We start from the raw sequence: 57,671 nt of genomic DNA, 5'->3' as shown, positions 1-57,671 counted from the left end.
GTCGATATCGACGCCCATATCCTCGGCGGACAGATGCGGCGAAGCGGGCATGTTCAGGCGATACGCCTCTGGCAGAACCAAGGACCCTGACAGGTCGCGCACGATGTCGGTGTCGGTCGCATCCTCAAGCCCGGATTGCACCGGTTTCCAGTAGGTAGCTCCAAGGGCGGCGGTCAGGCCGGCGGAGAAAACAGTCTTACCGACGCCCGTGTCGGTTCCGGTGATGATTAGCGCGCTCATGCGGCCTCCGATTGATGTGCCGCTAAGGCTTTGAACAGGGACGAGATATCGGCGCAATCCACATTGCCGGTGATGGAAATCCGCAACCGCGATGTCCCAAGCGGTACGGTTGGCGGGCGGATGCCCCTGACGTCGAACCCTTGCGTCTGCAAGCCCTGAGCCATCGTCATCGTGCGCGCGTCGTCGCCCAGAATGATAGGAATGATCTGGCTGTTGAGCGCAGCCTCAGCAATTCCAATTGCGCGCGCCGCATCATGGGCATGGCCAATGCGCTGCTGGGCAGCGTCGACCAGACCTGTCTGAGTGGCCAGCGCCCTAATAGCAGCGCGAACCAAAGCGGCATTCAAAGGCGACGGCGCGGTGGCAAAGATGAAGGGGCGTGCGCGGTTGATCAGCGTGTCGATCATGACTTTTGGTCCGCAGATCAGCCCTCCGGCCACGCCCAGACCTTTGCCGCAGGTGTGCAGCGTCAACAGATGGCAGTCGAGGTCATGTGCGAGCCCCCGTCCCTGAGGTCCGAACACGCCGGTCGCATGGGCTTCGTCGACCACCAAAACGGCGTCCTGTTCCCGCGCCAAACCCGCCAAATCGGCTAGAGGGGCAAGATCCCCCTCCATCGAATAGACACTTTCAACCGCGATCCAAATTTGACCCAGACCGCCCTCGGTCCGCCACTCCTGCGCCTTTTCACGCGCGTCCTCGATATCATTGTGCCGAAACGACCGCAGATCGGCCCGGCAAGAGCGCATGCCCTCATGCGCGCTGGCGTGAACCAGAGCGTCATAGAGAACCAGATCCTCAGCCGCAGGAAGGGTTGCGAAAATCGCCTGATTGGCCTGAAACCCGCCGCCCATGAACAAGGCAGCCTCGGCCCCGAAGAACGCGGCGGCCTCGGCCTCCAGCGCTTCATGCTCGGTGTGGTTGCCGCGCAATAGCCGCGAGCCACCAGAGCCAACCGGAACACCGCGCGCCAAGGCCTCTTGCGCGGCCTCTTGCAGAAGCTTCGATCCGGCGAGGCCCAGATAGTCATTCGACGCGAAATCCAATCCCGACGCAGGCGTCAGGACCCGGCGGCGATGCCGGGCCTGCAAGGTGTCGAGCATGGATTCGAGCCGAGCAGCAGCCTTCATTCAGCGGCTTCCCGGCCCGCCTGATCGCCGGCTTTCTCGGCCTGCAGACCAAGTTTGGCGAACAGGATCATATCGGAATCCTCTTCGGGGTTTTCGGCCGTCAGCAGCGTTTCGCCCACGAAGATCGAGTTCGCGCCGGCGAAGAAACACATCGCCTGCATCTCGTCGCTCATCTCGCTGCGGCCTGCGGACAGGCGAACGTAGGAGGTTGGCATCAGGATACGCGCCGTCGCGATGATGCGCACGAAGTCGATCGGGTCGATCGGCTCGGCGTCGGCCAGAGGTGTATCGGCCTGCGGCATCAGCATGTTAATTGGAACCGAATCCGGCGCGGGCTGCATGTTGGCCAGCGTCAGCAGCATATCGATGCGGTCGCCCGTATGCTCTCCCATGCCCAGAATGCCGCCGGAGCACACCTTGATGCCCGCTTCCTGCACTCGGTTCATCGTATCGATCCGGTCGGCAAAGGTGCGGGTTGTAATGACCTCGGAGTAGTAGCGTTCGGACGTGTCGATATTGTGGTTGTAATAGTCCAGCCCTGCGTCGCGCAGCTGCACGACCTGTGTGTCGTCCAGCATGCCCAGCGTCATGCAGGTCTCCATCCCCATGGCCTTGACGCCTTCGACCATCGCGACCAGAGCCGCCATGTCCCGAGCCTTGGGCTCACGCCAGGCGGCCCCCATGCAGAACCGCGTCGCGCCGCCATCCTTGGCCTTTTTCGCCTCGGCCAGAACACGCTGCACCTCGATCAGTTTGGAGGCAGGCAGGGTCGAGCCGTTGCGGGCAGATTGTGAGCAATAGGCGCAATCCTCGGCGCAGCCTCCGGTTTTGATCGACAGCAGTTTCGAGGTCTGGATTTTGTTCGGGTCAAAATGCTCACGGTGGACGGTTTGCGCGCGGAACAGCAGGTCCATCAGCGGAAGGTCATGAACAGCTTGCGCGGATTTTTTGGTCCAGCCGGAATGAGGGATGATCATTTTATCTATAAAACTCTCGGCAGCTTGCGTTGCGTCGAGTTTATTATCTACAAAATGTCACGACGCAACCCGGCATGCATCACAGGTTCAATATGACGCATCAATTCGCTGATCGCTGACCGAGGCCTATCCCAGAATACCCGGCAACCGCAGCCCGTGTTCGCGGGCACAAGCCTTAGCATCCTCATACCCCGCATCCGCGTGACGCCACACGCCCGAAGCCGGGTCGTTCCACAAAACCCGCTCCAACCGTTTGGCCGCTGCATCGGTGCCATCCGCGCAGATCACTACGCCCGCGTGCTGGCTAAAGCCCATCCCGACCCCACCGCCATGGTGCAAAGACACCCATGTCGCCCCCGACGCCGTATTCACCAGCGCATTCAGCAACGGCCAGTCGGAAACAGCGTCCGAGCCATCCCTCATCGCCTCGGTCTCACGGTTCGGTGACGCAACAGACCCGCTGTCGAGGTGATCCCGACCAATGACAACCGGGGCCTTTAGCTCTCCGGTGCGGACCATTTCGTTGAAGGCCAGCCCGGCCTTGTGACGATCCCCGAGACCGATCCAGCAGATCCGCGCGGGCAGGCCCTGGAAGGCAATACGCTCCTGCGCCATGTCGAGCCAATTGTGCAGATGGGTGTTCTCGGGGAACAACTCTTTCATCTTGGCGTCAGTTTTATAGATATCCTCAGGGTCGCCGGACAGGGCGCACCAGCGGAACGGGCCGACCCCGCGGCAAAACAGCGGGCGGATATAGGCTGGCACGAAACCGGGGAAAGCAAAGGCGTTTTCCAGCCCCTCATCCTGCGCCACCTGGCGAATGTTGTTGCCATAATCCAGCGTTGGCACGCCCGCGTTCCAGAAATCGACCATCGCAGCGACATGTTGCTTCATTGAGTCGCGCGCGGCAGTTTCAACCGCTTTGGGATCGCTTTCGCGTTTGTCCTTCCACTGCGCCATAGTCCAGCCCAGCGGCAGATAGCCGTTGACCGGGTCATGGGCGCTGGTCTGGTCAGTGACGATATCGGGACGCATGCCACCGGCCTGCATCCGGGCGTAAATCTCGGGGAAGATATCGGCGGCATTGCCCAGCAGGCCGACCGATTTCGCCTCACCCGCCTTGGTCCAGCGGTCAATCATCTCAAGCGCTTCGTCCAGCGTTTCGGCCTTTTCGTCCAGGTATTTGGTACGCAGGCGGAAGTCGATGCTGTCCGGGTTGCACTCGACCGCCAGACAGCAGGCCCCGGCGAAAACCGCCGCCAAGGGCTGCGCGCCGCCCATTCCCCCCAGGCCGCCGGTCAGGATCCATTTGCCGGTCAGGTCGCCGCCATAGTGCTGGCGCCCGGCCTCGGCAAAGGTCTCGTAGGTGCCCTGCACGATCCCTTGCGTGCCGATATAGATCCACGAGCCAGCGGTCATCTGGCCGTACATCATCAGGCCCTTCTTATCGAGCTCGTTAAAGTGATCCCAGTTGGCCCAATGCGGCACGAGGTTAGAATTCGCGATCAGCACCCGAGGGGCATCATCATGCGTTCGCACAATGGCCACGGGTTTGCCGGATTGCACAACCAGTGTCTCGTCTTCTTCCAGATCCTTGAGACTGTCCACGATCGTATCAAAGTCGCTCCACGTCCGTGCCGCGCGCCCGATCCCGCCATAAACAACCAGCTCATGCGGGTTTTCGGCCACGTCCGGATGTAGGTTATTCATCAACATCCGGAGCGGCGCTTCGGTCATCCAGCTTTTGGTGTTCAACTCTGGGCCTGTGGGTGGATAGATATCACGGGTGTTCTTGCGAGGGTCGGTCATGATGCAAGCTCCAATGCTGTGTCTTGGACGGCGTCCAGATTGTCGAACAGCCAGCGGCGCAAACGTTCGGCTTTACGGTCGTCATAGGACCATGGCGGGCGCTCGGTTTTCAGGTAGGAGGATTGGGCCAGCTCCATCTGAATGGCGTGGAGACCCTCGGCCGGGCGGCCATAGTGGCGCGTCGTCCAGCCGCCTTTGAACCTTCCGTTCAAGACGGTGCTATAGGGTGATGAAGCGGCAAACTCATGGGCCGCTGCCTCGATTTCAGGCGCGCAGGTCGTGCCGTTATTTGTGCCCAGATTCATATCGGGCAAAACTCCGTCAAAGAGGTACGGAATGGTGCTGCGGATCGAGTGGCAGTCATAGAGGACCGCAATGCCGTGGATCGCCCTGACCCGCTCCAGTTCGGCCATCAGCGTGGCATGATAGGGCGTATGAAACGCAGCGAGGCGTTCGGCGATTTCCGCATCGGATGGCGGCTGATCCCAGATCCCATTCCCATCGAAATCGGTCAGCGGAACCAGTGTAGTCGTGTTCTGACCGGGATAGAGCGATACGCCCGACGGATCACGATTGGCATCAATCACATATCGGTGGAAACTCGCGCGGACCGTCGTCACCCCGGGCAGCAACCCGTCGTAGAGCGTGTGGATATGCCAATCCGTATCCGTCAGCGCCCTGCCCCGCGCGTTCAGCTTGGCCTGAATCTCGGGCGGTACATAGGTGCCCGAATGGGGCAGGCCCAGAACGATGGGGCTGTCGCCTCGGGTGACTTCAAACGGATCCATCACGCGCCCAGCTCCGGCATGGCAACACTTGTGTTTCGCGCTATCTCGCCACCAGAAATCAGGATTGAGGCTGCCTCGATATCCGGCGCGGTATAGCGGTCGTCCCCCAAATGCGGCACCACAGCGCGCAACTGGGCCATCACGCCTTGCAACGTTTCACTGGTGGGCAACGGCGCGCGGAATTCGATCCCTTGCGTGGCGCAGAGCAGTTCGACCCCAAGAATGCGCTCCAGATTGGTAACCATCTGACCCAAACGCCGCGCGCCATGGGCGGCCATACTGACGTGATCCTCCTGGTTGGCAGAGGTCGGCGTCGAATCCGTCACGCAAGGATTGGCCAAATGCTTGTTTTCGCTCATCAAAGCCGCCGTCGTGACCTCGGCAATCATCAGGCCTGAGTTCAGCCCCGGATTGGGCGTCAGGAACGGCGGCAGATCAAAACTGAGCACCGGATCGACGATCAGCGCAATGCGACGTTGGGCGATGGCTCCAATCTCGGCCAAAGCCAGCGCGATCATGTCGGCGGCGAAACCAACCGGTTCGGCATGAAAGTTACCACCCGAAACGATCAACCCGGCCTCGGACAGGACCAGAGGGTTGTCGGTGGCGGCGTTCGCCTCAAGCTCAAGCGTCGTAGCGGCTTGTCGGATCACGTCCATTGCCGCACCGACGACCTGCGGTTGGCAGCGGATACAATACGGGTCCTGCACGCGTGTATCGCCGTCGCGGTGGCTTTCGCGGATCACCGATCCGGCCAGCAGGGCGCGCATCGTGGCTGCGGCCTCAATCTGGCCGCGATGGCCGCGCAGGCTGTGGATTTCAGGCTGCAACGGTGCCGTGGATCCCATGATGGCGTCCGTGGTCAGTGCCGATGTGACCAGCGCGCTCTGCGCCGCTTGCCAGGCTCCAAACAGCCCTGCCAAAGCAAAAGCGGTCGAAAACTGGGTGCCGTTGATCAGCGCCAGACCCTCTTTCGGGCCAAGCCCCACCGGCGTCAGGCCAGCTGCCGCCAACGCCTCAGCACCCGGCAAGACCTCGCCGCCATATTCGGCCTCACCCTCGCCCATCATGACAGCCGCCATATGCGACAGCGGCGCCAGATCACCAGAGGCCCCGACCGAGCCCTGTGCTGGGATCACAGGCGTGACGCCCTTGGCCAGCATAGCCTCGAGAAGCGTGATCAACTCCAGCCGCACGCCCGAGGCTCCGCGCCCAAGGCTGAGTAGCTTCAGGACCATCATCAACCGTGCATGCGCCCGCAGGATCGCAGGGCCGACGCCGCAGCAATGCGACAGGATCAGATTGCGCTGCAAGGTCGCCGTATCCTCTGCCGCGATCTTGACACTGGCTAGTTTGCCGAAGCCTGTGTTGACACCGTAGACTGCGGCCTCACCCGCAGCGGCATCCGCGATGCGCGCGTGGGCAGCCAGAATGCCGGGATGGCATACCGGATTTAGCTGCACGGCGCATTCGTCTCGGAAAACCTGCTCCAACTGCGCCAGAGAAACAGCGCCGGGTGTAAGGGTCAGGGTGGTCAAACTGCGCCTCCGAAAATGCGAGTGTGTAGCGAATTGAAGCCGATGCGATAGGACAGCTCGGCCGGGCGAGCGACGTTCCAGATCGCCAGATCAGCGCGCATGCCGGGTGCGATCTGGCCGCAATCGCGCAAACCCAGCGCGCGGGCCGCGTTGAGGGTCACGCCTTTCAGCGCCTCTTCAGGCGTCATGCGGAACAACGTGCAGCCCATGTTCATTGCCAAGAGCAGAGAGGTCATCGGGGCCGAACCCGGATTACAATCCGTCGCCAAAGCCATCGGGACGTTGTGCTTGCGCAGCAGATCAATAGGCGGAGATTGCGTTTCGCGCAGGGTATAGAAAGCACCGGGCAGGATCAAACCAACCGTGCCCGCGCGCGCCATCGCCACCGCGCCCTCATCATCGAGGTATTCGATATGATCCGCAGACAGTGCGCCATAGCTGGCCGCCAGCTTTGCGCCGCCGAGATTGGACAGCTGTTCGGCGTGGAGTTTGATCGGCAAGCCAAGCTCACGCGCCGCTTCAAACAACGGCACGAGCTGGTCGGGCAGAAAGGCAATCCCTTCGCAGAAGGCGTCCACCGCATCTACCAGCCCCTCGGAATGGGCGGCTCGCAGGGTCGGAATGCAAACCTCACTTATATATGCGTCCGGATTGCCCTTGAACTCCACCGGCACGGCATGGGCGCCAAGAAAACTGGTTTTGACACGCACCGGACGGTGGTCGTGCAAAGCCCGCGCGGCACGCAGCATGGTCAATTCGGTCTCGCGATCCAAACCGTAGCCGGATTTCACTTCGATGACCGAGACACCTTCGGCCAGCATCGCATCCACTCGAGGCAGCGCTTGCGCAACCAAGTCATCCAGACTGGCCGCACGCGTGGCGGTCACGGTCGAGATGATCCCCCCTCCGGCGCGGGCGACCTCTTCATAGCTCGCCCCGTTCAAACGCATCTCGAACTCGACCGCGCGGTGGCCGCCGTGGATGACATGCGTGTGGCAATCGATCAGAGCGGGCGTGACCAGTCGCCCAGCGAAAGACGTCTCAGACGACCCGACATAGGTTTCGGGCAATGCGGCCTGCGGTCCAACCCATGCGATTTTATCGCCCTCGATCACTATCGCCGCCGACTCGATCACCCCGTAGGGCGCGCCATTCTCCGCCATGGTTGCAACGCTCAGGTCCTTCAGGATGTGGGTTGTGGGCATTTGATTCTCGCAGTGGATGCAATTCTCTCTTTTCTAGTACATTCCAATATGTTTTATGTCTATCCATAAAATGGAGGGCCAAATGACCATCTTCGCGAAGCACGCATTGCTACCAACAGGTTGGGCAGAAAATGTCAGGCTGGATCTGAAAGACGGACACATCGCCACTGTGGTCGCAGGCGCAAAAGCGCTGGACGCAGATGTCACAGTCGACACCCTGTTGCCTGCGCTCGCCAACCTTCACAGCCATGCCTTTCAGCGTGCCATGGCGGGGATGACCGAATATCGGCGCGCCGGGCGGGACAGCTTCTGGACGTGGCGCAATGTGATGTATCGCTTCACTGCACAATTGACGCCCGCACAGATTCACGCCATCGCCGCGCTTGTCTATATGGAGATGCAGGAGGCCGGGTTCGCCTCGGTCGGAGAGTTCCACTATTTGCACCATCAACCCAGCGGCGCGCCCTATGAGCGGCTGGCCGAGCTGTCCGACCGCATCATGGAAGCCGCCGTCGAAACAGGCATCGGCCTGACGCATCTGCCCGTCCTCTACTCCTATGCCGGGGTCGGAGAAGTGCCTTTGGAACCCGGGCAACAGCGGTTCGGCAACGACGTGACCCGTTTCCTCCGACTGGTAGACGAGGCCAAAGCGGCCAGCGCGGCACTTCCCGATGATATCCAGGTCGGTATTGCCCCACATTCTCTGCGCGCGACCTCACCCTCGGATCTCAATGAAGTGCTGAGCCATCACACTGGTTTGGTCCATATCCATATAGCCGAGCAGCCCAAAGAGGTTGCGCAGGTGCAGGCTGGCCTGGGCGTGCGCCCGGTCGAATGGCTTTTGGATAACGCCCCGGTGGACAGACAATGGTGCCTGATCCACGCCACACACATGACGGATGAAGAGACGCGCGCACTGGCGGCGTCAGGCGCTGTCGCTGGCCTTTGCCCAATCACAGAGGCCAATCTGGGCGACGGCCCATTCAACGGCGCGGTCTACCTGACTGCAGGCGGTGCGTTCGGCGTGGGATCGGATTCCAATGTCCGGATATCACTTGCCGAGGAGCTTCGAACGCTGGAATACTCCCAACGCCTGCGGGACCTGTCGCGCAACGTGCTGGTGGTCAGCGAAGGGTCCGTTGGACAAACTCTCTATTGCGGCGCCGCGACGGGGGGAGCGCAAGCGCTGGGTCGAAATGCAGGACAGATCCTGGAGGGGGCTTTGGCCGACCTCGTTGCCATCGACAGCAGTGATCCGGCGCTTTGCGCTTTGCGACCTGACCAGTTGCTGGACGGGCTTGTGTTTGCCGCACAGGACAGGGTTGTGACCGACCTCTGGTCGGCTGGGCGGCATAGGGTCAAGGAGGGGCACCACGTGGCACGCGACCAGATCGTGACGCGGTACAGAAAAGCCATAGCCGAGATACTGCCTCACTTGTAACGCTCGGCATCCTCTTTACGCGAAGGTCGCCTGCGATACATATTATGAATAAGCTTATTGAGGAAACGGGATCAGATCGTGACGGAACAGAAGAATATCGGTTTTCAGGATATCCGTGACGAGGTGATCAACCGCATCCAAAGCCGCATCTGGCCCCAAGGCAGCTTGCTACCGACCGAGCTGGAACTGGCCGCCGAGTTCGGCTGCGCCCGTGCCACCGTGAACCGTGCGCTGCGCGAATTGGCGGAACAGGGCATCATCACTCGTAAGCGAAAAGGCGGCACCCGGGTTGTCACGACCCCGGTCAAACAGGCCAAACTTCCGATCACCGTTGTCCGCCAGACGATCGAGGATATGAATGCCGAATACCGCTATGCGCTTGTCGGCCGTACGCAGATCGACTGCCCCGCGTGGCTACAGGCCAAGCTGAGCCTGCAGGAAGGCGTACAAATCCTGCATCTTCAATGCATGCATCACGCCGACAACCGCCCCTTTCAGTTCGAAGAACGTTGGATCAGTGTCGATGCCGTGCCTCACGTGGTGAATGAGAGCTTTCTGACCACCGGCCCCAATGAATGGCTGCTGTCCGAGGTTCCCTTTTCCAACGCTGAGATCGCCTTCTCGGCTGTTCCGGCCACCGGGCAGTTGCAGGACTTTCTTTCTGTGCCACCGGGCACGCCGCTGTTCCAACTGGAACGCACGACATGGTTCCAAAGCAAGCCGGTCACATTCGTCAGAATGACCTTCCATCAAGGTTATCAGATGCGGACAACCTACTAACCCTTTGGCCGAACACGATCAGGCCGTCGCAGGCAGTTTCGGCGGATCAACGTGCTCGGGTTGATAGGTCGGGATCACTCCGATCGGGGGTTTTTCGCGAATGTATTCTCCGATCCGCGCCAGCATCGGTTTGCGCGGGCAATTTGGCCGCGTCGCCGCCCCGAGATCGCGCAGATGGCCCGGCCCTTCGAACGGAATAAAGCAAAGCGGCCAGTTATCCCGCTTGAACTGCTCGGCCGCCAGGGCGGAGACAATCGTGCAATCGTCAGAGTGGCAGATATGACGGCAGATCGTCTCGAACCGCAACGCGGTCAGATCAAAGCGCTTACTGATACGGCTGGAGGGATCCTGCTTTGGCAACCGCTCTTCCAGCGCGTAGCCAAAACTGTGGGGCAGACGAATGAAATCATGCACTGGCACCTCATCGGCAGAAATCGAAGGCAGAGTATGCAGCGGATGCCCCTCGCGCAGTGCCAGAAACAGAGGTTCGGACCAGATCGAGGTGAAATCCAGCGCGTCGCTGTTGTTGATCTTGGCCACCAACGCCAGATCCAGCGTGTGATCTTCGACCATCTGCAACATGTTTTGCGGCAGGTCTTCGATCATCGTCACCCGCATGCGCGGGAACAACGTGCTGAACAGCTCTGAGAAATACTGCGTCAAATAAGGGGCCAGCGTGGGCGTCATGCCGATGGTGAAGGGCACCGCCTCGGGGTCGCGGAACTCGGTCGCTGTGTCGCGGATCTTTTGCGCGTCATTCAGCATCCGGGTTGCGATGTCGACGATCCGCGCACCGCAGGCGGTTGGGCGGACCTCATTGTTCAGGCGCAGGAACAGCTCGGCCCCCAGTTCCTGCTCAAGCTTCTTGATCTGGTTGGACATCGCCGGCTGGGACACGTTGCAGGCCGATGCGGCCTGACTGAACTGGCCGTGCTTGGCGATGGCAATGACGTATTCCAGGTCTCTGAGGTTCATGGCGGGGCAATTCAAACAATCAAATAGGTCAAGGTACCTGTGACACTACGCGCTGCCCCCCTGTTTCAGAAGCCCGGACAGCGGTTTGAGGCGAATTTGACCCCCACAATTCGTCACAAATAGGTGAAACTTCGTCATCAAATAAGTGAGCGACCCGCGTTTTCCCATCGCATCGCCGTTTGAATCAAGGCCCTGACCAGCCAAGACTTCACGAAACCCGTGAGTATTTGCGTTGGTTATACCCCCAATTTGGACCATGAATTTCCGCTGACCACGGGCCAGGCCTACTGATTTGATGCGTCGGTTGCCCGATCGAACGGGCCACCTGCATCACGCAACAAACCAGACGGAGTGACCCATGCTGTCCCAATTCGTAGAAAGCCTGCGCGCCCGTCTCTTGACCACGTCAACACTGGCGCAAGAGACCACACGTGACGGCCAAACCCTTTTCAACAACTTCTTCCAGAACACGATCGTGGATGACACGCCCGCCTTTGTTCTGGCCAATGACTTTTCACGCCTGCTGAACTTTGGCGAGATCGTCACCAATAACGCCGTCGCCGCCGTTCAGGCGCAGGGCGAGGATGTTGACGTGTTCAACTTCCGCTCGGGCGTGATCGAGGCGAATAGCGGCCCCGATGCACTGGCGACAGGCGTTCAGGTCACCGGCAGCGCCGCCGTGCGCAACTTCGGTGAGATCTCGGGCGACTTCAACGGTGTTCAGTTTGCGGGTCCCGACAGCTCGGGCAGCCTGGATAATTTCCGTGGCGGTGTGATCTCCTCCGACAGCCGTGCTGTGGACATTCAGGGCCAGGGCATTGATGTGCGCAACTTCGGCGACATCCTTGGCACCGGAGATCAGCGCAACGGCACGATTTATACAAACAGCACCGCCGAGGATATCTCGATCTCGAACTTCACGGGCGGAACCGTGGATGCCGGTGAAGGCAATCAGGGCGCTGGAATCTCGCTTCAGATCGGCGATGAGGTTGGTGACCGTGTGGAAACCGATATCTTCAACGGTTTTGGCGGCACCATTCAGGGCCGTGGTCAGGCAGCATCGAACACCGGTCTGGCCGGTGACGGTATCCGGATCAACAACGGTGCCGAGGGCACGATCCTCGAAACTGAGATTCTCAACAGCGGGCTGATCACATCGGAAAGCACGCAAGGCACCGCAGCCGGTATCCGCATCGCGGATGGCGCAAGCGCCGAGGGCGAGATCCTGAACACCTCGACCGGGGTGATCGAGGGGGCCGCAAACGGGCTTTACATCGGTCAGGGCACACATGATCTGGACGTTCTGAACTTCGGCACGATCCAGTCCGACAGCCGCGCGGTGAATATCGACGGCACCGGTGTGAACCTAGTGAACGGCGGCGATATCCTTGGTACGGATAGCCAGCGCAACGGCACCGTTTATGCCGACGGCACCGCCGATGATTTCGCAGTCAATAACCTGGTCACAGGCACGATCGACGCAGGTGAAGGCAATGAAGGGTCGGGCTTTGGCGTTGAAATCGGCGGAACTGCGGATGGCGCATCCTCGTTCACGCTGGACAACGCAGGCACTATTCAGGGTCGCGGCAATGCGGCGGCGGGTTCCAACGCGGCAGGCGACGGTATCCGAGTCGGCAACGTGGGCAATATCGGCGTCACTGATGCGGTCATCAACAACTCGGGCACTATCGACTCGGAGGGTGCAAACGGCACCGTTGCCGGTGTGCGTTTCGTCAACGGTGTGTCCTTCCAGGGTGAGTTCAACAACTCGGGCCAGATTTCTGGTGTGCAAAACGGCGTCTATTTCGGCAACCCGGTTGCCGGTGAAGGCGCGGATCACACCGGTGGTGTGTTCAACAACCTCGAAGGCGGGGTGATCTCGTCCGACAGCCGCGCGTTCAACATCGACGGCATCGGGTTGGAAGTGAACAACGCAGGCGAGATTGTCGGCACCGACAGCCAGCGCAACGGCACCGTCTACGCCGATGGCACAGCGCAAGACTTCACCTTCAACAACAAAGAAACCGGCGTCGTCGATGCGGGTGAAGGCAATGAAGGTTCGGGCTTTGGGGCCGAGATCGCAGGTGAGAATGCTTTCACGCTGAACAATGACGGTCTTATCCAGGGTCGGGGCAACGCGGCAGCGGGCACCAATGCCGCAGGCGACGGTATCCGGATCGGCAATGTCGGCAACGCTGGCACGTTCACCGGCTCCATCACCAACGCGGGCACAGTCCTGTCGGAAGGTGCAAACGGAACCGTCGGCGCATTCCGCGCGGTGAACAACGTCAACTTCCAAGGCCAGTTGGTCAACGAAGAAGGCGGCGTATTCGCAGGTGTGCAAAACGGCGTCTACTTCGGAACTGGCGATCACACCGGCGGCTCGTTTGTGAACCGTGGAACCGTCACGTCGGACAGCCGTGCGGTGAACATCGATGGTGAGGGGCTTGAGGTCGTCAACGAAGGCGAAATCCTGGGCACCGGCGATCAGCGCAATGGCACCGTCTATGCCGATGGCACTGCCGACAACTATACCTTCAACAACACCGGTCTGGTTGATGCGGGTTTGGGCAATTACGGCTCAGCCGTGTCGCTGCAAACCGGCGATGTCGAAGGCGATATCGTGTCGGCTGCGGTTTTGAACGAAGGCTCCCTGCAAGGTCGCGGCGACGCGGTTGAGGGCAATCAGGTCGGTGACGGTCTGCGCCTGTTTACCAGCCAGTCCGAGGCCGGATTTGCCGGGGTGGTTGTCAACGAAGGCCTGATCGCAGGATCCGAGACCTCGGACGCAGCCGCAGGTATCCGCGTTGACGGTGGCCTGAACCTTCTGGGGGCGATCCTGAACGAAGGTGAGATCCGCGGAACGGTCAATGCAATCGACGCCTCGTATGCGGGTGACGTGACCATCGTCAATGACGACGAAGGTGTAATCAACGGCAACGTCCTGCTGGGCGCTGGCGATGACATCTTTGTCGATCTGGGCACCACCAACGGCAATATCGTTGGTGGCGCGGGCGACGACGTTCTGATCGCTGGCGATGCGGACAATGTTCTGACCGGTGGTCTGGGCAAAGACTTCATCGACGGTGGCGACGGCATCGACACAGCCGACTTCTCGGATCTGGATGTCGCGGTCGAAGTGCGCCTGGGCGCCAATGGCAACGGCACCGCAACCCGCGATACGGGCTTTAATGTCTCGGTCAAGGACGCCGTGGTCTCTGCACCCGGACAGTTCGGAGCGAACATCGCCAATGGTGCAGCCTTTGTGGAACAGGCGCTGCAGGACAACCTGTACTACAACATCCACACATCGGACTTCCCCGGCGGTGAAATCCGCGGGCAGCTGCTGGTGGACAGTGTCGAAACCGAGCATGGCATCCGCACCGTCACCCTGAGCGGCGGCCTGGACGCGGCGCAGGAACCGGGGCCGACCTCGGACAGCGAAGCCACCGGCGAGGCGACTGTGGTCATTACGCAGAACCTGCACACGGGTGAGGTGACCTATTCCAGCGAGCTGAGCGTTGTGGGCCTGAACGAGGCCGACCTGAACACGCCGATCCCAGGTGTTGTCTCGGCCATCCATCTGCACAACGCTCCGGCTGGCGCAAATGGTCCGGTTGTACAGGACACGCTGGTCGATGCTGGCGCCACTCTGGACGTAAACGCCACAGGAGGCACGGGTGTCATCGGTCAGGACGTCATCGACAACCAGATCGAAGTCGATGTTCTGCAGTCGATCGAGAATGTTATCGGATCCGGCGATGGTGACATCATCATCGGCAGTGATCTGGACAACAAACTCAGCGGCGGTGACGGCGATGACCTGATCTCGGGTGGGGGTGGCAATGACATCCTGATCGGCGGTGCAGGTGCGGATACCTTCACCTTCGGCGCGAATTTCGGAAACGACGTGATCCAGGACTTCGAAGTCGGCCTAGACCAGTTGCAATTCGGTGACTTCGGCCCCGATTTCGGCGGCGCTGTGAATATTGCTCAGGATGGCAACGACGCTGTGATCTCGTTCGGCACCGAAGGTTCGGTCCGTCTGGCGGGCGTCAACACCACCGACCTGACCGAAGACGACTTCGTCGCTTAATCGAAAACGGACGGGGCGGCTTTGACCGCCCCGTTTGCCAAACCGGAAAAGGGCAAGACGATGTTTCAGAAATCCAACCCCGTACAAACCGCATGGGCCTCGTTGCTTAAAGGGTTTGTTGCCGTCGCTTTCTTCAGCCTGTTTCTCAACCTGCTGATGCTGGCCGGGCCGCTCTACATGCTACAGGTCTATGACCGGGTCCTGACCAGCCAGAATGTCGACACGCTGATCGCGCTGACCCTTTTGCTAGGTGGCGTCTTTGTTGTGATCGCCTGTCTCGACCTGATACGGATGCGCATCCTGGGCCGCCTGGCCGCCCGGTTCGAGATGGCCGTCGGCGCGCCGGTTCTGGGGGCCGCGATGCGCCGCCGGGTTCACGGCGAAGCACAAAGCGCCGAAAATCTGGTCGACGACGTCAACGGATTTCGCGAGTTCATCTCGGGCTCGACCCTGACCGCCTTTTTCGACGCACCGTGGATCCCGATCTACCTGCTGGTCCTCTATGTCCTGCATCCTCTGCTGGGTCTGCTGGGACTGGCCGGAGCCGTCACCCTGACCGTCATGGCGCTGATCAACAACGCCCGTGCGCAGAAACCGATGCGAAACGCTGCCGAGGCCCGAGGACGCTCGGACGCGCTGTTCAAGACTTCGGATCGCAATGCCGAACTGGTCCACGCGCTGGGCATGAAATCCGATCTGGTGCGTCGCTGGACCGCCCTGCAAATCGACGCGCACGCGCATAAAACATGCGCGGCTGACCGTATCGCTGGCTTTTCGGTCCTGTCCAAGACCATCCGTATGGGCCTGCAATCGGCCATTCTGGGTCTGGGTGCAGCCCTTGCCATAACGGGCGAATCCACTGCAGGCGTCATGATCGCCGCTACCATCGTATTGGCGCGGGCGCTGGCGCCGATTGACCAGCTTATCGGCCAATGGCGTGGTTTTCTGGCCGCGCGCGGTTCCTACGCCAAGATCAAGGCGCTGACAGAGGACTTCGCCGAGGAAACACCCAACCTGCACCTGCCCCGCGCTTTCAAGACGTTGGACGCGAAAATTGCTCAGGCCGGTCCGCCGCGCGCGATCAATGCCACCATTCGGGGTATCGACTTTGATCTGGCCGCAGGCGACGTTCTGGCTGTCATTGGCCATAGCGGCTCGGGCAAGACGACGCTGGGCAAAATGCTGGCCGGGATCTGGCACCCGCAACGGGGCGAGGTTCTGCTGGATGGCAGCCCAATGTCGAAATGGAACACCGAGGATCTGGGCAAACAGATCGGCTACCTGCCGCAGGATGTCGAGCTGTTCGACGGTACGATCCGCGAAAACATCGCCCGTTTCTCGGTCGCCATCGACGACGCCGAGGTTTTTCGCGTCGCGCAGGAAGCTGGCATTCACGAAATGATCAGCGCCCTGCCCGACGGCTATGAAACGCGCATCGGTCAAGGGTTCTTTCTGTCTGGCGGTCAGCGGCAGCGTCTGGCCCTCGCCCGCGCGCTCTATGGTGACCCGTTTGTTCTGGTGCTGGACGAACCGAACTCGGATCTGGATACCGAAGGGGAACAGGCCTTGCGCGATGCCATTCTGGCCACTCAGGCCCGCGGCTCCATCGCAATTGTCATGACTCACCGCCCCGCAACCTTGCAGGCCGCCAACAAGGTCATGGTCATGCGCAACGGGTCCCAGACCCAGTTTGGCGACAAGGATGACGTGCTGAAAGTCAATCGCCGGAGTGTTCTGGACAGCTCGGGCAAGGGCACTCGCCCAACCCCTCAGCCCGTCCCGGAAACGCAAATCACAGGAGCAGCCCAATGACACAGATTGTCCCGCACAACGCCTCTCGCAATGCGCTGTCGCTCAATGAGGCAGAGTTCATCGACATCTCGGACGCCTCCCCCCGGATCGGACGCTATGTCTGGGTCGGCGTGATCACCCTGATGGCCTTTGTCGGAGGCGGCGCCTACTGGGCTTTCGCTTCGAAACTGGACGGGGCGGTGGTTGCCCCCGCCTCCTTCGTGGTCGAAGGCGATCGCAAAACGGTCGAGCATCTGGACGGCGGTATTATCCGAGAAATCCTGATTGCCGACGGAGATTTCGTTCAAGCAGGCCAACCCCTGATCCGGCTGGACAGCACCGATATCAACGTCGACCTGAACGTGCTGGGCAGCCAGATGGGTGAGCTTTCGGTGCGCCGCGCGCGCCTGCTGGCACAGATGAGCGGTCAGGACCGGTTTGATGAGGCCTCGGCCATGGCCGGTTTTCAGGCGGGTATGGAGCGGCTGCACTGGACCTCCGCCTATCTGACGCAGAAGCAGCTGTTTGACGCCGAAGCCCGCGCCCGTCAGACAGAAACCCGGATCAATGAGCAGCGGATCTCGGGTCTGAAGGATGAGGCGCAAGGGCTGGCCGAACAGCGTGTCAGGACCCAGAACCAGATCGAGATCACGCTGACCGAACTGGACAGCCTGCAGACCCTGCTGGAAAAAGGGTTGGTCGCGGCCACCCGCGTCAGCTCGCGCCAGATTGAGCTGCAGCGTCTCTACGGCGTCGACTCCTCGCTGCGCACGCAGATCGCGCAGGCTGAAAATCAGGTTACAGAACTGGAACTGACGCTGATCAGCCAGCAAAAGCTGCGGGATGAGGTGATCGCGGGAGAGCTTGCGGTCGTCGAAGCACAGCTTGATCTCGTGCGCCCGCAATATGCAGGCACCGCCGAGCGTCGCAAGCGGATCGAGCTGTTGGCCCCGACCAGCGGGCGAGTGGTCAACCTGGCGGCGTCGACCACGGGCGGTGTCATTCGTCCGGGCGAACACATCATGGACATTGTCCCGGCGGATCAGGCGCTGATTGTCGAGGCACGGGTCAAGACCGGTGATATTGACAAGCTGCGGATCGGCCAGTCCACCCGCATCCGCCTGTCCGCATTTGCACAGGCAGACGTCCCCGAGGCCAGCGGCAAGATCTTCGACATATCGGCCGACGCTTTAGAAGACGAACGCACGGGCGAGCCCTACTACAAGGCGCGGGTCAAACTGGATGCCAAGCAGCCCGAAGCGGTGGCAGCGCTGGATCTGGTGCCCGGTATGCCGGCTGATCTGTTCGTCAATACCGGCGAGAGGGCCGTGATCGCCTATCTGTCAAAACCCATCAGCGACCGGTTGGCCAAAACCTTTATTGAGTGAGTGGGTACCCAGGTAACGAGTAAAATTTTAACCAGTGGGAATGGTCTGCAGATTGGGCTGCAGACCATTTCACTTTGTCAAACGCCGTAGCGGGCCATGAACATGTCGACAGCTTGCAGGGCAACCTCGTCGATCTCGGCCTGGGAGAACTCTTCCTGAATGCCAAAGGCGGCGCGCAGCCATAGTCGCACTTTGCACAGCTCGGCGAATTGTTCTGCTGCGATCGTCACGTCCTCGATTGCCAATTCGCCCTTGGCGACGGCCTTTTCCAGATACTCGACCATCTTGCGCTGACCGTTCTGAGGCCCAGCTTCGTAAAAGACGCGTCCAAGTTCCGGGAAACGATCCCGTTCAGCCACGCAAACGCGGAAAATCTGGCGATTGAAATCCGACACGAAAAAGCTGACCAACTGCGTCGCGGTAATCGTCAGAACCTCACGCACGGGTTTGGTTTCGTCGATCATCGAGATCACACGCTCGGCCATGCGTCGGCATTCGGTTTGCGCCACCTCAATAAACAGCAGGCGCTTGTCGGGGAAATAGCTATATAGCGTCGCCTTCGAGACACCCGCCGCCCGCGCGATGTCATCCACACTGGCCCCCTCGAACCCATCCGCGAGAAAAACTTCTCGGGCCCCGCGCAGAACCTGGTCGAATTTTCGGCCGGTGCGCAGGATGGTGGCGGATTGGGTCATGATGGCTCCTTCAGCGGGTTGTGGAACGAATTTATAAACCGATCTGTTCAGACACAAGGATTCTTGGTGTTTTCTGACGGGCCGTCACACAAAACGCCGTTCGATCCGTGACTTGCAGGTCGCGCAATCCATGTTAGGAGGGTACATATGGTCGAGATCTTTCTGCGCACCCTTCCCTTCTTCGTAATCATCGGCCTGGGTTACTGGGCCGGGCGCGCGCGGTTTTTCACAGAGGAAGCCACCGCCTATCTGACGAAATTCGTCTTTTTCTTTGCCCTGTCGGCCATGCTGTTTCGCTTTGCCGCCACACTGCCCTTTGCCGAGATCTTCAATGGGCGGCTGATCATCGGTTATCTGATCGGCACACTGGCGGTCTATGCTCTGGCGTCGCTGGTGGCGTGGGTACGGGGCCTCGACATCCCCACTGCCGCGGTTGAGGCACAGTGCGCCGCAATCGGCAATGTCGGGTTTCTCGGCCTGCCTATGTTGGCCATGCTGCTGTCTGAGGCCGCGATCGGACCCGTCATGCTGATCCTTGCGGTGGATCTGGTGGTGTTTTCCTCGCTCATTGTGATCCTGATCAATGGCGGCCGGGACGGAAAGCTAACGGTCAAAACGCTGCGCCTGATCGGGTTTGGGTTGCTCAAGAACCCGATGATCGTATCGATCTCGGCCGGATTGATCTGGTCGGCGCTGCAGATCCCGGTTCCCGGTCCGATGAACGATTTTCTGACCATATTAGGTGGGGCCGCAACGCCCGGAGCACTATTCGCAATCGGCGCCTCGCTGGCGGGGAAATCGGCCGAGCGGGTCCAAATCGCGGGCTGGCTGAGCTTTTGCAAGCTGATCGTCCACCCCGCCTGTGTCGCCGTCGCCCTGCTTTGGCTGGTTCCAGTCGATACCTTCTCTGCCACGGTTGCGATTGCCGCCGCTGCACTACCGGTTGCGGGCAATGTCTACATGCTAGCCGCGCATTACGGTGTTGCGCCTCATCGCGCCTCGGCGGCGATCCTGCTGTCTACGGCGGCCAGTATTCTGACGGTTCCGCTGATCATCGGATGGCTTACCGCTTTGTGAGCGCGCAACCCCACCAAAAAGTCATGCACAGGGTGACTGCCGCACTTTACGCGGCGTCCTTAGGGCGATAGCCATGGCGCGACCCTAGACTAAGGACTCGACCAGATGGAAACCCTTTCGGAAAATGCCTGTTTTGGTGGTGTGCAAGGTGTCTACCGCCATGCCTCGACCACCTGCCAATGCGATATGACCTTTGGCCTGTTCCTGCCTGCCGAGGCCAAGGACGGCCCCGTTCCGGTCCTGTGGTACCTGTCTGGCCTGACCTGCACCCATGAAAACGCGATGACCAAGGCCGGTGCACAGGCCTGGGCCGCCGAACAGGGCATCGCCATCGTGTTCCCCGACACATCGCCCCGCGGCGAAGGCGTCGCGGACCACGAAGACTATGATTTGGGCCAAGGCGCGGGTTTCTACGTCAACGCAACGCAAACCCCGTGGGCCCCACATTTCAACATGTGGGACTATGTGGCCGAAGAACTGCCCGCGCTGATCGCCGAGAATTTTGCCATCGACATGGACCGTCAGGCCATCACCGGCCATTCGATGGGCGGCCATGGTGCGCTGACACTGGCGATGAACCTGCCGGGACGCTATCGCTCGGTCTCGGCCTTTGCGCCAATTTCGAACCCGACCGGCGCTGATTGGGGCCGCAAACAGCTGAGCGCCTATCTGGGCGATGATGAGGCCGGTTGGGCCAAGCATGACGCCTCGCTCCTGATGAAAGAGGTCGGTTTTGACGGCCCTATCCTGATCGACACCGGTGCCAACGACCAGTTCATCGACCTCCTGCGCCCCGAAGCGCTGGCCTCGGCCATCGCTGAGCGCCGCCAGCAGGCGAACTATCGTCTGCAGCCGGGCTATGACCATTCCTATTTCTTCGTGTCCACCTTCATGGAAGACCACATCACGTTCCACGCCGAAGCGCTGTACGGAGACTGAGGCATGAGCAAGTATGACTATGACCTGATCATCATCGGGTCTGGCCCTTCGGGCCGGTCTGCGGCGATTCAGGCAGGCAAGCTGAAACGCCGGGTGTTGGTGATCGACCGACACGACCGTTTCGGAGGCGTCTCGGTGCATACCGGCACGATCCCGTCCAAAACCCTGCGTGAAACCGTGCTGAACCTTTCGGGCTGGCGCGAACGCAGCTTTTACGGCCGCTCCTACCGGGTCAAGGAGCAGATCCGCGCCGAGGATCTGAAGGCCCGGCTGCACATGACGCTGGACCACGAAGTTGACGTGCTGGAGCATCAGTTCAACCGAAACCATGTGGATACCCTGAACGGGCTGGCCTCGTTCACGGGCCCGCATGAGATCGAGGTGGCGACGGATAGCGGTGAGAAAACCCGCCTGACCGCCGCAAAGTTCCTGATTGCGACCGGAACCAAAACCTATCGCCCGGACTATGTGCCTTTCAACGGCAAAACCGTTGTGGATGGCGATGAGTTCCTTGAAATGTCCGAGATCCCTCGGTCGTTGGTCGTGATCGGTGCCGGGGTGATTGGCGTAGAATACGCCACTATGTTCTCGGCCCTGGATGTCCGTGTCACCCTGATCGAGCCGCGCGACACCTTCCTTGATTTCATCGACAAACGCCTGATCCACGATTTCACCCATCAGATCCGCGAAAATGGAGTGGATCTGCGGCTCGGCTCGGCCGTCGAAAAGATCGAAGATGCGGGCGAGCATGTCGAGGTCACTCTTGAAAACGGTCGTCACGTCCGGGCCGAGATGCTGTTGTTTGCTGCCGGTCGGATGGGCGCGACCTCGACGCTGAATCTGAAAGCTGTGGGCGTGGAAACCGATCACCGCAACCGGATTAGCGTGGATCGCAAGACCTACCAAACCGAAGTGCCGCATGTCTACGCTACTGGCGACGTGATCGGGCACCCTTCGCTGGCCTCAACCTCTCTGCAACAGGGGCGCGTGGCGGCCTGTCACGCGCTTGAAACCCCAACCTTGCCGGAAAGCCCTTGGTATCCTTACGGGATCTACTCCGTGCCCGAAATCTCAACCTGCGGCATGTCCGAGGAAGAGTTGCAGGAGCGCGGTATCCCATACGAGGTCGGCGTAGCGCGGTTTCGCGAAACCTCGCGCGGGCATATTATGGGGTTGGAACATGGCATGTTGAAGATGCTGTTTTCCCTGAAAACCCGCCGGGTGCTTGGTGTGCAGATCGTGGGCGAAGGCGCGACGGAGCTGATCCATATCGCGCAGGCCGTACTGAACCTGAAAGGCACCGTGGACTACTTCGTGCAAAACACGTTCAACTATCCGACGCTGGCCGAGGCCTATAAGATCGCGGGTTTGGATGCCTTCAATCGGATGCCGATCCCCGAAGAGTTCAAGGTCAAGAAAAAGCCTGTTGAACCCGCAAAGAAAGAGGCAAAGAAGGCGTGACAACGCTCTATGTCGATGGGGACGCCTGCCCGGTGAAAGCTGAGGCTGAGCGGGTCGCAACCCGACACAAGGTGCCCATGGCGCTGGTGTCGAATGGCGGGTTGCGGCCATCGGCAAACCCTCTGGTGCAGGTCGTCATTGTCGCAGAGGGCGCGGATGAGGCCGACAAATGGATCGCCGAGCGCTGCGGTGCCGGCGATGTGGTGGTCACCTCGGACATCCCTCTGGCCGCCAAGTGTGTCGAGGCCGGTGCCCGTGTGCTACGGCCCAATGGCGAGGCTTTCACCGCTGCGAATATCGGCCAGCAACTGGCGATGCGCGACCTGATGGCGGATTTGCGCGCGGCTAACCCTCTGGGCGCAGGGGGTGGCGGCAAACCGTTTGGGAAAGCCGATCGCTCGCGGTTCTTGGACGCTCTGGAGCGGGAACTGCGAGCGGCGCTGCGCGGCTAACCCTCCCGCCAGTTGACGTCGCATCAAAGATGCGCTCTCGCCTGTTGGGCCAGGCAGCGCGTGCCGCGCTGCGGGCGCGCCCAGTTACGCAGCGGCGGGGGTCGGCCCTCGGTTCTCGCGAATGGGCAAGTGGACAATCGCGCTGAACGCGCCCACGGCGATACCGATCCACCAAACCATCGTGTAGTCGCCAAAGACGTCATACATCCGCCCGCCCAGCCAGATGCCAAGGAAACTCCCAAGTTGGTGGCTGAGGAAGACAATTCCATACAGCGTACCCATGTAGCGCAGACCGTAGAGATGCGCGACCAGACCGGATGTCAGTGGTATTGTGGCCAGCCAGAGAGAGCCCATAGCCAACGAAAAAACGATGACCGATATTGGGGTGATCGGAAACATGATGAACACGACAGCAGCCAGCGTGCGCGCCGTATATACGATGGCCAGCAAGTATTTCTTGGGAAAGTGGTTCCCCGCCCAGCCTGCCAAAAGCGTGCCGCCGATATTAGCCAGCCCGATCAGCGAAATGGACAACGCACCCAAGGCGGACGTGGTCGTTATGCCTATCGAATGCAGGACGCCACCCGGCTGGATGGGGCCGCACATCTCGGTCACGAATGCAGGGAAGTGAGCTGTGATAAAGCCGAGCTGATAGCCACAGCTGAAAAAGCCAAGTGAGATCAGCGTGTAAGACGGGTCTCGGAGGGCACGCCCCAAGATTTGACCCATGCTTTCTTCCAGCTCGGCCTTACTGCTTTGCTGAGGCGCACGCATGAAGGGCAGGATCAGCACGAGGCAGAGAATAGCGACGGCGAACACGATATAGACCTGATGCCAGGGCAGGAAGGTCAGCATCCATTCGGCCGTTGGCGCGCCCAAAACCTGACCGAAACTGCCCGCAGCCGTAACGATGGCCAAAGACATGGATCGGTTCGCGTCAGAGGATGCCCGCCCAACCACGGCAAGAACCACGCCGAAGCCGGTCCCTGCAATGCCAAACCCGACCAACCATGCGTAGATTTGGTGTTCAAACGGAGTAATAGACCAGGCTGAAAGCACCATGCCAGCGGCATAAGTCAGCGCGCCAAGCACAATGGCCTTTCGGTCGCCGATCTTTTCAGCGATGGCGCCAAAGATCGGCTGCCCGATCCCCCAGGCCAGATTCTGGATCGCAATGGCCATTGAGAAATCGGTGCGCAGCCAGCCGAACTCAGATGCGATCGGGATCTGGAACACCCCAAACGAAGCGCGCACCGCGAAACTGACTGTAATGATGATACAGCCAACGATCAGAATTGGATTCAGCAGACGTGCGGAGTGCGGCATCGGGACCTCAGACAAACAAGTTTTGCGACGCTACTGTTTTTCTTCGGCGCGTCAATTCAGTAGATTTGCGGTTCGACATAAGGAAAATTGATGCGTGCCTGAAATTGCCCGCTTTTCAACGCGTAGTGCGGGCGCTATGGCTCAAACCCATGACGGATCTGATTTCGCTGTATAACGAACGTATCTCCGATGGGTCCCTGACGCGGGATGACGCGCAGGAAGCCGTTCTGCCGCATTTCGAACGTATCCGTGCCGAATTAAGCGCACCGGTGAAGCGGGGATTGTTCCGCAAGGCTCCACCACCGCCCAAAGGGTTGTACCTGTGGGGCGGGGTTGGGCGTGGGAAGTCCATGCTGATGGATATGTTCGTGGATGCGTTGGAAGACATACCAGCGCGGAGAGTGCATTTTCACGCGTTTATGCAGGAAATCCATGCGGGTATGCACAAGGCACGCAAGGATGGTGTTGAAGACGCGCTAGCCCCGGTCGCGCAGGAGGTCGTGAAATCTGTTAAGCTGCTGGCGTTTGACGAAATGCAGATCACCGATATTACCGATGCCATGATCGTCGGACGCTTGTTTGATCTGCTGCATGCGGGGGGTGTGGTCATCGTAACGACCTCGAACCGCCATCCGGATGATCTGTACAAGAACGGTTTGAATCGACAGCTGTTTTTGCCCTTCATCGCCCATATCAAAGAGCAGCTTCAGATATGGGAGCTGGTCTCGCCGACCGACTACCGCCAGAACCGTCTTGAGGGCGCGCCGGTTTATTTCTCACCAATCGGCCCGGAGGCGCGAGAGAAGATACGCACCGTTTGGGCGGATTTGTCGGGAGGCACGGCAGAACCCTTGGTTCTGCAGGTCAAAGGGCGCGCCGTTGAACTACCAGCTTTTCGCAATGGGGTCGCGCGGGCTTCGTTCTATGACCTGTGTGGACGGATGTTAGGGCCTGGGGACTATCTGGCCATCGCTGAAACGATCAAGGTTCTGGTGCTAGAGGATATTCCCCGTCTGTCCCGCAACAACTTCAATGAGGCCAAACGCTTTGTGACGCTGATCGACGCACTTTATGAGGCCAAGGTTCGGTTGATCTGTTCTGCAGCGGCTGAACCCGAGATGCTGTATGTCGAGGGCGAAGGTACTTTTGAATTTGAGCGTACCGCGTCTCGCCTACGGGAAATGCAGGACCAGGATTGGGGGAAGTAGGGGCGTTGCCCCTGCAGCGGCAAGCCGCTACTCCCCCGAGATATTTTCAGCCAGGTAAAGCCTTAGGGGCAGATCTAGCCGTTTTCACGTAGGATATTGCCCGCAAGGTAGAGAGACCCGCAGATCAGAATGCGCGCCTGCGGGTCTTTGGCGACGATTGAGTCGAGCGCCTCGGCCACGCTGTTGGCGGTTGATGCAGACAGATCGACCTTACCAGCGGCGGCGGCTGTTTCTTCGGCGCTGAGGGTTGCGGCCTCACCTGGGATGGAAACGGCGGTCAGGCTTTGGGCCTGTTTGGCAAGCGGCGCGAGGTAGCCTGTTACGTCTTTGGTGTTCAGCATACCGCAGATCATATGGGTCGGGCGTTTCGCCAGGTTCGACAGAACCTCGGCCAGAGCGATCCCGGCTGCGGCGTTGTGCCCTCCGTCCAGCCAAAGCTCGGCCTGCCCTGCAGCTTGCACGAGCGGGCCGGTTTTGAGGCGTTGCATCCGTGCGGGCCATTCGGCATTGGTCACCGCGGCCTCATAGGCCGCGTCGCCGAGGTTGAGGTGACGCAGAACTGCCAGGGCCGCTCCCGCATTCTGGATCTGGTGGGCACCCAAGAGGTTGGGCAGAGGCAAGTCACGCAAGCCTGTTTCGTCCTGATAAATCAGGCGGCCGTTTTCTTCGGTGACGTGCCAATGCTGGCCACATGCAATAAGAGGTGCGCCGAGGCGTGCGGCGGTCTGCTCAATCACCTCCATCGCCTCATCAGGTTGCGGGCCGACGATGCAAGGCACGCCGCGTTTGATGATACCGGCCTTTTCAGCGGCGATTTTCGCCAGCGTATTGCCCAGAAACTGCTCATGGTCGATCGAGATCGGGGTGATCACCGTCACGGCGGGTTTTTCGATCACATTGGTGGCGTCCAGACGCCCGCCGAGGCCGACTTCGAGCAAAGCGTAGTCGGCTTTGGCGCGCGCGAAGGCCAAAAGGGCCGCGCAGGTCGTGATCTCGAAATAGGTGATGTTTTCGCCGCCATTGGCTGCGTAGCACTCATCAAGCACCACCGTCAGATCGGTTTCCGAGATCAGCTCTCCGGCCAAACGAATGCGTTCATGGAACCGTGCAAGATGCGGTGAGGTATAGGCGTGGGCCGACAGCCCTGCCCCCTCAAGCCCGGCTCGGATCATCGCTTGGGTCGAGCCTTTCCCGTTGGTTCCGGCGATGTGAATCACCGGCGGCAGCTTGTTCTGTGGGTTATCCAATGCCTCTAGTAAACGCCAGACGCGGTCCAAGGTCAGGTCGATGATCTTGGGGTGCAGCGCCATCATCCGGTCGAGGATGGCGTCCGATGTTTGGGCGGTCATTTCTGATCCGTATCTTCAGCAGGCGCGTCTATGGCGACATCTTCCGGTTCCGGCGCAGGTAGATCGCCTTTAATCGCCGGAGGCTGGTTCATCAGCATGCGCGTGATGGTGATCAGCTCTTCACGCAGCTCGGTGCGTTTAGTCACGCGGTCCAGCATGCCGTGATCCAGCAGGTATTCGGCGCGCTGGAACCCCTCGGGCAGCTTTTCACGGATGGTCTGCTCAATCACGCGGGGACCCGCAAAACAGATCAGCGCGTTGGGTTCCGAGATATGCACGTCGCCCAGCATCGCGTAAGATGCAGTCACACCACCGGTGGTTGGGTGGGTCAGAACGACGATATAGGGCAGGTTCGCCTCTTTCAGCATCTCGACGGCCACGGTGGTACGCGGCATCTGCATCAGGCTCAGGATGCCTTCCTGCATCCGGGCACCGCCGGCGGCCGAGAACAGGATAAGCGGGCGCTTTAGTTTAACCGCCTCTTGCGCGGCGGCGATGATCGCGTTGCCAACATACATGCCCATCGAACCGCCCATAAACGAGAAATCCTGCGCCGCCGCAACAATCGGGGTACGCCCGATTTCGCCCGTAGCGACCAGCATGGCTTCTTTTTCGCCCGTTTTCTTCTGGGCCGCCTTCATGCGATCGGGGTATTTCTTCTGATCGCGGAACTGCAGCGGGTCATCTTTGGGCGCAGGCACCGCAACTTCGGTGAAAATCCCGCCATCGAACAGGTGGCCAAAGCGGTCACGCGGTGTGATTGCCATATGGTGACCGCACTGGGTGCAGACGTTCTGGTTTTCGGCCAATTCACGATGGAACAGCATCGTTCCGCATTCATCGCATTTGTGCCACAGGTTTTCTGGCACTTCTCGGCGCGAGAAGATCGAGTTGATCCGGGGGCGGACGTAGTTTGTGATCCAGTTCATATCAGAGCCTTGGATTGTGCGGCGTTGACGTCAAATAAGACGCTACGGAAAGAAATGCAATCAGCGCCTGATGACTAGTCGTGCTGTCAGCCAGCAAACCATCATCGAGCCGAAATCCACCCACAACCACTGCCGCAATACTCCACCGTCCGACATATCGTAGGGCAGCACGAAAAGGGCCAGACCACTGAGCGTATCGGGCAATGAGATAATCAGGAGAGAGATCACATTATTGAAGAAATGCAAGGCGATAGCTGGGCCCAAAGTGCCAGAACGAGCCGTCAGATCAGCCGCCAGAACGCCGAACACACAGGACCAGACTGCAACCAGCAGCGCGTTGTCGCCAGCAATCCCCGGCGCATAGTGACCCGCTGCAAACAAGGCCGAAGGCACGCCTACCCAGATCAGCGGTGACTGAAACCGCGCGGCCAGAGATTGCTGCAGGTAGCCGCGAAACAGGATCTCTTCGGCGCTGGTCTGAATCAGCACGGCGCCTGCCGCGAACGGCAGCAGTACGATCCAGGTCAAGAACGCCAGGTTCTGGGTCAGCGGATCCCCCATTCCGTAAGGCGGTAGGGCTGCCAGTGCCAGACCGAGAACCACCAAGGCCACCAAAACCTGTGTGAATTGACTGATCGCCAAACGACGCTCTCCGAGAATCGCCCAGAGCGACCTTTGCTGCATCTGTTTTGCAGCAACAGCAACGCCAATCGTCAGAAACCCAAAGCTGGCCAGCAGGACAAATGTCGCGAGGGGGGACGTGCCGCGCAAAAACCCTTGGGCCTGAGAGGGGGGGATGAGGGCGCCTATAACCGCAAAAAGAACAGTGTTCGCCACCAAATAGAGCGTGCAAACAATCACCAGCCCGACCAGCAGCCGCCACAGATCAGGGCGCGCGCGGGCGTCGCGCACCAAATGTTCATGAGCGGCATAGGCGGCGGGTTCAATCATTGTCATCGGCCTCGTCAAGAATGGTTTCCTGCACCACGTCCGGGAAGACATCCGCCGGGTTTGCAACCGTGTTCACGCGCGTGGCGAGCGTGGTCAGGTATCCCGCAACGGTCTGCAGCAACTGCGTCGCGACCGAGGCGTCGCTTTCGACAACGGCGCGCAGTTCCTCGGCCCCGATACGCAGAAAGGCGCAATCTGTGTTAGCGACCAGATCAAGTTGCCGGCGGTCACCGGTAATGATCGACAGATCCCCGATCAAGCGACCCGGCTCAACAATCGATATGGGGCGTTTGTTGCCATCTTCATCCGACCAGTCCAACCGGGCCTGACCCCGGATGCAAAGATAGGCTGCGTCCGCCGTCTGCCCGCGCGAAAAGATCACCTGCCCCGCGGCGACGTCATACCATTGTGCCGAGAACGCCAGCAGCCGTTGGTTCCGCGCGTCGATGCCCGAGAAAAGCTCGGTGGTCGAGATGATTTCGAGCTTTCTGCTGAGGTCAGCAGTAGCCCCCTCTTGATGCAGAACGGGCGTGCGTGAGACACCGTCGATGCGGCCATCCTTTACCTCAACGAACAGATCATAGGCTTCGGGATGGGCAAAGTGATCCTCCATGAAGATCATGATCGACTCGGGCAGCAATTCCCGCAGGCGCAACCGCGTGCGCAGACGGCTTTCTGAATCGTGACTGGCCAGCGCCTTGTCGAGGATCAGGATATCGGGTCGCTTGATCCCCGCACGCGAGAACGATGCGCGTTCTTGGAACACCGTAGGCAGGTTGTTCCCGCCCAAGCCCGAGGGCAGGTCGAACATGGTGGCCGCAGCGCGGCGGCGCAGACCGGCCTCATTCACGGCTTGGGCGACCAGATCTTCAATCTCTTCGGCGTGCGCACCCGCCATGAGAGAAACGCGCCCGTAAAGGACATTCTCGATCACGGTCAGACGCGGGAAGTAGGCGTCAGGTGACAGTGGGACGAACATCCCATCCAGCGCCTCATGCATGGCAGCGGATTGCTGTTTCCGGATCGCAAGGATCTTGTCTTTGTACTCGTTCGGAAAGTCGGGGCCAATTTGCTCGGCCGTCAATAGGAACGGTACTGTCAGCATCAGCGCACAATCCGGTTCTGAGACCGCATTGTCCCCTTTGGTTTTCAGGCGATCCTTGATGTCCAAAAGCCTGTGATACATGTCCTTGGACATGCCCAACCGCAGGAACAGAGGGTGATCGGTGCCATCGCGACCAAAGGCCTGGTCCAACGTCTCGATCACGGTGCTGGCCATGTTCATTGCTTCTTCGGCCAGATCATGGCTGCGCAACATGTTTCGGAACCGCTGATCACCGGCCAATGACTCGGGCGTGATATCCCGCGCGGGCGTGGCGAACAGCAGGTTGCCACCCAAAGGCACCGCGGGATTGAACTGATCCGGATCGAACCGATAGACATAGCGATCGAGGCCCTTGTCCTGTAATTTCTGGGCCACTGTCTCGCGCAGTTTGACAAGCTCTTGCGCCAGGCGCGGATGCAGTTTCGGGTCAAACTGCGTGCGTAGGGTGCGGCGCAACATGAACTCGTCAATGCCCATCGCCTCGACCAGTTGGAACCACCACGCGCGGATGTCGTCGATATCGTCCAGCCCGGCCAGCCCCGGATCGACCCATTCATCCTCGAGCGAATCTGTCGGATTGCCGGACCGAACGGCCTCGATCTGGCGGCGGGTCGGGGCCTTCTTGGCCTCAGTTTCGTGCTGAGGATAGGGGCGCAGCGGCATCAGCAGGTTGTCACCCAGAGTTCCATCGAACAGGTAGGGCCGCGAATAGGCGTATCCGATCCGAGCAGCAATCACCGCTTGATGCAGTTCGTTGAGATTATGCCCGGCCAGCAGGACCTCGCCCTGAACCGGCACCACCTCACGCGTCAGAAGCTGCGCCAGAGCGGTGCGTTCAGCCGCGTTGGTCGACTGAATCGCCACCCGCGCGCCCTTGGGAATTCTCAGATCGATGTCTTCCAGAATGGTTTTACCGTCATCATCGCGCACGGTGATGTTCCGCAGTTCAATATCACCGGTGAGGTGCGGAATGACTTCGGGCCGGCCCTCGAACAGATGTTCGGGGATCATGTTGGATGGGGCGAAGCGTTCGGTCACGATCTCCCATCGCAGCGACATGTCCTGCACCTGATTGTAATAGGTCAGCAGATCCTTCCACGGGCCGCTCAGATCCTTGTAGGCCCCCAAGGCAGCCACCAAAGCACCCACAGTCACCTCACCCGTGATCGCCAGATACCCCCCGACCGAGTAGAACAGGAACGGGGTCATCTGAGTGATCAGATTGTTGAGGAACTTCATGAAGAACTTTTTGTTGTAGATCTTGAAGCGGATCTCGAACAGGTTCCCCAGACGGTAGCTAAATTGCGCCAACCGGTAGCGCCAGCCGCCATTGGTGCGCAGATCGCTGATCCCGGCGGCACTTTCGCCGATCTCGGAACTCAGGTGGCGGACCTCTTGAATGCGGTCTTTGTTCAGCAGGTTGATCTGACGTTGCAGTTTCGGGATCAACCACGCCTGCAGCGGAATGAGGGCGATACTGGCCAGCCCGAACCAGACGCTCTGCATGAACAGGAAGGTGACGATGGTCATCATCTGACCGAACTGAAACACTGGCTGAGCGATGGCGTCGCCCATCAGACCGCCCATCGGCTCGGCCTCGGAGGTGATCATTGAAACCAACTCACCCTGGCTGGTGGTGGCGAAATATGATTTCGGAAAGCGCATCGACCGGTTGATCAGGGTGAACCGCAGGCGACGCAGCATCCGTTCCGCCAAAACGCCCTTCATCGTGTTTATGCGCATCTTCATCAGACCGCTGGCGATCACGGTTGCCAGAAAGGCAAAACACAGGATCAAGAGATACTGGATCTGCGTGACGGTCACCCCCCAAATCACGACAGTATCCGCGGGCGCACCAATGGCGTCGTTGATGATCTGCTTGGGCAGCTCTAGCGAGGCATAAAGGAACGGAAACGAAAGAACCGTCAGAACCAACAGCACAAGCTGTTGTTTTTTCGAGTGTTTCCAAATGAACGAAAACAGGGTGGGTTCCATGGCCGGGCCTTGTCGAATGAAAAACTGATACGTGGCGTGGTTGCTGGCGACCCGCTTTTTCAAGAGGCCCGACCCTAAGCACAGACCCGTCGTAATGCAAGAACCGACGGTGGCCTCATGCACCGAAAACCGACAGATCCAAATTCCGGGTTTGTCCCTCGCCCGGTCTTTGACTAAAGAGGTCCTAAGTCGGGTGAAGGGACCATGGGCAGGATTCTCGAACGTTATTTTCACCGCAGGGTTTTGGACCGCTGGCGCAGGGCCGCTCAGATGGCGGCTGATGCTCCTCAGGCCGAATTGCGACGCCAGCGCGAAAGTGCGCGCGCCCTGCAATCACAGCTCAGGCAGGTGATCGACACGGCGGATATGCGGCTGCGCGACCCGCAAATAGGCTCGAACCAGTTTCCCAAACCGATCGGCACGGATTGGAGCTGGCGCCCCGATCTGTGGCGCTGGCCCCTTGCGACGCATGGCCTTGCCTCACCGCCGCGCAAAGCGTCCCTGGGCGATCAGGTGCAGGTGTTTCACGACTGCCCGCAGGCCGAGATCGCCCTGCGCCAAAACCGCAACCGGCTGTCCAGCGATCTGGCCCCTTTCAATTTGGCGGTCGAGGTCTTTGGCTTCGAAGGCAGTTTTCTGTCACTTTCGATCCAATTGCCTAGCGACGCCTCTCAGGGCCTGAGCCTGCAACACCTTATCCGTCTGGACGCGCAGATTGATGCGGAACAGGAGGTTGACCTCTTTGCCCGGCTCAACATCCTCAGCGGCCCGAATACCGAACAGGTTCTGCGCAAGCTGGATCTGGCCAACCCGTCGCCCAGCGTCGATTTCGATCTGGCCCATCTGCCATTGAACGAAAAACGGATCGAAAAGATCTGGCTGGACCTGATCCTTGAAAACCCCGGCATGAACAGCGTCACTCTGCGCGATCTGACTTTGTGCCGCCACCATCGCGCTGATTTGTGAGGTACTAGGGAATGACGGAGCCACTGTTGACCCGGACCCGGTTTGAGAACGGAATTTGGCAAGGGCATCTGCGCGCCCAGACCCATCCGGATATACAGGTGCTGTACCGGGGTGAGGACGTCGAAGGTGTTACCCTTTCGGATGTCGAGGACGGCTGGTCCGTGACCATCCCGGTGCCGGTCGCGGCCCTGTCGGACGGAGTCCATGGCTTTGTCATATCCGACCGCGCAACGGCCCGGAAACTGGGGGATTTCACGGTGATATCAGGCGAGCCTGCCGCCGATGATCTGCGCGCCGAAGTTGAGCTATTGCGCGGTGAGCTTGACATGCTGAAACGGGCTTTTCGTAGAATTTGCCGGGAACCCAGCTAAGGCGGGACCTGGGTTTTCCTATCTTTTTCGCCATTTACATGCATCATTGAGGCAGCCGCAACACTCCGGAAGCCGCCATGGATCGCAAAAGTATCATCAAAGTCATTGCCTTGATGGTGACCGCATTTGGCATCGGCATCGACTTTACCGGGGCCCTGATGCTGGTTCCGTCAATCGAAAGCAGCTTTGACAGCGATATCACCAGTACCCAATGGGTGTTGAACATTTACGCATTGTTCTTCGCCATGACAATGGTCGCCGGAGGGCGCTTGGGCGACATGTACGGACACCGCAGGGTGATGATCATCGGCCTGTCGATCTTTCTGTTTGCCTCAGTGATGTGCTTCGTCGCGCCCGGCCTCGATTTCCTGATCGGCGCGCGCGCCTTGCAAGGCATTGGCGCAGGATGCGTCTGGCCCTGCACCCTGGCCTTTGGAGCCACCAAAGTCTCGAAGCAGGAACACCGCGCACTTGTCATGGGGCTGATCCTGGCGGGCGTGACGACGGGCAATGTGTTTGGCCCAATGATCAGCGGACTTGCCGTCAGTTTCGGCGAATGGCGATACTTCTTCCTCGCCAACGTCGTGTTCTCCTGCATCTCAATGGCCACCGCCTTGATTTTGATGGAGCGGGAGACCCAGCACAAACAAGGCGAGCATATCGACTTTGCCGGGATGGGTATCCTGTCCTTTGCTGTGCTTCTTCTGCTCTACGGACTGGATGTGGGGGCCGATTGGGGCTGGTCGTCGATCCCGCTTTTGCTGCTGTTCTTTGTCAGCGCCGTTCTGTTCCTGCTGTTTCCGCGCGTTGAAAAGCGGGTGAAAGAGCCGCTCTTGCTGCCGCAATTAATGCAGAATCGAGAATTTCTGATCACGCTTGGACTGAATATGTTCAACGTCTCAGCCGCCTTTGTCGCGTTGTTGTATTTCCCGCAATACATGCAAAAGGTGCTGGGTTGGTCGACCTTCCAATCAGCGCTCGGGCTGGCCCCTCTGACCATCCTGCTGGCAGTGGGGTCGATCGTCTCTGGCACACTTTACAATGACTTCGGCCCCAAACGCCTGCTGTTTTGGGGTTATGTTCTGGCGACGGTGGGATCGGCTAGTATCGTGATCCTGCCCAGCAGTTTGGGCTATTTCCACATCCTGCCGGGTATGGCCATGATCGGGCTGGGCGCGACCTTGACGGTCGGACCGTCCGGAACCGCTGCGGTCTGCGCGGTCAAACCTGAACGCGCCGGGCTGGTTGGGGGCCTCAGTTTCATGACGCATCTGGTCTACGGAGCAATCTCGGTCGCCTGTGCGACAGCCATCATGTATGCGGTATCGTTGTCTACCCTTCGGGGGAAGCTAGCCGCTGCCGGGATTGATCTGACCGACGCCGAACAACGGGCGATCAATGGCGGTTCCCTCAGCACCGACTCTGCACATGCGGTGATGGCAAAGCTGAGCGCGGATCAGGTCGATACGGTCAAATCCGCCCTAACAACCGCCTTTGACAGCGGCATGAGCATGGCCTTCATCTTTTCCACGATTTCGGTCTCGTTGGGCATTCTTCTGGCGCTGATGCTGGACGAAGCCAAGCTGCACAAGATCGAAAGTTGAAAGGGCCGCGCCTGGCGCGACCCTTTGGATTTTACTGAGACGGACCGTCAGGATTGAACGCCGAAAGACCTTTGAGGATGTCGATGGCATAGGCCAACTGGTAATCCTCTTCCCGCAGCTCAGCGGTGGCTTCAGCTTTGGCGCGGTCTTCTTCGATCTGGCGGATTTCATCCTCGCTGAGGCTGTCATTGTTCAGACTGCCGCGCAGATCCGCTTCCGAGCGTGCCGGACGATCATCCTCTTCTTCAGTTTCCGGAGCCGGGCGCGGTTGTTCCACGATAATGTCCGGGCTGACACCCAACGCCTGGATCGAACGGCCAGACGGCGTGTAGTACCGCGAGGTGGTCAGACGCATCGCACCGTCACCGCGCAGCGGCATCACCGTCTGCACCGAGCCTTTACCAAAGCTCTTGGTACCAACAACAATCGCGCGTCGGTGGTCTTGCAGGGCACCGGCAACGATTTCAGAGGCCGAGGCAGAACCGCCATTGATCAACACCACAATCGGCTTACCTTCGGCCAAATCACCGGGGGTCGCGTTGAAACGCTCGCCGTCCTGCGGGTCACGCCCACGGGTCGAGACAATCTCACCTTCGTTCAGGAACGCATCCGAGACCTTGATCGCCTGAGTCAGCAGACCACCGGGATTGTTGCGCAGGTCAAGCACAAAGCCGTTGACCTTGTCGATCCCGCCCGCTTCCTCGATCTGCTCTTCCATTCCGGCCTGCAGGTTCGGGAAGGTCTGATCGTTGAACGTGGTCACCCGCATGACAACGCTAGTGCCCTCGGTCCGAGCGCGTACGGCGGTCAGTTTGATCGTGTCACGAATGATTGTGACATCGAACGGATCAGGCTCACCCTCACGCACAACGGTGATCACGATTTCCGAGCCGACAGGGCCGCGCATCAGTTCAACCGCCTTATCCAGCGTCAGGCCCAGAATGCTTTCGCCATCCACATGGGTGATGAAATCTCCGGCCTCAATCCCGGCCTCATCGGCAGGCGTGTCGTCGATCGGAGAGACGACTTTGACAAAGCCTTCCTCTTGCGTGACTTCGATGCCAAGCCCGCCAAACTCACCGCGGGTCTGAACGCGCATCTGCTCGGCGTCGTCGGGTGAAAGGTAGCTGGAATGCGGATCGAGTGAGGTCAACATGCCGTCGATCGCGGCTTCGATCAGCTCTTCCGACTCAACTTCTTCGACATATTGCGCGCGGATCCGCTCAAAAATGTCACCAAACAGGTCGAGTTGCTGGTAGACATCGGCCTTGCTCTCGGCCTCCTGCGCCAGCAGGGGTCCTGCGATCTGAGTTGTTGCAATGATGCCTGCAACCGTTCCGGCCAGTCCGGCCATCACAAATTTCTTCATACTCGTTTATCCATCCTTGCTGGTCCGAAACCACGACTCGGGGTCCACGGGGCTGTTATCTTCTCTGACCTCTATATAGAGCGTTTCTGATCGGTCAGTTCCAGTGCCATCACCACGAGTTGACAAAATAGCACCGATTTCTGGCGTTTCACCGGGCATCAAACCGACCGGAGTGCCCTCTGGTATCACTTGACCTATGTCTCCGTAGACTTCCTGCAAGCCCGAAAAGACGAATAAGAGGCCGGGCTGAGGCTCAAGAATGATCAGATTTCCCAGGTCCAGAAGCGGCCCTCGGTAGCGAATTGTGGCCGCCGTGGGCGTTGTTACCAGGGCACGCGGGCGCGCACCAAGCACAAGCCCCGGCCGCGTTACGCCTGCTGCGTCTGTTTCCCCGGCCCGGTGCAATAAAACGCCCTGGACCGGCAGAGGCACGTCGCCTTTGCGGCTTTGAATAGAGTCGTCGCTTTCCGCAATCTCCCCTTCCGAAATTTCCGACAGGCCTGTAGCAAACCCATCCAGTGTTTCGGTCGAAGAGATCAGGATTGCCGTTTTGATCGGGTCTTCAACAAAGCGCTGCGGCAACCCGGTGCGATCCGCGATGGCTTCGCTCAGGCGGGTACGGGCGGACTGCACCCCGGTCAGACCTTCTGTCAGGGTTTCCGCCGCATCCTGCTGCAGTACTCGCAAGGTCTGAACCTCTTGCAAATCCCGCGCCAAAGCCTGCGCCTTGGCATTCAGGCCCGGTGTCACCTCGGACAGCATCATCCCGGCCTGCGCAGCCCCCAAAGGGCCAGAAGGGTGCAACATCAGCACCGGCGGGGTGGTCGTTTCTATGGTCTGCAATACACCCAGCAACTGCGCCACATCCTGTTCCCGTGCGCGCAGCTCGGCCGACAGCTGCGCCTCGCGCGTGGCGGCCATGCGCAACCCGTCCCGCATGGCGGACAACCCAGCCTCGTAAGCTTGGATCGTCTCTGTTAGAGCACGCACCCGGTCGCGCGCGCTTTCTGCCTCAGACAGCGAGATGGACGCCTGTTCCAACATCTCGGCCGCCGCCAGCGCCGCCTGAGAAGGCGTGTTCTGCGCCTCCGCCGGGCCACAGAAAACCACCGCCAAGGCTGCGGCCAGAACCCTCATGACAGCAGGCTTTCCCCAGTCATCTCAGGCGGTTTGGGCAGATTCATCAGTGCCAGCAAAGTGGGCGCAAGGTCCGACAGACGCCCGGTACGAAGTGTCGCCCCCTCGGGCCCTCCGACCAAAGCCACCGGCACCGGGTTCAACGTGTGCGCGGTATGCGGGCCACCTGTCTCCGGATCCACCATTACTTCGCAATTGCCGTGATCGGCGGTGACGATCATCGCCCCCCCGGCCTTTTCCAGTGCGGCAACCACGCGAGCCAGACCTTGATCCACGGCCTCGCAGGCTTTGATCGCAGCGCTCAGGTCTCCGGTATGACCGACCATATCGGGGTTGGCATAGTTGGTGACGATCAAATCATAGCCCGCCTCGATGGCCTCAACGAACTTGTCCGTCACCTCGGCCGAGGACATCTCGGGCTGTAGATCATAGGTGGCCACTTTGGGCGATTTGGGCATGAAGCGATCTTCGCCAGCTTCGGGGACCTCCTTGCCGCCATTCAGGAAGAAGGTGACATGGGGGTATTTCTCGGTTTCGGCCAGACGGAACTGACGCAAACCCTGTTTGGCCACCCACTCGCCCAGAGTGTTCACGATGGCCCGCTTGGGGAACACCGTCGTCATATAGACATTGTGGCCGTCGGAGTACTCAACCATGCCAAGTAAAGCAGACAGCGCTGGACGCGTGCCGGTTTCGAATTCGTCAAAGCCCGGTTCGGCAATCGCGCGCAGAATTTCCCGCGCGCGGTCGGCGCGGAAATTCAGGCAGAAAAACCCGTCACCATCTTTGACACCATCATAACCTTCCAGCACGGTCGGCACGATGAACTCATCCATCTCGGATTGGTTGTAAGCGTGATCAACCGCCGCATGCGCCGTGGTATCGGCACGGCCCCGTCCTTTGATCATGGCGTTGTAGGCTTGGCTAACACGCTCCCACCGGTTGTCGCGGTCCATGGCGAAGTAACGCCCGCAAACGGTGACGATACGCGCGCCTGCGGGCAGGCGTTCTTCAAGCTCGGCAATGTAGGTGAAGGCCGATTTCGGAGCGACATCGCGCCCATCGGTCACTGCGTGCAGAGCAACCGGAACGCCGGCATCCGTGATCGCTTTGGCCGCTGCAACGATGTGGTTCACATGCCCATGGACACCGCCATCCGAGGCCAGCCCCATCAGATGCGCCGTCCCGCCCGCGGTTTTCACTTTTGCAATGAACGCCTGCAGCGCGTCATTTTCGAATAATGAGCCATCCTCGATCGCCAGATCAATCTGGCCCAGATCCATCGCCACCACACGGCCCGCGCCGATATTGGTGTGCCCAACCTCGGAATTACCCATCTGACCGCTGGGTAAGCCCACATCCGGGCCATGCGTAATCAGCGTGGCATGCGGCCCCTGCATGATCGCATCGAGTGTTGGCGTATCGGCCAAGTATGGCGCGTTGGCCTGAGTGTCTTCGGACAATCCCCAACCATCAAGAATACACAGGACTACGGGTTTGGGCGTGGCCATTTTGGTCTCCGGTAACTGCTCTTGGCGAACCTTCTATCGCCTGACCGCTTTGGGGTGAACCGCCTTTGCGCCCATCGGAGCAGATTTAATCGTTTCGTGAACCGACCCCGACAACCGGATTTCCTTACCCGAAAGGAACGTGAACCTTACGTCAGACCACCTTGTGCGAACCGCGCGGTGCTGACTAGTCTCACCTTCAGGGAGAGGGAACCTATGCAGCCAGAGATCGCAGTCTTCGCACTGATCTACATTTTGGCGCCTGCCGCAATGATGCTGCTTGCGCGGCATTCGACTTTGGCCGGGCGGCTGGGGCCGATTGTGCTGTGCTATATGGCCGGATTGGCGCTGGGGCTATCTGGTCTGCAACCCGACGCGGCTGGTCAGGTCCGTGACGGGGTCATGGAGGCAAGTTTGGGACTGGCCCTGCCTTTACTGCTGTTTGGAGTAGACCTTGGGGCTTGGGGGCGCATCGCTGGTTCTGCGCTTTTGTCGATGGCGCTGGCCGTTGTCTCGGTTACGCTTGTTGCAACGGGCCTGTTCTTTGCATTCCAAGCAGCCGGCACAGAGCAAAGTGAGCAGCTGTCCGGCATGGCTGTGGGGATGTATACAGGCGGTCTTGCGAATATGGGTGCGATCAAACTGGCACTGGATATCCCCGAGAACCGATATCTGCTGTTTGCAACCGTCGATACTGTTGTCGGCGCCGGTTACCTGCTGTTTGTGCTGACACTGGCCCCGTTGGTTTTCGCCCGCTTTCTGAAGCCCTTCCCGGGTGATCGCGACACGCAGGTTCCCGACACGGACGGGGCGAATGCGCCAAATATGCTCCGTCAGGGGGTGGTCGCTTTTCTGATTGGCGCATTTTGCGTGGCCGCAGCGGTGCTACTGACCCCTATGTTCAGCTTTGCGCCATCACAGGTCATGACCGTGGTTCTTCTTACGTCGCTGGGTCTGCTTGGTTCGGTCACACCGTCTTTGCGCAAAAACCGGGCCGCACCTCATATGGGCATGTACCTGCTTTACGTGTTTTCATTCAGCGTTGCGGCTTCGATGGATCTGGCGGAGTTGCGCGATATGGATCTGTCCGTTCTTGGCTTTGTGTTGATCGCCACCTTCGGCAACTTCGGTCTGCACGCGCTGCTTGCACGCGCCGCTGGGGTCGACAGGGATACGTTCCTGATCACCTCGGTCGCTGCCGTTATGTCGCCTGCTTTTGTGCCCATGGTCGCGCGCAGCTTGCGCAACCCTGCGATCTTGATGTCGGGCATGGCAACCGGCATTCTTGGCTTTGCCATCGGGAACTATCTGGGCATTTCACTGGCGCTGCTGTTGGCCGGGAAAGGATAGGATATGGATCATCAGAAATTGCCAGAGACAGGCCGCCCCGAAGGCGAGATCCTGGACCAGTTAAAATCCTTTGCCGAAAACGACCCGAATTACCGCGAGGGCCGGACGTGGAGCCTTGTTTATCATCTGGACGAAGACCACGACGCTTTCACAGCCAAGGCCTACAGCGCGTACTCCTCGGCAAACGGATTGAATCCGGCCGCATTCCAAAGCCTCAAACGGATGGAGACGCAGATCATCTCAACCATGGCTGGGCTGCTGAAGGGCGGACCGGACACCTGTGGCGTGGTCACTGCGGGCGGCACCGAGAGCTGTCTGATGGCGGTCAAAACCTACTGGGACATGGCGCGCAAAAAGCGTAAAGTGACCCGTCCGAACATGATCCTGCCTAAAACAGCGCATGTCGCCTGGTTCAAGGCGGCCGAATATTTCGGCGTCAAGGCGCGCCTTTTGCCGATGACGCAGGACTACGCCACCGATATCTCCAAACTTGCGAGGATGATTGACGCGGGCACGGTGATGATCCTCGGCTCCGCGCCGGAATACCCGCATGGGACGATTGATCCGATCGCCGAGATGGGCGCGATCGCACAGTCCAAAGGCATTCCCTTGCATATCGACGCCTGCGTCGGCGGGCTGATCCTGCCCTTCATGGAGCGGAACGGCGTTGACCTGCCCGATTGGGATTTCCGGGTGCCGGGGGTGACGTCCATCTCGGCCGATCTGCATAAATACGGCTATGCGGCCAAGGGGGCGTCAACTATCCTGTATCGCAATCTTGACCTGTTGAAGCACCAGATGTTCGTCTTCCCGGACTGGCCCGGAGGGGTCTTTGCCTCGCCCGCTTTGCTGGGCACAAGACCAGGAGGCGCCTATGCCGCCGCCTGGGCGGTGATGCAGAAACTCGGTGAGGACGGCTACTGCCGGTTGGCGAAAGACACCACCGAAGCGGTCGAGACCTTGAAGACGGGAATAGCGGCGATAGACGGCCTGCGCATTCTGGGAAACCCGCAGGGGCCGCTGCTGGCCTATGGCTCAACCGATCCGCAACTGAACATCTATGCCGTGGCGGATCAGCTGGAGCGCGCCGGTTGGAGCATCAATCGCGTTCAAAACCCAGATGGCATCCATTGCATGGTCACCGCCAAACACCGGCATGTCACCGATGAATACCTGGCCGATCTCGCCCAGGCGGTTGCAACCGTTCGCGCCAACCCCGAGCTCGCCAAAACCGGAGGGGCCGCGACCTATGGCATGATGGCCCATGTCCCGCTGCGCGGCATGGTGAAATCCAAGGTGCTAGATGTGTTTGCCGAGATGTACCGGGCTGGTGGAGGAGATTTGCATCTGGATGACGGCAAAGCCCCGAACCTGCTAGAACGCGGCATGGCCCGATATGTTCAGTGGAAAGCGCGGCGCAGTTAGTCCTTCAGATAACTCTTGTACGGCTTGGCTTTCCGGTTTCGGTATTTGACCGTCAGTTCCAGCGGCATGTCATTTTCGTCGTAGATCCCCAACACGACCCCCCTGCCCCGGCTTTTGGTTCGCATCTCGATCAGTTGCTGTTCAGACCGCGTTGTGCGCTGTGACGGGCGGCGCGCCCATGCAAACAGTTGGTCATACATTTCACCGATCACCTCGGCATGATCTTCGCTGTTGCCCAGATCAACCAACTCCTCCGGGTCGTTTTCAAGATCGAACAGAATCGGACGGTGCCCGCCCTCACAATGGATAAGCTTCCAGCGTTTGTTGGCGACCATGAACATCACCGCATCGCGGACCGAGGCGTTCATCCGCTCGGCAATTGGCGACGCGGAATAGTCGTATTCGCAGATCACCACATCCCGAGGCCGGTCCTGTGCCTGTCCATGCAGGATCGGCAACAGGGAATGACCTTCGAGGATATGATTGGCGACGTCGCCTCCGGCCACTTCGACGAATGTCGGAGCTAGATCAATGGATTCAACCAGCGCATCGCTCACCGTGCCTCGGGTCGCGTCGGCCTCGGGCGAAGGGTCATAGATGATCAGCGGCATTTTGGTCGAGGTATCGTGGAAGAACGTCTTTTCGCCCATCCAATGGTCGCCGAGAAAATCACCGTGATCCGAAGTCAGGACGATCATCGTATCGTCCATCCGACCGGTCTGCTCCATCCAGTCGAACAACCGGCCCATTTGATCATCGGCCTGCTTGATTAGGCCCATATAGGCCGGGATCACCGCCTCACGCACATCCTGGCGCGAGAAGGTCTCACCGATTTTGGTCTCCATGAAAGCTTTCAATACCGGGTGCGCTTTCTGGCGTTCCTCGTCGGATCGCACCACCGGCAGCACATGCTCAGGTCCGTACATCGAGGTATATGGCTCTGGCACGATATAGGGCCAGTGCGGTTTGATGAAGCTCAGATGGCAGCACCATGGGGCGTCATGGGTCTCCATGAACTCGATCCCGCGCCCGGTCAGATAGGGAGTCTCGCTGTCTTTTTCGGCAATGTTCGCAGCCTCGGACGAGTTTTTCAGGAACCAGCCAGACAGAACATTGCCATCTGCGTCCAACCCGGAATTTGCGAAGTCATGCCAGGGGTTGTCGCTTTCATAACCTTTGTCTCGCAGATACTCATTGTAGGCCTTGGCCCCATCGGGGTCATAAAACCCATCCGGCCCTTCAGGGCGCATCCCGTCATCGCGTTCGAACACGTCAAAACCGCATTCCGCCACACGGGCACCAATCAGGCTATCCGGTTCAAGACCGAGCCGCGCCATGCCCTCCGCATCTGCGCGCATATGGGTTTTACCAACCAGCCAGCATTCCATCCCCGCCTTGCGCAGGTGGTCTCCCATCGTCATCTCGCCGACTTTCAACGGGATCCCGTTCCACGAGGCACCATGCGAATGCACATACCGTCCCGTATAGGTTGACATGCGCGAACTGCCGCAGATCGGCGATTGGATATAGGCGCGATTGAATCGCACACCCTGCGCGGCCAGACGGTCGATATTCGGGGTGTGCAGATGCGGATGCCCGTAGCAGCTCAGGTAATCCCAGCGCAGCTGGTCGAACATGATGAACAGGATATTCTTGGCTTTGGCCACATGCGCCTCCGGTCTGGTCCGGAGGCTATCTAGCCAATTCCCGAAGGGCAGCGCAAATGCTGATTAGGCCTGACGCTCCATCTGCTCCAACATCTTCTTGGCGCGTTTGCATTGCAGCTGATCGCGCAGAGGGCTGTCCGGGTCGATGTCCTTTTGGCAGACCACGCATTTATCCGCGCCCGAGATCGCGTTCAAACCGCCGCAGCTGCCTTTGATGGTTTTACCCATCAACATCACACCCAGCGACATGCCGACCATGACCAGAGACAGAAGAATAAAGGCCAGAATGAAGGTGCTCATCTCGGTTCCTACCAATCAGTTGGTGCCCAGTGCGTCTTTGAACGCGCTGCTGTGCGAAGTTATATAGGCATCATCGCCGCCTGTCACATCCCGCGAGATGAAATACACGGCAAGTTTATGCTCTTCGGCCAGTTGCATACCCTTTTCCTGACCAAGCGCCAGCATTGCAGTCGCCCAGGCATCCGCCATCATGGCGGTTTCCGCCAGAACCGTGACCGAGGTCGTCCGGTGCGTGATCGGACGCCCGGTTGTCGGGTCGATGATATGCGAATAGCGCACGCCGTCTTGTTCGAAGTAGTTCTTGTAATCGCCCGAACTGGCCATACCGCGATCGTCCAGCGACACGATCAACTGCAGGCTCTGGGACCCGGCCTGAGGCTTTTCGATCCCGATCTGCCAAGTTTCGCCCTTGTCGTTCTCGCCTTTCGAGACCAGATCACCGCCGATCTCGACCAGATAGTTTTCGATGCCTGCGTCCCGCAGGGTCTCGGCGACAGCGTCAATGCCATAGCCTTTAGCGATAGCCGACAGATTGATCCCAACGCCAGGTTCGGATTTTGCCAGCGTTCCTGCCTCAGCATCCAGCGTCAAAAGCCGATTTTGTCCAACGCCTGCCAGCGCGGCCTCGATATCAGCATCCGACGGCACAGGGTCTTCGGGTTTGCGCGGGCCAAAGCCCCACAGCTCGATCAATGGGCCGAGGGTGACGTCAAAGGCTCCATCGGTTTTGTCGTGGACGTCATTTGCAGCGGCCAGAACCAGCGCGAATTCCTCTGATACAGCAACCGGGTCGGTGCTGTCGGACGCCGAGAAGGTCGAAACCTCGGAATTCGGATCCCAGTTCGACATCTTGGCGTTAACTGCGGCCAGAGTCTCTTCGATCGATGCAGCCAACGCGGTTTCGTCCAGATCCTCGCCAATCGCGGTAACATTGAAGGTCGTGCCCATGGTCTCACCCGACAGGCGCACCACATCGGGTTCCTTGTCGAACAGGCAGCCAGTCAAAAGGGCGGCAAGGGCCAGCGCAGGCAGTAGACGCATGGATCAGTCTCCGGGAAAAGCAGTGCCCGGCATATGCCAGCCACCCCGGTCAGAGTCAAACCGGCTTCACAGCTTTAGCGGCAAAAAGCCCAACATCAAAAGGCCGATCCCGGCTGGAAGCCCGAACAGCCAGGCCCGCTTCTGCCACCCGTCCGGCTGCTGTTTCCACACCATCCGGAAATTATGGCCGCAAACGACCACAACAAAGAAAATCAGCGCCGCAATGGGGGGTGTCAGATAGATATCACTCAAAAGCTAGGACTCCGGGTTTTCGCCGATGCGGGCATTTGCACCCTATACAGGCCATTTAGCTGCGCTAAGGTGAAAGGGAAAGACTTTGCAAGAACCAAAAAGGAGATTGCCCATGGCCCCAACCTCATACCAGGCCCCCACACGCGGCGACAAGCAGGACAAGTCCACCTACAGCCAGTCGACGGGATCGAACCTGTCGCAGTCGCAGACGACCGTGGCGAAACTGCTTGAGGGGAAAGGCGACGCGGTGTTCTCGGTCCGTCCGAACGAGACGATCCACACGGTGGTCAATATTCTCAAGGAAAAACACATCGGTGCCGTTTTGGTCACTGATCAGAACGGAGCGCTGCAGGGCATCCTGTCCGAGCGTGACATCGTGCGCCGTATGGCTGACACGCCCGGCCAGACCCTGCCGCAATCGGTCGAGGATCTCATGACCAAGGAGGTTCAGAGTTGCTCGCCCGACGATACGTTGAATGCGGTTCTGAAAACCATGACCGAAGGCCGGTTCCGTCATATGCCAGTCGTCCGCGATGGTCTGTTGTGCGGCATGATCACCATCGGTGACGTCGTGCATTTCCGTCTGAAAGAGCTGGAATACGAAGCGCTGCGCATGAAGCAGATGATCGTGGGCTAAAGCAACCCGGCCCGCGGCGACCTGACGCCTCGGGCCAGACAAGCTAAGCTGTTGCCGTGAACGTGACCCCTCCGGGGTACAACTCAGCAGCGGTCAGGCAGTTTGTCGCGAAAGCGCCGGTGTCGATCGAAATCACCCCGTCTCGAACTTGAACATGATCCACGATCGTGTGCCCATGCACCACCCATTGACCATCCCGGCGCGGCTGCTGTCGGAACTTGGGATGGCCCCAAAGACAGGTTTTCCGGTCCTGTTTTTCCGCTGATGCCCGAGGGTCCAGAGCGGCGTGAACGACCGAGACATTGCCGCTGGTCCACATCAGGGGCCGCTCGGTCAGCCAATCAACAAGCTCCTGTCCCATGGCAATGCGCAAACGTTCCGCTAGATCGCCCTTGTCGGCATCGAAATCTTTTATTCCAAAGGAGGCAAGCGTCTGGGCGCCCCCGTTGTTCATCCACAGCGGGCCAATTCCGAACGGGTCTTCGAGAAACCGCAGTAACATCTCTTCATGATTGCCTAAAAGGCACGTCACACGCCCGTTTGACGTTAAACTCAGATGTTTCAATTGCCGCAACACCTGCGCGCTGTAATCGCCACGGTCGACATAATCGCCGACAAACACCCAGGGCAGGCCCTCATCAAGCTTCGGCAGTAGGGCTTGCAACAGGTCCAGACGTCCGTGTATATCTCCGACCGCCACGAAACGCACCTCGGGCCTAATGCCCGACACATCCGCGCCGCGCATTCCGCCCGGCCCAAGCAGCCCTTTGATCCAGCCCGTCACCATGCAAAGACCTCTACTCTGACCGGATGCGACGGACAATCGGCAATCGGTCCGGAAACCGGCGGTTGACCAATGGCCGCGCAACCTTGATAGACATTGCAGACGGGTCGCCGAAGCGTGAGGGATTTATGAAGCGGGTTTTGATCACGGGCACGGCCGGATTTATCGGCTTTCACCTGGCGAAGCTGTTGCTGTCCGAAGGGTTCCGTGTGCATGGCTATGATGGGATGACCGACTATTACGACGTCGCCCTCAAGCAACGCCGTCATCAGATGTTGCTGCAAAATCCCGGATTCATCACCACTGAAGACATGCTGGAAAACCATGAACGGCTGATGCAGGTCGCGGATGAGTTTCAGCCCGAGGTGATCATCCACCTCGCCGCACAGGCCGGTGTGCGCTACAGTCTTGAAGAGCCGCGCAGCTACATCAACTCGAACGTCGTCGGTACGTTCAACGTGATGGAGGTCGCGCGTCAGCACAAGGTTCAGCATCTTCTGATGGCCTCGACTTCTTCGGTCTATGGCGCCAATGAGGATATGCCCTTTACCGAGGTTGAAAAGGCCGACACGCAGCTGACGATCTACGCGGCCACCAAGAAGGCCAATGAGGCGATGGCCCATTCCTATGCCCATCTTTGGGACCTGCCGACTACCATGTTCCGGTTCTTCACCGTCTATGGCACCTGGGGGCGGCCAGATCTGGCACTGTACAAGTTCGTGGACGCGATCCTCGAGGATCGCCCGATTGATATCTACAACCACGGCGACATGTATCGCGATTTCACCAATGTCGAAGATCTGGTCCGTGGCATCCGTTTGCTGATCGACGTGCCTCCGGTGCGGCCCGCCAGCGCGGATGAGGTCGAAAACGGCGACAGCCTGTCCCCCGTCGCGCCGTACCGCGTTGTAAATATCGGCAATGGTGACAAGGTGCGCCTGATGGATTTCATCGAGGCCATCGAAGCCGCGATCGGGAAAAAGGCCATCCGCAACTACATGCCCATGCAAATGGGCGACGTCCCCGCTACATGGGCCAATACTGACCTGTTACAGCACCTGACAGGGTACCGCCCGGAAACTAATTTCAAAGACGGGATCGCGCAGTTTGTCGCGTGGTTCCGCGACTATCACGGCAAGTAAAGGGCTTAGACCGGAATGCTGGAAACCAATCCTGACGCCCGCAAAATCGCCGTGATTGGGTTGGGCTATGTCGGCCTGCCGCTGGCAGTTGCCTTTGGCAAAATCGGCCCCGTGGTCGGGTTTGATATCAACGCCGCACGTATCGACGCCTTGCGCAATGGTAAGGACGCAACGCAAGAGGTCGAACCCGAAGACCTTGCCGCGGCATCGGGTCTGAGTTTCACCACGCAAGCGTCCGACCTTGCGGAGTGCGACACCTTCATCGTCACGGTGCCCACCCCAATCACCGCAGGCAAACAACCTGATTTGTTGCCTTTACTCGCGGCCTCGGAAGCCGTGGGCATGGTCCTGAAACCCGGCGACCTGGTGATCTACGAATCCACCGTCTATCCCGGCGCGACCGAGGAAGACTGCGTACCAGTGCTGGAACGCACCTCGGGCCTGAGTTTCAACACTGATTTCTTCGCTGGCTACAGCCCCGAACGGATCAATCCCGGCGACAAGACCCATCGGATCGCGGATATCTGCAAGGTGACCTCGGGCTCGACCCCGCAGGTTGCGGATCTGGTCGATGCGCTCTATGCGCGGATCATCACCGCCGGAACGCACAAGGCCGAAAGCATCCGCGTGGCTGAGGCTGCAAAGGTGATCGAAAACACCCAGCGCGACCTGAACATCGCGCTGGTGAATGAGCTGGCGATGATTTTCGGCCGGATGGAGATCGACACCGAGGCCGTTTTGCGCGCCGCGGGGACCAAGTGGAACTTCCTGCCGTTCCGCCCCGGTCTGGTCGGCGGGCACTGTATCGGCGTGGACCCCTACTATCTGACCCACAAGGCCGAGACCGTGGGCCATCACCCTCAGATCATTCTGGCCGGGCGGAGGCTGAACGATCGGATGGGCAGTTATGTGGTGTCTCAACTGGTCAAACGCATGACCCGAAGCGGCATCAATGTCGGAGCAGCACGTGTTCTGGTTCTTGGCCTGACCTTCAAAGAAAACTGTCCTGACCTGCGGAACACACGCGTCGTTGATATCATTGAGGAATTGCAGAGCTATGGCATCAGCGTCGACGTCCACGATCCCCATGCCGACCCCGCCGCAGCCGAGGCTGAATACGGCCTCTCGCTTTCAAGTTCCCCTCAGGACGGAACTTATGATGCAGTCGTTCTGGCCGTCGCGCATCAGGAATACAAAGACGCTGATCCGTCAACATTCCGAGCTTACGGCAAACCCAACAGCGTGGTATTCGACATCAAGTCCTGCCTGCCAAGGGACGCGAGTGACTTGAGGCTCTGATGCGGTCTGGAGACCACCAAAAAAAGCCGGCGCATGTTGCGCCGGCTTTTTTGTCTCTTACCCGCCGAAATCGTCGAGCATGATGTCTTCGCGGTCCACACCCAAATCCAGCAGCATGTTGATGACCGACTGGTTCATGATTGGAGGACCACACATGTAGAACTCGCAATCTTCAGGCGCGGGGTGGTTCTTGAGGTATTCCTCGAACAGAACGTTGTGGATGAAGCCGGTATAGCCCTTCCAATCGTCCTCGGGCTGCGCATCCGACAAGGCGACGTGCCAATCGAAATTGTCGAACTCTTCGGCCAATTGGTCGAAATCCTCGACAAAGAACATCTCTTTCTTCGACCGCGCACCGTACCAGAAGCTGATCTTGCGATCACGGTTCTCAAGACGCTTGAGCTGGTCGAAGATGTGGCTGCGCATGGGGGCCATGCCCGCGCCACCGCCGATGAAGACCATCTCTTTTTGGGTTTCGCGGGCGAAGAACTCACCGAACGGACCCGAGATGGTGACCTTATCACCCGGTTTCAGGTTGAAGATGTATGACGACATTTGACCCGGAGGGATGCCATCGGAACCCGGAGGAGGCGAGGCAACACGGACGTTCAGCATGATCATGCCCTTTTCGTCCGGATAGTTCGCCATGGAATACGCACGCTCAATCGGTTCTGCGACGATAGACTCGTACTGCCACAGATTGAAGCGATCCCAGTCCTCGCGATATTCCTCTTCTACGTCGAAATCGGTGTATTTCAACTGGTGCGCGGGAGCTTCAATCTGGATGTAGCCACCAGCGCGGAAGTTCACGTCCTCGCCTTCGGGCAGGTCCAGGGTCAGAGCCTTGATGAAAGTCGCCACGTTCTCGTTCGAGCGAACGGTGCATTCCCATTTCTTAACGCCAAAGACTTCCTCGGGGACTTCGATGTCCATGTCCTGCTTGACCGCAACCTGACAGGACAGACGGTCACCACAGGCCGCTTCACGCTTGGTGATGTGGCTTTCCTCGGTCGGCAGGATCGATCCGCCACCGGAATGCACCTTCACCCGGCACTGCGCGCAGGTACCACCGCCACCACAGGCAGACGGAACGAAGAGCTTTTCGGCCGCCAAGGTCTGCAGCAGCTTGCCACCGGCAGGGACCGAGATGGTCTTTTCGCCGTTGATGGTGATGTTCACATCACCGGTCGAGACCAGTTTCGAACGGGCGGCCAGAATGATCGTCACCAGCGCGATGACGATCACTGTGAAAAGGGCAACGCCTAAACCAAAAGTTTCCATTCTGCCCTCCTTACAGTTTCACGCCCGAGAAGGACATGAAGGCCATCGCCATCAGACCCGCGGTGATGAAGGTGATCCCCAGACCTTGCAGGCCGTCGGGAATGTCCGAATATTTCAGCTTTTCGCGAACGCCCGCCATTGCGGTGATCGCCAGTGCCCAGCCAAAGCCCGAAGACAGGCCATAGGTGGTTGCCTCGGCAAAGTTGTAATCCCGTTCCACCATGAACAGCGAACCACCCAGGATGGCGCAGTTCACCGTGATCAGCGGCAGGAAGATCCCCAGCGCGTTGTAGAGCGGCGGGAAATACTTATCCAAAACCATCTCGAGGATCTGAACCATCGCCGCAATCACGCCGATATACGAGATTAGGCCAAGGAAGGTCAGGTCCACATTCGGGAACCCGGCCCAGGACAGCGCACCCGGTTTCAGCAGGTAGTTCAGCAGCAGGTTGTTGGCAGGAACGGTGATGGCCTGCACGACCATGACCGAAATTCCCAGACCCAGCGCGGTCGAGATCTTCTTCGACACGGCGATGAACGTACACATCCCCAGAAAGAAGCTGAGCGCAAGGTTTTCGACAAAGATGGCCTTTACGGCCAGTGAGATCAGACCTTCCATCAGTGGGCCTCTACCTGCTGAATTTTGTATTCACGCTCTTCCACCTGGTTCGGCTTCCATGTGCGGAAGGCCCAGATGATCAGACCGATAATGAAGAACGCTGACGGGGGCAGCAGCAACATGCCATTGGGCACGTACCAGCCGCCGTTGTTGACGGTCTCCAGAATGGTGACACCGAACAGCGACCCGGCACCGAACAGTTCACGAATGAAGCCCACCAGCAGCAGGATCAGGCCGTAGCCCATACCGTTGCCCATGCCGTCGATAAAGGACGCAACCGGAGGGTTCTTCATCGCAAATGCCTCGGCACGGCCCATCACGATACAGTTGGTGATGATCAAGCCGACGAAAACCGACAGGGTTTTCGAGATCTCAAACGCATAAGCTTTGAGGATCTGGTCCACTAGGATCACCAGCGAGGCGATGATCACCATCTGCACGATGATCCGGATCGAGCCGGGAATCTGGTTGCGCAGGCACGAGATGAAGAAGGACGAGAACGAGGTCACGAAAATCACCGCCAGCGCCATCACCATCGACACCTGCAGCGACGAGGTCACCGCCAGCGCAGAACAGATGCCCAGCACCTGCAAGGTAATCGGGTTGTTGTCGACAAGCGGGTCGACCAGCATCTCTTTCTTGGTCTGGGACATCAGAGCTCTCCTGCTTGCAGTTTGGCCAGAAACGGTGCGTAGCCCGCATCGCCCATCCAGAATTTCACCAGGTTATCGACACCGACCGAGGTCAGGGTCGCCCCGGCCAACGCGTCGATATAGAAGTCGGGTCCAGCGGCGGGCTGGGATTTCGACACGGTGATTTGCAGATCACCATTATCGTCACGCAGCTTTTTACCGTTCCACAGCGCCTTCCAGCGCGGGTTGTCCACCTCGGCCCCAAGGCCGGGGGTCTCACCGTGCTGATAGAATTGCAGGCCGTAAATGTCGTTGCCGTTATTCTCCAAAGCGATAAAACCGTAAAGCGTGGACCACAGGCCATAGCCGTGCAGCGGCAGGATAACCTTGTCCAACGCGCCAGCGTCGTCACGAAGCAGGTAGATCACGCGGTAGTTCGACTTGCGGCCGATACCTGCGGGATCATCGTCCAGCGCGACGCTCAGCTCGGGGTCGCTTGCAGCAGCGATATCGTCGAACGTGGCCGGGTCGAACTGATCATCCACAAACTCACCGGTCGCCAACTCCAGCACATGAGGCTCAAACGCGGCGAAGGCTTCGGTCACGTCGATGCCAGGCTCATAAACGCCCGCCACCTGCAAAACGTTGACCTGCTTGTCCTTCAGACGGTTGGTCTCCTGCACCGGGCGCAAGCTAACGGCGGCTGCGGAAACGACCATCGAGGCGACCAGACAGACAGCAACCGCGATGATAATTGTCTTGCCGACAGAGTCCGGCGAAGCTGCCAGGAACTTGGCGATCGCGCCCTTAGGGGCCTCGTTTTGATCTGGGGATTGCGTATCAGACATGGCGACGCGCCCTCCGTTTGATGTTGGCTTGGACGACGAAATAGTCGATCAGCGGAGCAAAGACGTTGCCGAACAGAATGGCCAGCATCATGCCTTCGGGGAAAGCCGGGTTGATGACACGGATCATCACAACCATGATACCGATCAGCGCGCCGTAGATGTAGCGGCCCATGTTGGTGTGGCTGGCTGAAACCGGCTCGGTCACCATGAAGGCCAGACCGAAGGCATACCCACCGATGACCACGTGCCAGTACCAAGGCATCGCGAACATCGGGTTCGTGTCCGAACCAATGAGGTTCAGCAGCAAGGTAAAGCCGATCGTGCCTGCTAGACAGCCGACAATCAGGCGGTAGTTGGCGATCCGCGTAGCCAACAGGAAGGCCAGACCGATCATACAGGCCAGCGTCGAAGTTTCACCAAAGCTGCCCTGGATCGAGCCGAAGAACGCATTCCACCAGGTGATGCCATCAGCGGCCAGAGCCTGAAAGCCCTGCGACGCGGAGACGGAAAGCGCGGTTGCGCCCGAGAAGCCGTCAACCGGCGTCCAGACCGTGTCACCGGACATGCTCGCCGGATAGGCAAAGTACAGGAACGCCCGACCGACCAGAGCCGGGTTCAGGAAGTTCTTGCCGGTGCCACCAAATACTTCTTTCCCGATCACGACGCCAAAGATGATGCCCAAAGCTACCTGCCACAAAGGCGCAGTCGCAGGCATGATCAGCGTGTAAAGCATTGAAGTAACAAGGAAACCCTCATTCACTTCGTGGCCCCGCACGGTGGCAAAAATGACCTCAAAGATACCACCCGCGACGAGCGTCACGATGTAGATCGGCAGGAAATAGGTCAGCCCGTGCATCACATTGGCAAAGACGCTGGAGGGATCCAGCGAGATACCAAACATCTGCAGCAGAGCAATCCGCCAGCCGGTAGCCGATTCAAGCCCAAGCAGCGCAATGGCCGAGTTCGCCTGATAGCCGGTATTGTACATCCCCCACAGAATACAGGGGATCGTCGCGATCACGACGTAGGTCATGATCCGCTTCATGTCTATATACGACCGAGCATGCGGCGCGGCGGTGGTTACAGTTTTCGGAGTGTAGATAAAGCTTTCCACCATCTCGTAGATGGGGAAGTACTTCTCGTACTTGCCGCCCTTGGTAAAGTTTGGCTCGATCCGATCAAAGAAGCTGCGCAAACCCATTTGGATCAGCCCTCCTTTTCAATCTTGGCAAGGCAGTCGCGAAGCGCCAGCCCATATTCATATTTCGCCGGACAGGCAAAACCGACAAGGCCCAGATCCTCTTCGTCCAGCTCCAGTGCACCCAGTGCCTGAGCGGTATCGGTGTCCATCACCAGCAAGGCCCGCAGCAGCTGCGTGGGCAGGTAATCCTGCGGCATCAGCCGTTCGAACACGCCCGTCGGTACCATCGCGCGACGGCCACCGTTGAGGTTGCTGGTCAGATTATACAGCTTGTTGGACAATGCCGAACCCAGAACCGGTTGGACCGAGTATTTCGACGGCATCGGACGAATCCAGCCCATCGGAATCTGATCGTGGTCTTCCCGGATGATGGTGATCTGACGCGCGAACCGGCCCAGATAGGCGGTCGGCCCTTCGGCCTGAGTGCCCGACAGAACCGAGCCCGAAATGATCCGGGGTGTTCCGTCCAAGTTAATCTCATCCTTCGTCAGCTCATCTGTCGACGCACCCATGGCGGTGCGGATCAAACGCGGCTGACGTGCGCCCGGTCCGGACAACGCGATCACGATATTCGGGTCCAGATGGCCCGACTGCATCAGGCGACCAATTGCGATGACGTCCTGATATCCGATGGTCCAAACCTGTTTGTCGCCTGCGAGCGGCTCCAGGAAATGGATGTGAGTACCCGCCAGACCGGCAGGATGCGGACCTGCGAAGGCCGCCGCTTCCACTCCGGCAAACTCTGCGCCGGGGATTGCGTCGCCATCCTTGTGGCACAGGTAGGTCTTGCCATCCGACAGCTTGGCTACTGCCGCCAGACCTGCGGCAAAGGCTTCTCCTGCATCAGCGATGATCACTGCGGCATCAGCGGCCAGCGGCTCGCTATCCATCGCTGTTACAAAGATCGCCGCCGGTTTGGTGCCAGGGGCCGGCATCTTCGAATAGGGCCTTGTGCGGAACGCCGTCCAAAGACCGGCGGCGCAGAGTTTCTCTGCCACGCCCTCGGCCGTGTCGCCATTGCCCACGCCCGAGAAATCAACGCCCGCGTCATTCGGGTCGGAGATTTCGATCACAACGCTTTGCAAAACGCGGCGCGCACCCCGGTTGATCTGAATGACCTTGCCGGTCATCGGGGCAACCATCATCGCCTCGGGGACGTCCTTGTGGCAGAACAGCGGAGTGCCACGCTGCACCTCATCGCCTTCCTGCACCAGCATACGGGGCTTCAACCCCAAATAGTCGCCGCCCAAAGCCGCAACCTGGCTGAATTCCGGCCCTGGCTGGATCGTTTGATCCGGGGCACCCTCGATCGGCAATTCCAGCCCTTTTTTCAGTTTGAAAGTTTGCATCTCGCTACTGTCTTCCAAGCCTCTCTCCTGCGCCAGCTATCATCGCCCAATTGGAAGAGGCATCTGATAGCGCGGATGATAAACCGACCGGGTCGCAAAGAGCTATTTGCTAGTCGGAATCCGCAGGCGTGTGTCTGATGTCGGTCCTTTACGCGCCGACGACCAGAAACGCAAACCCGTTAGGCTCGAAATTATCTATTGTTTGTCACTTTGTCTTAATCGAATGTTCATATTGGCGCTAACACACCGATATTTTGCCGGTCGCACCTCTGCCGCATCCGGTGTAAGCAACAAAAATGAGCATGACCCACGACCTTGATATCTTCCTTGTGGCAACACCGGGCCTGGAAACCCCGCTCTGCGCCGAGGCCACGCAGCACGGATTCGCAGGCGCACGTATCGTGCCGGGCGGCGTCAGCTGTACGGGCGATTGGTCAGAGGTCTGGCGGGCCAATCTTGTCCTGCGTGGTGCCAACAAGGTTCTGGTGCGCATCGGCAGCTTTCCTGCCGTCCATCTGGCCCAACTGGATAAACGCGCGCGTAAGTTCCCATGGTCTGACTTCCTGCGCCCCAATGTTCCCGTCAAGGTCGAAGCCACCAGCCGAAAGTCCCGCATTTACCATGCCGGGGCCGCGCGCCAGCGTATTGAGGGCGCAATCTCTGACACCCTGGGCGCACCGATTTCTCCCGAGGCCGATCTGCGCGTTCTGCTGCGCATCGAAAAGGATCTCTGCACGCTGTCGATCGACAGCTCAGGCGAGCCGCTGCACAAGCGCGGCCACAAAACCGCTGTCGCCAAAGCCCCCATGCGCGAGACCATGGCCGCTATGTTCCTGCGCGAATGCGGGTTCGAGGGGACGGAGCCGGTTCTCGATCCTATGTGCGGCTCGGGCACCTTTGTGATGGAAGCCGCCGAGATCGCCCTTGGGCTGGCGCCGGGACGTTCGCGATCCTTCGCTTTCGAACAGCTATCCGGGTTCGACAAAGCGGCCTGGCAGGCAATGCGGAGCGCGTGCCACCCATCCGAAAGCCCCCTTCAGTTCTACGGCTCCGACCGAAACACAGGCGCTGTCGAGGCCGCCTCTGCCAACGCCGAACAGGCTGGTGTGGCGGAGCACACCCGATTTCAGCATCGTTCAGTCAGCGATATCAAACCACCCCCCGGCCCCGCTGGTTTGGTCATCGTGAACCCACCATACGGTGCACGGATCGGTGACGAAAAACGTCTGCGGTCGCTATACGGCAGCCTTGGCAAAACGCTGACGAACCGCTTCCAGGGTTGGCGCGTCGGTGTAATCACCAGCACCCCTGCCCTCGCCCGCGCGACGCGCCTGCCTTTTCTGCCGACTGGTCCGTTCGTCGATCACGGCGGCACGAAAATTCGCCTGTATAGAACCGAGATACTGCAATAGTGCATTCATCCCAACTCAGCAGAACGCGCCAGGACTTTTCCAATTTCGCCCTCAAGAATCCCCCTTGCGCATCCCAACCCACGCGTATAGACCCGCCGCCACGGTCGGAGTGTAGCTCAGCCTGGTAGAGCACTGTCTTCGGGAGGCAGGGGTCGGAGGTTCGAATCCTCTCACTCCGACCAGTTATCACAATAACCACATAATATTGCCCCGATAACTTTTATTTAATTTCAATTTCCTATTGTTTTACGCAGCGCCCGGATAGCAAAAAAGAAGCCATCTTAAGTTATGAAAAATATTTCTCAGTGCAGCTCACCTCACAATTGAAATCTGCACTATTGTCGAACGCATAGCTTTAAGGCGATTTCCCTCGCCCAAAGATGGCTGGTTCTGTAAGTCTGAATCTGCCAGACTTTTTATTTATAGACTACTACTTAATCGGCACCAAGACATCCAAATCATCGATTTGTTGCCTCGGCATCTGCCGGATCGCGCATGTTCAACACACCGTTCAGGTCACGCCCAACGGCATCTGGCAAGCGCGGCGGGCGTGAACCAGTTGGCGGCACCAGATGAGCATCGAAGACGGAGCCGTCTGTTTCGGTGCGAACCTGACTGTTGACCCGGTATATTTTCACGTCATGGCAGCCTGTGCGCAGGGTGATGTCATTCTCACCGCAATGCGCTTCAGGCCGCAAAAGCAACCGTGCGCGCGCCATCCCGCCCATAAGAACGACCTCGACAGCGGAGAGCGTTGATAGGGCGGCGCATGCTCCTCTCCGACCAATGTGATGGGCCCCTCATACCCACGCTCGCCTAGATCAGCGCAGACCTAAAACCCGGCCTTCCTGGCGCCAATAGCCACGAGGTGCTTCATCGCCTAACGCAAACCTGCAGTGGCTTTCTGCATCGCCAGGATCAACGCGTCGCGTTTCGCCGAAAGCTCGGCTGGGCTTTGCCCGCGGGCCTCGTCGCGCACGCCGTCGATCAAGGTGCGCGAAACAACGTCATCCAGATGCACCTGTCCCAGATCATCCCACCAGCTGTTAAACGTGTCGGAGAAATGATCGCAAAACGCCTGAAGCCCGCCTGCGCCCGCTCCTAGATTGAACAACATGGTTGGCCCCATCGCGGCCCAACGCAGGCCCGGGCCGGCCCAGACCGCCTTGTCCACGTCCTCGACGCTCGCCACGCCTTCGACCACCAATGAAATCGCCTCACGCCATATTGCGGCTTGCAGGCGGTTCGCGACGTGGCCGTTCTTTTCCTTGTTCACCCGGATGGTAACCTTGCCCACAGCTTCGTAAAACCGTTCGGCCCCGTCCACTGCCGCCGGGTCGGTCAGGTCATTGCCCAGGATTTCCACCAGCGGGATCAGGTGGGGCGGATTGAACGGGTGCCCCAGCACGAAGCGTGCGGGATCTTTCCAGCCTCCTTGCATCTGGCTCAGCATCAGGCCCGAGGCCGAACTGGCGACAATGGCCTGCGGGTCCAGAACTGGCTCGATCTCGGTAAAGGTAGCGTGTTTGATGGGCAGGCGTTCAGGCACGTTTTCTTGGACGAACGCGGCTCCGGCGACCGCCTTGACGGCACTGTCGTGAAAGCTGATCGCGTCAGGGGCGCCGTTCTCGGTCAGTCCCAGCTCGGTCAGGGTTGGCCAGGCCATCTCGACATAGTCGCGCACCTGCTTTTCCACCTCCGACGCCGGATCGAACACAGAGACCGAACGTCCAGAAGCCAAGAAAAGCGCCGCCCAGCTGGCCCCGATGACACCACCACCAAGGCAGGCCGTATGTGCAAATTCCATCAGAACAATCCCGGATTTAGGGGCG

50 protein-coding genes and 1 tRNA gene (2 of these 51 only partly in view) are annotated in these 57,671 nt (G+C 59.3%); 20 read left to right on the top strand and 31 right to left on the bottom strand.

Translation table 11 applies throughout. The features are described from left to right. From bioD to hutI, 7 genes are all read right to left on the bottom strand, one after another. Positions 1-240, bottom strand: partial view of a dethiobiotin synthase gene (gene bioD, locus ACR3FB_RS23025; protein ID WP_480565664.1) — the start only. 381 nt of this gene lie to the left of the window's left edge; the window shows 240 of its 621 coding nt (coding positions 1-240); it begins with the start codon at positions 238-240; its stop codon lies off the left edge, out of view. Continuing rightward, positions 237-1,370, bottom strand: coding sequence for an 8-amino-7-oxononanoate synthase (locus tag ACR3FB_RS23020; RefSeq protein WP_480565662.1), 1,134 nt, complete (start codon positions 1,368-1,370; stop codon positions 237-239). Before ACR3FB_RS23020 ends, bioD begins: the two co-directional genes overlap by 4 nt. After that, on the bottom strand, positions 1,367-2,347 hold the full coding sequence (bioB, locus tag ACR3FB_RS23015; protein ID WP_480565661.1) for a biotin synthase BioB: 981 nt from the start codon (positions 2,345-2,347) through the stop codon (positions 1,367-1,369). Before bioB ends, ACR3FB_RS23020 begins: the two co-directional genes overlap by 4 nt. A gap of 126 nt (positions 2,348-2,473) precedes the next feature. Further along, positions 2,474-4,156: a urocanate hydratase gene (gene hutU / locus ACR3FB_RS23010; protein WP_480565660.1), complete on the bottom strand. Its 1,683-nt coding sequence runs from the start codon at positions 4,154-4,156 to the stop codon at positions 2,474-2,476. Beyond that, the gene (gene hutG, locus ACR3FB_RS23005) at positions 4,153-4,944 is read right to left on the bottom strand and encodes an N-formylglutamate deformylase (RefSeq protein ID WP_480565750.1); all 792 of its coding nucleotides are present in this window, start codon (positions 4,942-4,944) and stop codon (positions 4,153-4,155) included. Before hutG ends, hutU begins: the two co-directional genes overlap by 4 nt. Beyond that, positions 4,944-6,482 (bottom strand): histidine ammonia-lyase, encoded by a 1,539-nt coding sequence (gene hutH / locus ACR3FB_RS23000; protein ID WP_480565659.1) that lies wholly within the window; start codon positions 6,480-6,482, stop codon positions 4,944-4,946. The genes hutG and hutH overlap by 1 nt, the downstream gene beginning before the upstream one ends. Continuing rightward, the gene (gene hutI, locus ACR3FB_RS22995) at positions 6,479-7,687 is read right to left on the bottom strand and encodes an imidazolonepropionase (protein WP_480565658.1); all 1,209 of its coding nucleotides are present in this window, start codon (positions 7,685-7,687) and stop codon (positions 6,479-6,481) included. The genes hutH and hutI overlap by 4 nt, the downstream gene beginning before the upstream one ends. An 82-nt stretch (positions 7,688-7,769) precedes the next feature. On the opposite strand from hutI, the gene ACR3FB_RS22990 reads away from it, so the two are divergent. Both ACR3FB_RS22990 and ACR3FB_RS22985 read left to right on the top strand, forming a co-directional pair. Continuing rightward, positions 7,770-9,128 (top strand): formimidoylglutamate deiminase, encoded by a 1,359-nt coding sequence (locus ACR3FB_RS22990; RefSeq protein WP_480565657.1) that lies wholly within the window; start codon positions 7,770-7,772, stop codon positions 9,126-9,128. Positions 9,129-9,206: 78 nt separating this feature from the next. After that, positions 9,207-9,908: a GntR family transcriptional regulator gene (locus ACR3FB_RS22985; protein ID WP_480565656.1), complete on the top strand. Its 702-nt coding sequence runs from the start codon at positions 9,207-9,209 to the stop codon at positions 9,906-9,908. A gap of 18 nt (positions 9,909-9,926) precedes the next feature. Here the strand turns inward: ACR3FB_RS22985 and ACR3FB_RS22980 are convergent, their stop codons facing one another. Continuing rightward, positions 9,927-10,883 (bottom strand): LysR family transcriptional regulator, encoded by a 957-nt coding sequence (locus ACR3FB_RS22980; protein WP_480565655.1) that lies wholly within the window; start codon positions 10,881-10,883, stop codon positions 9,927-9,929. A gap of 358 nt (positions 10,884-11,241) precedes the next feature. Between ACR3FB_RS22980 and ACR3FB_RS22975 the strand changes: the two genes are divergently transcribed. The 3 genes from ACR3FB_RS22975 to ACR3FB_RS22965 are packed head-to-tail and all read left to right on the top strand — an operon-like array spanning position 11,242 to position 18,158. Then, positions 11,242-14,979: a beta strand repeat-containing protein gene (locus ACR3FB_RS22975; RefSeq protein ID WP_480565654.1), complete on the top strand. Its 3,738-nt coding sequence runs from the start codon at positions 11,242-11,244 to the stop codon at positions 14,977-14,979. A 21-nt stretch (positions 14,980-15,000) separates the two neighbouring features. Continuing rightward, positions 15,001-16,791, top strand: coding sequence for a type I secretion system permease/ATPase (locus tag ACR3FB_RS22970; RefSeq protein WP_480565653.1), 1,791 nt, complete (start codon positions 15,001-15,003; stop codon positions 16,789-16,791). Then, positions 16,788-18,158, top strand: coding sequence for an HlyD family type I secretion periplasmic adaptor subunit (locus ACR3FB_RS22965; RefSeq protein ID WP_480565652.1), 1,371 nt, complete (start codon positions 16,788-16,790; stop codon positions 18,156-18,158). Before ACR3FB_RS22970 ends, ACR3FB_RS22965 begins: the two co-directional genes overlap by 4 nt. A 77-nt stretch (positions 18,159-18,235) precedes the next feature. On the opposite strand, the gene ACR3FB_RS22960 is transcribed toward ACR3FB_RS22965, so the two are convergent. Further along, on the bottom strand, positions 18,236-18,853 hold the full coding sequence (locus ACR3FB_RS22960; RefSeq protein ID WP_425085335.1) for a TetR/AcrR family transcriptional regulator: 618 nt from the start codon (positions 18,851-18,853) through the stop codon (positions 18,236-18,238). Between the two features lie 147 nt (positions 18,854-19,000). Here ACR3FB_RS22960 and ACR3FB_RS22955 point away from each other — a divergent pair, with 147 nt between their 5' ends. The 4 genes from ACR3FB_RS22955 to ACR3FB_RS22940 all read left to right on the top strand — a co-directional run bounded on the left by ACR3FB_RS22955 (position 19,001) and on the right by ACR3FB_RS22940 (position 22,782). Then, positions 19,001-19,930, top strand: coding sequence for an AEC family transporter (locus tag ACR3FB_RS22955; RefSeq protein WP_170667071.1), 930 nt, complete (start codon positions 19,001-19,003; stop codon positions 19,928-19,930). Positions 19,931-20,035: 105 nt separating this feature from the next. Further along, complete coding sequence (gene fghA, locus ACR3FB_RS22950; protein WP_480565651.1) at positions 20,036-20,869, top strand: S-formylglutathione hydrolase; 834 nt, start codon at positions 20,036-20,038, stop codon at positions 20,867-20,869. Positions 20,870-20,872: 3 nt separating this feature from the next. Continuing rightward, positions 20,873-22,330, top strand: coding sequence for a Si-specific NAD(P)(+) transhydrogenase (sthA, locus tag ACR3FB_RS22945; RefSeq protein ID WP_170718517.1), 1,458 nt, complete (start codon positions 20,873-20,875; stop codon positions 22,328-22,330). After that, on the top strand, positions 22,327-22,782 hold the full coding sequence (locus tag ACR3FB_RS22940) for a YaiI/YqxD family protein (RefSeq protein ID WP_170640178.1): 456 nt from the start codon (positions 22,327-22,329) through the stop codon (positions 22,780-22,782). Before sthA ends, ACR3FB_RS22940 begins: the two co-directional genes overlap by 4 nt. An 84-nt stretch (positions 22,783-22,866) precedes the next feature. Here the strand turns inward: ACR3FB_RS22940 and ACR3FB_RS22935 are convergent, their stop codons facing one another. Beyond that, positions 22,867-24,108 carry an MFS transporter gene (locus ACR3FB_RS22935; protein ID WP_480565650.1) on the bottom strand — a complete coding sequence of 414 codons (1,242 nt, stop codon included), beginning with the start codon at positions 24,106-24,108 and terminating at the stop codon, positions 22,867-22,869. A gap of 149 nt (positions 24,109-24,257) precedes the next feature. Between ACR3FB_RS22935 and zapE the strand changes: the two genes are divergently transcribed. After that, positions 24,258-25,316 (top strand): cell division protein ZapE, encoded by a 1,059-nt coding sequence (zapE, locus tag ACR3FB_RS22930; protein ID WP_480565649.1) that lies wholly within the window; start codon positions 24,258-24,260, stop codon positions 25,314-25,316. A gap of 74 nt (positions 25,317-25,390) precedes the next feature. Here zapE and ACR3FB_RS22925 read toward each other — a convergent pair whose 3' ends face one another. The 4 genes from ACR3FB_RS22925 to ACR3FB_RS22910 are packed head-to-tail and all read right to left on the bottom strand — an operon-like array spanning position 25,391 to position 31,645. Then, complete coding sequence (locus tag ACR3FB_RS22925) at positions 25,391-26,665, bottom strand: bifunctional folylpolyglutamate synthase/dihydrofolate synthase (RefSeq protein ID WP_480565648.1); 1,275 nt, start codon at positions 26,663-26,665, stop codon at positions 25,391-25,393. Continuing rightward, positions 26,662-27,594 (bottom strand): acetyl-CoA carboxylase, carboxyltransferase subunit beta, encoded by a 933-nt coding sequence (gene accD / locus ACR3FB_RS22920; protein ID WP_480565647.1) that lies wholly within the window; start codon positions 27,592-27,594, stop codon positions 26,662-26,664. Before accD ends, ACR3FB_RS22925 begins: the two co-directional genes overlap by 4 nt. 60 nt (positions 27,595-27,654) lie before the next feature. Beyond that, entirely contained in the window at positions 27,655-28,545 is an 891-nt protein-coding gene (locus ACR3FB_RS22915) for a CPBP family intramembrane glutamic endopeptidase (RefSeq protein WP_480566914.1), read from the bottom strand. Beyond that, on the bottom strand, positions 28,538-31,645 hold the full coding sequence (locus ACR3FB_RS22910) for an ABC transporter transmembrane domain-containing protein (protein ID WP_480565645.1): 3,108 nt from the start codon (positions 31,643-31,645) through the stop codon (positions 28,538-28,540). The genes ACR3FB_RS22915 and ACR3FB_RS22910 overlap by 8 nt, the downstream gene beginning before the upstream one ends. Before the next feature lie 204 nt (positions 31,646-31,849). On the opposite strand from ACR3FB_RS22910, the gene ACR3FB_RS22905 reads away from it, so the two are divergent. The 3 genes from ACR3FB_RS22905 (at position 31,850) to ACR3FB_RS22895 (ending at position 34,586) form a co-directional block, all read left to right on the top strand. Beyond that, complete coding sequence (locus ACR3FB_RS22905) at positions 31,850-32,611, top strand: DUF6478 family protein (protein WP_480565644.1); 762 nt, start codon at positions 31,850-31,852, stop codon at positions 32,609-32,611. Positions 32,612-32,622: 11 nt separating this feature from the next. Continuing rightward, positions 32,623-32,982, top strand: a complete 360-nt coding sequence (locus ACR3FB_RS22900; protein ID WP_480565643.1) for a hypothetical protein — start codon at positions 32,623-32,625, stop codon at positions 32,980-32,982. Between the two features lie 77 nt (positions 32,983-33,059). After that, on the top strand, positions 33,060-34,586 hold the full coding sequence (locus ACR3FB_RS22895; protein ID WP_480565642.1) for an MFS transporter: 1,527 nt from the start codon (positions 33,060-33,062) through the stop codon (positions 34,584-34,586). Positions 34,587-34,617: 31 nt separating this feature from the next. On the opposite strand, the gene ACR3FB_RS22890 is transcribed toward ACR3FB_RS22895, so the two are convergent. Genes ACR3FB_RS22890 through gpmI form a run of 3 tightly spaced genes read right to left on the bottom strand, consistent with a single transcriptional unit; the run spans position 34,618 to position 38,603 of the window. Continuing rightward, a complete protein-coding gene (locus tag ACR3FB_RS22890) occupies positions 34,618-35,955 on the bottom strand; it encodes a S41 family peptidase (protein ID WP_480565641.1) in 1,338 nt (445 codons plus the stop codon). Positions 35,956-35,961: 6 nt separating this feature from the next. Then, complete coding sequence (locus ACR3FB_RS22885) at positions 35,962-37,092, bottom strand: murein hydrolase activator EnvC family protein (RefSeq protein ID WP_480565640.1); 1,131 nt, start codon at positions 37,090-37,092, stop codon at positions 35,962-35,964. Continuing rightward, positions 37,089-38,603 carry a 2,3-bisphosphoglycerate-independent phosphoglycerate mutase gene (gpmI, locus tag ACR3FB_RS22880; RefSeq protein ID WP_480565639.1) on the bottom strand — a complete coding sequence of 505 codons (1,515 nt, stop codon included), beginning with the start codon at positions 38,601-38,603 and terminating at the stop codon, positions 37,089-37,091. The genes ACR3FB_RS22885 and gpmI overlap by 4 nt, the downstream gene beginning before the upstream one ends. A 213-nt stretch (positions 38,604-38,816) precedes the next feature. Between gpmI and ACR3FB_RS22875 the strand changes: the two genes are divergently transcribed. Together ACR3FB_RS22875 and ACR3FB_RS22870 are read left to right on the top strand one after the other, a co-directional pair. Beyond that, the gene (locus ACR3FB_RS22875) at positions 38,817-39,950 is read left to right on the top strand and encodes a DUF819 family protein (protein ID WP_480565638.1); all 1,134 of its coding nucleotides are present in this window, start codon (positions 38,817-38,819) and stop codon (positions 39,948-39,950) included. 3 nt (positions 39,951-39,953) lie between these two features. Further along, entirely contained in the window at positions 39,954-41,375 is a 1,422-nt protein-coding gene (locus ACR3FB_RS22870) for a pyridoxal phosphate-dependent decarboxylase family protein (RefSeq protein ID WP_480565637.1), read from the top strand. On the opposite strand, the gene ACR3FB_RS22865 is transcribed toward ACR3FB_RS22870, so the two are convergent. The 4 genes from ACR3FB_RS22865 to ACR3FB_RS22850 form a co-directional block, all read right to left on the bottom strand. Then, complete coding sequence (locus ACR3FB_RS22865) at positions 41,372-43,042, bottom strand: sulfatase-like hydrolase/transferase (protein WP_480565636.1); 1,671 nt, start codon at positions 43,040-43,042, stop codon at positions 41,372-41,374. The two genes, ACR3FB_RS22870 and ACR3FB_RS22865, sit on opposite strands and share 4 nt — an antisense overlap. 63 nt (positions 43,043-43,105) lie before the next feature. Next, positions 43,106-43,342 carry a (Na+)-NQR maturation NqrM gene (gene nqrM, locus ACR3FB_RS22860; RefSeq protein ID WP_170377292.1) on the bottom strand — a complete coding sequence of 79 codons (237 nt, stop codon included), beginning with the start codon at positions 43,340-43,342 and terminating at the stop codon, positions 43,106-43,108. A 15-nt stretch (positions 43,343-43,357) separates the two neighbouring features. Next, on the bottom strand, positions 43,358-44,383 hold the full coding sequence (locus ACR3FB_RS22855) for an FAD:protein FMN transferase (protein WP_480565635.1): 1,026 nt from the start codon (positions 44,381-44,383) through the stop codon (positions 43,358-43,360). Between the two features lie 66 nt (positions 44,384-44,449). Further along, complete coding sequence (locus ACR3FB_RS22850) at positions 44,450-44,635, bottom strand: hypothetical protein (protein ID WP_170377287.1); 186 nt, start codon at positions 44,633-44,635, stop codon at positions 44,450-44,452. 112 nt (positions 44,636-44,747) lie between these two features. Between ACR3FB_RS22850 and ACR3FB_RS22845 the strand changes: the two genes are divergently transcribed. Then, positions 44,748-45,272: a CBS domain-containing protein gene (locus ACR3FB_RS22845; protein WP_170472451.1), complete on the top strand. Its 525-nt coding sequence runs from the start codon at positions 44,748-44,750 to the stop codon at positions 45,270-45,272. A 43-nt stretch (positions 45,273-45,315) separates the two neighbouring features. Here ACR3FB_RS22845 and ACR3FB_RS22840 read toward each other — a convergent pair whose 3' ends face one another. Then, positions 45,316-46,059 (bottom strand): metallophosphoesterase family protein, encoded by a 744-nt coding sequence (locus ACR3FB_RS22840; RefSeq protein WP_480566913.1) that lies wholly within the window; start codon positions 46,057-46,059, stop codon positions 45,316-45,318. A gap of 125 nt (positions 46,060-46,184) precedes the next feature. Between ACR3FB_RS22840 and ACR3FB_RS22835 the strand changes: the two genes are divergently transcribed. Next, positions 46,185-47,198, top strand: a complete 1,014-nt coding sequence (locus ACR3FB_RS22835; protein ID WP_480565633.1) for an NAD-dependent epimerase/dehydratase family protein — start codon at positions 46,185-46,187, stop codon at positions 47,196-47,198. A gap of 15 nt (positions 47,199-47,213) precedes the next feature. Then, the gene (gene tviB, locus ACR3FB_RS22830; protein ID WP_425085316.1) at positions 47,214-48,497 is read left to right on the top strand and encodes a Vi polysaccharide biosynthesis UDP-N-acetylglucosamine C-6 dehydrogenase TviB; all 1,284 of its coding nucleotides are present in this window, start codon (positions 47,214-47,216) and stop codon (positions 48,495-48,497) included. Positions 48,498-48,554: 57 nt separating this feature from the next. Here the strand turns inward: tviB and nqrF are convergent, their stop codons facing one another. From nqrF to ACR3FB_RS22800, 6 genes are read right to left on the bottom strand one after another with little or no spacing between them, the layout of a single operon-like run. Then, positions 48,555-49,778, bottom strand: a complete 1,224-nt coding sequence (gene nqrF, locus ACR3FB_RS22825; protein WP_425085315.1) for an NADH:ubiquinone reductase (Na(+)-transporting) subunit F — start codon at positions 49,776-49,778, stop codon at positions 48,555-48,557. 10 nt (positions 49,779-49,788) lie between these two features. Continuing rightward, on the bottom strand, positions 49,789-50,397 hold the full coding sequence (nqrE, locus tag ACR3FB_RS22820; protein WP_170377273.1) for an NADH:ubiquinone reductase (Na(+)-transporting) subunit E: 609 nt from the start codon (positions 50,395-50,397) through the stop codon (positions 49,789-49,791). Continuing rightward, positions 50,397-51,050, bottom strand: coding sequence for an NADH:ubiquinone reductase (Na(+)-transporting) subunit D (locus ACR3FB_RS22815; protein WP_152460184.1), 654 nt, complete (start codon positions 51,048-51,050; stop codon positions 50,397-50,399). Before ACR3FB_RS22815 ends, nqrE begins: the two co-directional genes overlap by 1 nt. Next, complete coding sequence (locus tag ACR3FB_RS22810) at positions 51,050-51,877, bottom strand: Na(+)-translocating NADH-quinone reductase subunit C (RefSeq protein WP_170554954.1); 828 nt, start codon at positions 51,875-51,877, stop codon at positions 51,050-51,052. The genes ACR3FB_RS22815 and ACR3FB_RS22810 overlap by 1 nt, the downstream gene beginning before the upstream one ends. Beyond that, positions 51,870-53,078 carry an NADH:ubiquinone reductase (Na(+)-transporting) subunit B gene (locus ACR3FB_RS22805; RefSeq protein ID WP_480565632.1) on the bottom strand — a complete coding sequence of 403 codons (1,209 nt, stop codon included), beginning with the start codon at positions 53,076-53,078 and terminating at the stop codon, positions 51,870-51,872. The genes ACR3FB_RS22810 and ACR3FB_RS22805 overlap by 8 nt, the downstream gene beginning before the upstream one ends. A gap of 5 nt (positions 53,079-53,083) precedes the next feature. Then, positions 53,084-54,427, bottom strand: a complete 1,344-nt coding sequence (locus ACR3FB_RS22800) for a Na(+)-translocating NADH-quinone reductase subunit A (protein WP_480565631.1) — start codon at positions 54,425-54,427, stop codon at positions 53,084-53,086. Between the two features lie 296 nt (positions 54,428-54,723). On the opposite strand from ACR3FB_RS22800, the gene ACR3FB_RS22795 reads away from it, so the two are divergent. Together ACR3FB_RS22795 and ACR3FB_RS22790 are read left to right on the top strand one after the other, a co-directional pair. Next, entirely contained in the window at positions 54,724-55,839 is a 1,116-nt protein-coding gene (locus tag ACR3FB_RS22795) for a THUMP domain-containing class I SAM-dependent RNA methyltransferase (RefSeq protein ID WP_480565630.1), read from the top strand. A 105-nt stretch (positions 55,840-55,944) separates the two neighbouring features. Further along, positions 55,945-56,021 (top strand) — tRNA-Pro (locus tag ACR3FB_RS22790). A gap of 276 nt (positions 56,022-56,297) precedes the next feature. On the opposite strand, the gene ACR3FB_RS22785 is transcribed toward ACR3FB_RS22790, so the two are convergent. The 3 genes from ACR3FB_RS22785 to ACR3FB_RS22775 all read right to left on the bottom strand — a co-directional run. Further along, on the bottom strand, positions 56,298-56,567 hold the full coding sequence (locus tag ACR3FB_RS22785; RefSeq protein WP_480565629.1) for a hypothetical protein: 270 nt from the start codon (positions 56,565-56,567) through the stop codon (positions 56,298-56,300). Positions 56,568-56,719: 152 nt separating this feature from the next. Then, positions 56,720-57,646: a 3-hydroxyacyl-CoA dehydrogenase NAD-binding domain-containing protein gene (locus tag ACR3FB_RS22780; RefSeq protein ID WP_480565628.1), complete on the bottom strand. Its 927-nt coding sequence runs from the start codon at positions 57,644-57,646 to the stop codon at positions 56,720-56,722. Next, positions 57,646-57,671: the 3' portion of an SDR family NAD(P)-dependent oxidoreductase gene (locus ACR3FB_RS22775; RefSeq protein ID WP_480565627.1), read on the bottom strand. The gene runs 721 nt beyond the window's last position; only the last 26 of its 747 coding nucleotides appear in the window; its start codon lies beyond the right edge, outside the window; it ends in the stop codon at positions 57,646-57,648. Before ACR3FB_RS22775 ends, ACR3FB_RS22780 begins: the two co-directional genes overlap by 1 nt.

The organism is Ruegeria sp. AO1 (genome assembly GCF_056535985.1).
Note: the sequence above shows the minus strand (reverse complement) of the source record. Positions and strands in the feature narration are given on the sequence as shown.

Bases quoted from the DNA above. Each gene is read 5' to 3' on its own strand.
- ACR3FB_RS22890 (WP_480565641.1), bottom strand. From the start codon at position 35,955: ATGAAGAAATTTGTGATGGCCGGACTGGCCGGAACGGTTGCAGGCATC.
- ACR3FB_RS22990 (WP_480565657.1), top strand. From the start codon at position 7,770: ATGACCATCTTCGCGAAGCACGCATTGCTACCAACAGGTTGGGCAGAA.
- ACR3FB_RS22855 (WP_480565635.1), bottom strand. From the start codon at position 44,383: ATGCGTCTACTGCCTGCGCTGGCCCTTGCCGCCCTTTTGACTGGCTGC.
- accD (WP_480565647.1), bottom strand. From the start codon at position 27,594: ATGAACTGGATCACAAACTACGTCCGCCCCCGGATCAACTCGATCTTC.
- hutI (WP_480565658.1), bottom strand. From the start codon at position 7,687: ATGCCCACAACCCACATCCTGAAGGACCTGAGCGTTGCAACCATGGCG.
- bioB (WP_480565661.1), bottom strand. From the start codon at position 2,347: ATGATCATCCCTCATTCCGGCTGGACCAAAAAATCCGCGCAAGCTGTT.
- nqrE (WP_170377273.1), bottom strand. From the start codon at position 50,397: ATGGAAGGTCTGATCTCACTGGCCGTAAAGGCCATCTTTGTCGAAAAC.
- hutG (WP_480565750.1), bottom strand. From the start codon at position 4,944: ATGGATCCGTTTGAAGTCACCCGAGGCGACAGCCCCATCGTTCTGGGC.
- ACR3FB_RS23020 (WP_480565662.1), bottom strand. From the start codon at position 1,370: ATGAAGGCTGCTGCTCGGCTCGAATCCATGCTCGACACCTTGCAGGCC.
- gpmI (WP_480565639.1), bottom strand. From the start codon at position 38,603: ATGGCCACGCCCAAACCCGTAGTCCTGTGTATTCTTGATGGTTGGGGA.
- ACR3FB_RS22795 (WP_480565630.1), top strand. From the start codon at position 54,724: ATGAGCATGACCCACGACCTTGATATCTTCCTTGTGGCAACACCGGGC.
- ACR3FB_RS22800 (WP_480565631.1), bottom strand. From the start codon at position 54,427: ATGCAAACTTTCAAACTGAAAAAAGGGCTGGAATTGCCGATCGAGGGT.
- ACR3FB_RS22915 (WP_480566914.1), bottom strand. From the start codon at position 28,545: ATGATTGAACCCGCCGCCTATGCCGCTCATGAACATTTGGTGCGCGAC.
- ACR3FB_RS22980 (WP_480565655.1), bottom strand. From the start codon at position 10,883: ATGAACCTCAGAGACCTGGAATACGTCATTGCCATCGCCAAGCACGGC.
- ACR3FB_RS22870 (WP_480565637.1), top strand. From the start codon at position 39,954: ATGGATCATCAGAAATTGCCAGAGACAGGCCGCCCCGAAGGCGAGATC.
- ACR3FB_RS22965 (WP_480565652.1), top strand. From the start codon at position 16,788: ATGACACAGATTGTCCCGCACAACGCCTCTCGCAATGCGCTGTCGCTC.
- ACR3FB_RS22805 (WP_480565632.1), bottom strand. From the start codon at position 53,078: ATGGGTTTGCGCAGCTTCTTTGATCGGATCGAGCCAAACTTTACCAAG.
- ACR3FB_RS22935 (WP_480565650.1), bottom strand. From the start codon at position 24,108: ATGCCGCACTCCGCACGTCTGCTGAATCCAATTCTGATCGTTGGCTGT.
- tviB (WP_425085316.1), top strand. From the start codon at position 47,214: ATGCTGGAAACCAATCCTGACGCCCGCAAAATCGCCGTGATTGGGTTG.
- ACR3FB_RS22815 (WP_152460184.1), bottom strand. From the start codon at position 51,050: ATGTCCCAGACCAAGAAAGAGATGCTGGTCGACCCGCTTGTCGACAAC.
- ACR3FB_RS22835 (WP_480565633.1), top strand. From the start codon at position 46,185: ATGAAGCGGGTTTTGATCACGGGCACGGCCGGATTTATCGGCTTTCAC.
- ACR3FB_RS22810 (WP_170554954.1), bottom strand. From the start codon at position 51,877: ATGTCTGATACGCAATCCCCAGATCAAAACGAGGCCCCTAAGGGCGCG.
- ACR3FB_RS22840 (WP_480566913.1), bottom strand. From the start codon at position 46,059: ATGGTGACGGGCTGGATCAAAGGGCTGCTTGGGCCGGGCGGAATGCGC.
- ACR3FB_RS22895 (WP_480565642.1), top strand. From the start codon at position 33,060: ATGGATCGCAAAAGTATCATCAAAGTCATTGCCTTGATGGTGACCGCA.
- ACR3FB_RS22780 (WP_480565628.1), bottom strand. From the start codon at position 57,646: ATGGAATTTGCACATACGGCCTGCCTTGGTGGTGGTGTCATCGGGGCC.
- ACR3FB_RS22975 (WP_480565654.1), top strand. From the start codon at position 11,242: ATGCTGTCCCAATTCGTAGAAAGCCTGCGCGCCCGTCTCTTGACCACG.
- ACR3FB_RS22910 (WP_480565645.1), bottom strand. From the start codon at position 31,645: ATGGAACCCACCCTGTTTTCGTTCATTTGGAAACACTCGAAAAAACAA.
- ACR3FB_RS22925 (WP_480565648.1), bottom strand. From the start codon at position 26,665: ATGACCGCCCAAACATCGGACGCCATCCTCGACCGGATGATGGCGCTG.
- hutU (WP_480565660.1), bottom strand. From the start codon at position 4,156: ATGACCGACCCTCGCAAGAACACCCGTGATATCTATCCACCCACAGGC.
- ACR3FB_RS22960 (WP_425085335.1), bottom strand. From the start codon at position 18,853: ATGACCCAATCCGCCACCATCCTGCGCACCGGCCGAAAATTCGACCAG.
- ACR3FB_RS22885 (WP_480565640.1), bottom strand. From the start codon at position 37,092: ATGAGGGTTCTGGCCGCAGCCTTGGCGGTGGTTTTCTGTGGCCCGGCG.
- ACR3FB_RS22875 (WP_480565638.1), top strand. From the start codon at position 38,817: ATGCAGCCAGAGATCGCAGTCTTCGCACTGATCTACATTTTGGCGCCT.
- ACR3FB_RS22900 (WP_480565643.1), top strand. From the start codon at position 32,623: ATGACGGAGCCACTGTTGACCCGGACCCGGTTTGAGAACGGAATTTGG.
- ACR3FB_RS22905 (WP_480565644.1), top strand. From the start codon at position 31,850: ATGGGCAGGATTCTCGAACGTTATTTTCACCGCAGGGTTTTGGACCGC.
- sthA (WP_170718517.1), top strand. From the start codon at position 20,873: ATGAGCAAGTATGACTATGACCTGATCATCATCGGGTCTGGCCCTTCG.
- fghA (WP_480565651.1), top strand. From the start codon at position 20,036: ATGGAAACCCTTTCGGAAAATGCCTGTTTTGGTGGTGTGCAAGGTGTC.
- ACR3FB_RS22785 (WP_480565629.1), bottom strand. From the start codon at position 56,567: ATGGGCGGGATGGCGCGCGCACGGTTGCTTTTGCGGCCTGAAGCGCAT.
- nqrM (WP_170377292.1), bottom strand. From the start codon at position 43,342: ATGAGCACCTTCATTCTGGCCTTTATTCTTCTGTCTCTGGTCATGGTC.
- ACR3FB_RS22845 (WP_170472451.1), top strand. From the start codon at position 44,748: ATGGCCCCAACCTCATACCAGGCCCCCACACGCGGCGACAAGCAGGAC.
- zapE (WP_480565649.1), top strand. From the start codon at position 24,258: ATGACGGATCTGATTTCGCTGTATAACGAACGTATCTCCGATGGGTCC.
- ACR3FB_RS22955 (WP_170667071.1), top strand. From the start codon at position 19,001: ATGGTCGAGATCTTTCTGCGCACCCTTCCCTTCTTCGTAATCATCGGC.
- nqrF (WP_425085315.1), bottom strand. From the start codon at position 49,778: ATGGAAACTTTTGGTTTAGGCGTTGCCCTTTTCACAGTGATCGTCATC.